The 57,671-nt window shown below is 67.0% G+C and carries 40 protein-coding genes (1 of these 40 running past the window's edge); 25 read left to right on the top strand and 15 right to left on the bottom strand.

Translation table 11 applies throughout. The annotated features are described in order from the left end of the window. A protein-coding gene (locus tag FHW84_RS18180; protein ID WP_167257402.1) for a GNAT family N-acetyltransferase crosses the window boundary here: on the bottom strand, positions 1 to 145 show its start. It extends 302 nt beyond the left edge of the window; only the first 145 of its 447 coding nucleotides appear in the window; the start codon lies at positions 143 to 145; its stop codon lies beyond the left edge, outside the window. A gap of 421 nt (positions 146 to 566) precedes the next feature. Between FHW84_RS18180 and FHW84_RS18175 the strand changes: the two genes are divergently transcribed. Both FHW84_RS18175 and FHW84_RS18170 read left to right on the top strand, forming a co-directional pair. After that, positions 567 to 3,890 carry an autotransporter outer membrane beta-barrel domain-containing protein gene (locus tag FHW84_RS18175; RefSeq protein ID WP_167257401.1) on the top strand — a complete coding sequence of 1,108 codons (3,324 nt, stop codon included), beginning with the start codon at positions 567 to 569 and terminating at the stop codon, positions 3,888 to 3,890. Between the two features lie 136 nt (positions 3,891 to 4,026). After that, positions 4,027 to 4,566: a hypothetical protein gene (locus tag FHW84_RS18170; RefSeq protein ID WP_167257400.1), complete on the top strand. Its 540-nt coding sequence runs from the start codon at positions 4,027 to 4,029 to the stop codon at positions 4,564 to 4,566. Positions 4,567 to 4,931: 365 nt separating this feature from the next. Here the strand turns inward: FHW84_RS18170 and FHW84_RS18160 are convergent, their stop codons facing one another. From FHW84_RS18160 to FHW84_RS18125, 8 genes are all read right to left on the bottom strand, one after another. Next, positions 4,932 to 5,684, bottom strand: a complete 753-nt coding sequence (locus FHW84_RS18160) for a carbonic anhydrase (protein WP_167257398.1) — start codon at positions 5,682 to 5,684, stop codon at positions 4,932 to 4,934. A gap of 210 nt (positions 5,685 to 5,894) precedes the next feature. Next, positions 5,895 to 7,157: a S8 family serine peptidase gene (locus FHW84_RS18155; RefSeq protein WP_167257485.1), complete on the bottom strand. Its 1,263-nt coding sequence runs from the start codon at positions 7,155 to 7,157 to the stop codon at positions 5,895 to 5,897. A gap of 32 nt (positions 7,158 to 7,189) precedes the next feature. Next, the gene (locus FHW84_RS18150; RefSeq protein ID WP_167257397.1) at positions 7,190 to 7,837 is read right to left on the bottom strand and encodes a zf-HC2 domain-containing protein; all 648 of its coding nucleotides are present in this window, start codon (positions 7,835 to 7,837) and stop codon (positions 7,190 to 7,192) included. Continuing rightward, on the bottom strand, positions 7,834 to 8,418 hold the full coding sequence (locus tag FHW84_RS18145; protein ID WP_167257396.1) for a sigma-70 family RNA polymerase sigma factor: 585 nt from the start codon (positions 8,416 to 8,418) through the stop codon (positions 7,834 to 7,836). Before FHW84_RS18145 ends, FHW84_RS18150 begins: the two co-directional genes overlap by 4 nt. Before the next feature lie 98 nt (positions 8,419 to 8,516). Beyond that, positions 8,517 to 9,173, bottom strand: coding sequence for a hypothetical protein (locus FHW84_RS18140; RefSeq protein ID WP_243868193.1), 657 nt, complete (start codon positions 9,171 to 9,173; stop codon positions 8,517 to 8,519). Positions 9,174 to 9,229: 56 nt separating this feature from the next. After that, complete coding sequence (locus FHW84_RS18135; protein ID WP_167257484.1) at positions 9,230 to 9,565, bottom strand: c-type cytochrome; 336 nt, start codon at positions 9,563 to 9,565, stop codon at positions 9,230 to 9,232. A gap of 79 nt (positions 9,566 to 9,644) precedes the next feature. Continuing rightward, entirely contained in the window at positions 9,645 to 10,940 is a 1,296-nt protein-coding gene (locus FHW84_RS18130) for a cytochrome C (RefSeq protein WP_243868196.1), read from the bottom strand. 102 nt (positions 10,941 to 11,042) lie between these two features. Continuing rightward, on the bottom strand, positions 11,043 to 11,654 hold the full coding sequence (locus FHW84_RS18125) for a cytochrome b/b6 domain-containing protein (protein ID WP_243868192.1): 612 nt from the start codon (positions 11,652 to 11,654) through the stop codon (positions 11,043 to 11,045). 328 nt (positions 11,655 to 11,982) lie between these two features. Between FHW84_RS18125 and FHW84_RS18120 the strand changes: the two genes are divergently transcribed. From FHW84_RS18120 to FHW84_RS18050, 15 genes are all read left to right on the top strand, one after another. Further along, positions 11,983 to 12,408 (top strand): FdtA/QdtA family cupin domain-containing protein, encoded by a 426-nt coding sequence (locus FHW84_RS18120; RefSeq protein ID WP_167257393.1) that lies wholly within the window; start codon positions 11,983 to 11,985, stop codon positions 12,406 to 12,408. Beyond that, a complete protein-coding gene (locus FHW84_RS18115) occupies positions 12,405 to 13,070 on the top strand; it encodes an acetyltransferase (protein WP_167257392.1) in 666 nt (221 codons plus the stop codon). The genes FHW84_RS18120 and FHW84_RS18115 overlap by 4 nt, the downstream gene beginning before the upstream one ends. A gap of 5 nt (positions 13,071 to 13,075) precedes the next feature. Continuing rightward, a complete protein-coding gene (locus FHW84_RS18110; protein WP_167257391.1) occupies positions 13,076 to 14,059 on the top strand; it encodes a hypothetical protein in 984 nt (327 codons plus the stop codon). Continuing rightward, complete coding sequence (locus FHW84_RS18105) at positions 14,046 to 14,981, top strand: GNAT family N-acetyltransferase (protein WP_167257390.1); 936 nt, start codon at positions 14,046 to 14,048, stop codon at positions 14,979 to 14,981. Before FHW84_RS18110 ends, FHW84_RS18105 begins: the two co-directional genes overlap by 14 nt. Next, positions 14,978 to 16,090, top strand: a complete 1,113-nt coding sequence (locus tag FHW84_RS18100; RefSeq protein WP_167257389.1) for a DegT/DnrJ/EryC1/StrS family aminotransferase — start codon at positions 14,978 to 14,980, stop codon at positions 16,088 to 16,090. Before FHW84_RS18105 ends, FHW84_RS18100 begins: the two co-directional genes overlap by 4 nt. Beyond that, the gene (locus tag FHW84_RS18095; RefSeq protein WP_167257388.1) at positions 16,087 to 17,337 is read left to right on the top strand and encodes an O-antigen translocase; all 1,251 of its coding nucleotides are present in this window, start codon (positions 16,087 to 16,089) and stop codon (positions 17,335 to 17,337) included. Before FHW84_RS18100 ends, FHW84_RS18095 begins: the two co-directional genes overlap by 4 nt. A 2-nt stretch (positions 17,338 to 17,339) precedes the next feature. Continuing rightward, complete coding sequence (locus tag FHW84_RS18090; protein ID WP_167257387.1) at positions 17,340 to 18,266, top strand: glycosyltransferase family 2 protein; 927 nt, start codon at positions 17,340 to 17,342, stop codon at positions 18,264 to 18,266. Further along, positions 18,263 to 19,417 carry a hypothetical protein gene (locus FHW84_RS18085; RefSeq protein WP_167257386.1) on the top strand — a complete coding sequence of 385 codons (1,155 nt, stop codon included), beginning with the start codon at positions 18,263 to 18,265 and terminating at the stop codon, positions 19,415 to 19,417. The genes FHW84_RS18090 and FHW84_RS18085 overlap by 4 nt, the downstream gene beginning before the upstream one ends. Further along, on the top strand, positions 19,407 to 20,240 hold the full coding sequence (locus FHW84_RS18080; protein ID WP_167257385.1) for a Wzz/FepE/Etk N-terminal domain-containing protein: 834 nt from the start codon (positions 19,407 to 19,409) through the stop codon (positions 20,238 to 20,240). The genes FHW84_RS18085 and FHW84_RS18080 overlap by 11 nt, the downstream gene beginning before the upstream one ends. A gap of 155 nt (positions 20,241 to 20,395) precedes the next feature. Continuing rightward, entirely contained in the window at positions 20,396 to 21,256 is an 861-nt protein-coding gene (locus FHW84_RS18075) for a class I SAM-dependent methyltransferase (RefSeq protein ID WP_167257384.1), read from the top strand. Between the two features lie 2 nt (positions 21,257 to 21,258). Continuing rightward, positions 21,259 to 22,455, top strand: coding sequence for an amidohydrolase family protein (locus FHW84_RS18070; protein WP_343203623.1), 1,197 nt, complete (start codon positions 21,259 to 21,261; stop codon positions 22,453 to 22,455). Next, positions 22,452 to 23,150, top strand: a complete 699-nt coding sequence (locus tag FHW84_RS18065; protein ID WP_167257383.1) for a class I SAM-dependent methyltransferase — start codon at positions 22,452 to 22,454, stop codon at positions 23,148 to 23,150. Before FHW84_RS18070 ends, FHW84_RS18065 begins: the two co-directional genes overlap by 4 nt. An 8-nt stretch (positions 23,151 to 23,158) precedes the next feature. After that, positions 23,159 to 24,658, top strand: a complete 1,500-nt coding sequence (locus tag FHW84_RS18060; protein ID WP_167257382.1) for a radical SAM protein — start codon at positions 23,159 to 23,161, stop codon at positions 24,656 to 24,658. Between the two features lie 7 nt (positions 24,659 to 24,665). Beyond that, positions 24,666 to 25,793, top strand: a complete 1,128-nt coding sequence (locus FHW84_RS18055; RefSeq protein ID WP_167257381.1) for a glycosyltransferase family 4 protein — start codon at positions 24,666 to 24,668, stop codon at positions 25,791 to 25,793. Continuing rightward, on the top strand, positions 25,790 to 26,893 hold the full coding sequence (locus FHW84_RS18050; RefSeq protein WP_167257380.1) for a glycosyltransferase family 4 protein: 1,104 nt from the start codon (positions 25,790 to 25,792) through the stop codon (positions 26,891 to 26,893). Before FHW84_RS18055 ends, FHW84_RS18050 begins: the two co-directional genes overlap by 4 nt. 207 nt (positions 26,894 to 27,100) lie before the next feature. Here FHW84_RS18050 and FHW84_RS18045 read toward each other — a convergent pair whose 3' ends face one another. Then, entirely contained in the window at positions 27,101 to 28,351 is a 1,251-nt protein-coding gene (locus FHW84_RS18045; RefSeq protein ID WP_343203622.1) for a nucleotidyltransferase family protein, read from the bottom strand. Positions 28,352 to 28,358: 7 nt separating this feature from the next. Beyond that, entirely contained in the window at positions 28,359 to 29,849 is a 1,491-nt protein-coding gene (locus FHW84_RS18040; RefSeq protein WP_167257378.1) for a radical SAM protein, read from the bottom strand. 199 nt (positions 29,850 to 30,048) lie between these two features. Between FHW84_RS18040 and FHW84_RS18035 the strand changes: the two genes are divergently transcribed. Further along, positions 30,049 to 31,080, top strand: a complete 1,032-nt coding sequence (locus tag FHW84_RS18035) for a serine kinase (protein WP_243868191.1) — start codon at positions 30,049 to 30,051, stop codon at positions 31,078 to 31,080. Then, positions 31,077 to 32,774: an ABC transporter ATP-binding protein gene (locus tag FHW84_RS18030; RefSeq protein WP_167257377.1), complete on the top strand. Its 1,698-nt coding sequence runs from the start codon at positions 31,077 to 31,079 to the stop codon at positions 32,772 to 32,774. The genes FHW84_RS18035 and FHW84_RS18030 overlap by 4 nt, the downstream gene beginning before the upstream one ends. Positions 32,775 to 32,882: 108 nt before the next feature. On the opposite strand, the gene FHW84_RS23115 is transcribed toward FHW84_RS18030, so the two are convergent. From FHW84_RS23115 to FHW84_RS18015, 3 genes are read right to left on the bottom strand one after another with little or no spacing between them, the layout of a single operon-like run. Continuing rightward, on the bottom strand, positions 32,883 to 33,851 hold the full coding sequence (locus FHW84_RS23115; RefSeq protein ID WP_208399861.1) for a BON domain-containing protein: 969 nt from the start codon (positions 33,849 to 33,851) through the stop codon (positions 32,883 to 32,885). 58 nt (positions 33,852 to 33,909) lie between these two features. Further along, entirely contained in the window at positions 33,910 to 34,527 is a 618-nt protein-coding gene (locus FHW84_RS18020) for a DUF4142 domain-containing protein (RefSeq protein WP_167257376.1), read from the bottom strand. A 52-nt stretch (positions 34,528 to 34,579) separates the two neighbouring features. Then, positions 34,580 to 34,843 carry a stress-induced protein gene (locus tag FHW84_RS18015; RefSeq protein ID WP_167257375.1) on the bottom strand — a complete coding sequence of 88 codons (264 nt, stop codon included), beginning with the start codon at positions 34,841 to 34,843 and terminating at the stop codon, positions 34,580 to 34,582. A gap of 321 nt (positions 34,844 to 35,164) precedes the next feature. Here FHW84_RS18015 and FHW84_RS18010 point away from each other — a divergent pair, with 321 nt between their 5' ends. From FHW84_RS18010 to FHW84_RS17985, 6 genes are all read left to right on the top strand, one after another. After that, positions 35,165 to 35,659, top strand: a complete 495-nt coding sequence (locus tag FHW84_RS18010; RefSeq protein ID WP_167257374.1) for a DUF6496 domain-containing protein — start codon at positions 35,165 to 35,167, stop codon at positions 35,657 to 35,659. Positions 35,660 to 35,849: 190 nt separating this feature from the next. Then, positions 35,850 to 36,407 carry a sigma-70 family RNA polymerase sigma factor gene (locus tag FHW84_RS18005; protein ID WP_167257373.1) on the top strand — a complete coding sequence of 186 codons (558 nt, stop codon included), beginning with the start codon at positions 35,850 to 35,852 and terminating at the stop codon, positions 36,405 to 36,407. Beyond that, complete coding sequence (locus FHW84_RS18000) at positions 36,404 to 37,390, top strand: FecR domain-containing protein (RefSeq protein WP_243868190.1); 987 nt, start codon at positions 36,404 to 36,406, stop codon at positions 37,388 to 37,390. The genes FHW84_RS18005 and FHW84_RS18000 overlap by 4 nt, the downstream gene beginning before the upstream one ends. A gap of 258 nt (positions 37,391 to 37,648) precedes the next feature. Then, complete coding sequence (locus FHW84_RS17995) at positions 37,649 to 40,057, top strand: TonB-dependent receptor (protein ID WP_243868189.1); 2,409 nt, start codon at positions 37,649 to 37,651, stop codon at positions 40,055 to 40,057. A gap of 215 nt (positions 40,058 to 40,272) precedes the next feature. Next, the gene (locus tag FHW84_RS17990) at positions 40,273 to 56,676 is read left to right on the top strand and encodes a ribonuclease domain-containing protein (RefSeq protein WP_167257371.1); all 16,404 of its coding nucleotides are present in this window, start codon (positions 40,273 to 40,275) and stop codon (positions 56,674 to 56,676) included. Between the two features lie 16 nt (positions 56,677 to 56,692). Next, entirely contained in the window at positions 56,693 to 57,085 is a 393-nt protein-coding gene (locus tag FHW84_RS17985) for a barstar family protein (RefSeq protein ID WP_167257370.1), read from the top strand. Between the two features lie 352 nt (positions 57,086 to 57,437). Here FHW84_RS17985 and FHW84_RS23110 read toward each other — a convergent pair. Continuing rightward, positions 57,438 to 57,671: hypothetical protein (locus FHW84_RS23110; RefSeq protein WP_208399860.1), on the bottom strand; the 234-nt coding region annotated here is incomplete at its 5' end.

The raw sequence follows: 57,671 nt of genomic DNA, 5'->3' as shown, positions 1-57,671 counted from the left end.
GCTCGCCGCGCGTCTGGCCATCGTAGTCCTCCAGCCGGAAGCTGTCGGCGGCGACCCAGGTGAAGGTGGCCCGGCGCGCCTGCAGGAACAGTTCGCGCAGGGCGGGGCGGTCGTCGTCGGTGGCGAGGCGGATGGCGATGGTCATGCCGCACAGCCTAGCGCGTGGCGTGCCTGGACCGCGCCTGGTGCGAATGGTGGATGTTTTTCGATATCCACCACCTGCTTTATGTTTTTTCGCGGTATGTGCGCCCGCTCACCGCACTGAAAAACCCCGCGTGATTGCAGTCACGCCCGCGCCAACACCGCCGGCACCTGGCGCGGCCCGTGTGTTACTAAAGCCACCGCCAAGCAAGTCGACCGCGTTCTACAGGGGACGTGCCGTTTGCCCGCAAGGGCATGCGTCGGCAGCGCGACAACGCGGTGTCCCGAAGGTGGCGCCGTCCATGATGAAGCTCCCGCGGGTTGGCCCGAAATGACCAGCCGTGGCGTGCTTTGTCCAACGTTTTATCGGCGGCCGAAACCAGACCATGGGCAAGACGCAGCATACGAAGGGGAGTGCCGGGGCCATGCTCCAGGCAAGAAGGCAAGAGCTGGCGCTGTCGATCGCGGTGGCATTGACCTGCGTGGCGGTGCCGGCCGAAGCGGCCGCCACGGTCTATACGCAACCGGTCACCGGCGTGGCCGGCAACGATGCGCCCGGCGGCAGCGGCGGCTACAACCCCGGCTACATCATCACCAGCAACAACGGCACGCCTACCTACACCCTGGCCCAGGGCGATGCCATCAACGTGGAATCGGCCAACACGCAAGTGGTGGGCGTGGGCATCACCTCGTCTTCCTCGTCCAGCGTGATCGACGCCACCGCGGGCAACGTGTCGATCACCGCCACGCGCGACGTGCCGGCCACCGGCACCACCGGCGGCAGCGCCATCGGCATCTTTGCCTCCAGCCCGCAGTCCGATCCGAAATCGGTGACCGTCAACGGGCCCATCAGCGTCACCGCCAACGACAAAAACTCCAAGGGCAACGGCAGCATCTACGGCAATGCCTACGCGCTGTGGGCGGACGATTTCGCCAGCATCACCATCAACGGCGACACCACGCTGCACGCGTCGACGCCGGGCTATGGGCGCGTCATTTATCTCACCGGCAACGGCAGCCGCATCACCATCAACGGCAACCTCACGGCCGAGTCGGACAGCAACAACACCAACTACGCGATCATGGGCGACGGGCGCAGCATCCTGCGCATCAGCGGCAACGTCGACCTCACCGCCAGCGGCATCTACCCGTCGGACAACGTCAACGGCATCTGGAACCCCAGCGTATCCACGCGCACGGAGATCGGCGGCAACCTGAAGCTGTACGCCATCGCCCGCGGCTCGACGGTGATGGGTATCCGCAACAACGGCTATATCGGCGTGGTCGGCACCACCACCATCACGGCGTTCGGCAACCGCACCGCTTTCGGCGTCAATGCCGGCCACCGCCTGTCCAAGACCGAGTTCTTCGGCGACGCCACCATCACCGTGCAGGGCGGCCCCAACCGCTTCGGCGACACCGTCGGCGCGTACAACTTCGGCGGCAATGGCGGCAACGGCTACATGCGCTTCGACGGCAACCTGACCGTCACCGCCACCAACGGCACCTTCGAGGGCGACTCGGACGTGCTGGGCATCGACAACAACGGCCGCATGACCCTGGCCACCGCGGGCAAGCTGGTGCGGCTGCTGCCGACCGGCAACCAGGGCACGCATTCGGCGTACGGCATCCGCAACGGCATGTCGTTCACGGCGGCCAGCGATGTCGATATCACGGTGTCGGAAAAGGCCGGCGCCACCTATGGTGTGGCCAACTACGGCGCGGCGGACTTCAACGGCGCGCTGTCCATCGCCAAGGCGGCGGGCTCGACGGCGGCCAATCACTACGGCGTGGTCACGCGGCCCACGGCCGGGGCGTCGGCCACCACCAACATCAACCAGGGCGGCGGCCATGCCGTCGCCATCCAGGGCGATGTGCTCACCGCTTCGAACAGCGGCGGCTTCCTCGGCACGCTGAATCTGAAGCTCGATACTTCCGGCTCCTGGCTCAACGGCCTGGTGCTGGCCGATACGGACGGCACCGTGGGCACGGCCAACCTGGTGGTGAACAACGGCGCGCGCTGGATCGCCGCCGGCAGCGGCGCCCTGGCCACCGACTTCGGCGCCGGCAGCCTCAGCGTAGGCAGCGGCAGTGCGATCGACATGGCCGCCAGCTGGGGCAGCTTTGCGCCTGGCAGCGTGCCGGCATACAGCCTGCGTACGCTGCAGATCGGCAGCAGTGCGGGTAGCGGCGCGGCGGTCAGTCTTGCCGACGGCGCTGCGTTCACCTTGCTCAGCGACGTGCGCAACGGCACGGCGGACAAGGTGGTGTTCGGCAGCGGCGTCAGCTCGTTCAGCGCGCAAGGCACGCAGAACGTGCGCCTGGCGTACGACCCGGCGCTGGACGATACGTCCTGGATCAATGCCACCAGCTTGCGCACCGGCACGTCGATCCTCGCCGCCAGTCCGATCGTGATCGTCGACGCCAGCACGGCGGCGAACGGCACGGCGAATTTCCTGGCCGCTGCCGGGTTGTCGGGTCAGTGGAGCGGCACCTATCAGAACGCGCTGGTGCGTTTCAGCTATACGCCGCGGGTGAGCCTGAGCGCGGATCATCGGCAGATCCTGCTGGCGGGTATCGATATCGCTGGCGATGGATCGAGCGCGCCGCCGAATGGCGGCGGCACCACGGGCACCGGCTCCGGCTCCGGCTCCGGCGGCGGCGGCGGCGCGACGACGGGTTCGAATACCGGCGCCGGCAGCGGCACGACGACGGGTGGGAATGCCAACACCGGCAGCGGCACCACTACAAGCGGCGGCACGCCACCCGCCACCGGCACGGCCGCTTCCGATCCGGCCGCCGGCAACGTGGCGATCGCGCCCTCCACCGGCGTACTGGTCGCCGCCGACGCCGCGCTTGCACTGACCAATCTCTGGCAACTGGACGAGCGCGCCGTCTCCCGCCGCAGCGAAGCATCGCGCCTGGACGACGCGCCGGCCGGCTCCGCCTTCTGGGCCGATACGGACGGCGGCAGCCTGAAGGGCGACAGCGCGGACGGCCGCAGCTACCGGCAGAACGCCACCAACGTCAGCGCCGGTGCGGAATGGCGCGCGGATGCCGACCAGGGCCGCGGCACTGTCGGCGTGGTGTATACGCATGCGCAATCCCGCGCCGACCTGCAGAACGGCAGCGCCGATCTGCGCGGCGATTCGGTCGGCGTCTATGGCGTGTGGAATACGGGCAACGGTTTGTTTGCCGACGCTGTGGCGCGCACCGGGCGACTGGGCGACAACTACACCTCGCGCGACGCTTTCGGCGTCACCTCCGGCCGCTACCATGCGCGCGCATCCAGCGTGTCGGTGCGCGTGGGCCGCCGTTTCCGCGGCGAACATGGCGGCTATATCGAGCCGCAGGTGCAGGCGGCCTATGGTTCGATCGGGGCGGTCGGGTACACGGCCAGCAACCGCGTGCGCTTCGATACGCAGCGCAACCACACCTTCATGTCCCGCGCCGGCATGCTGTTCGGCCAGAGCTTTTTCCTCGGCCCGACCTTGACCGGCGATGCCTACGCCCGCGTGGCGGTGGTGCATACGGTGGGCGACCGCCCCGATATCACCGCCTCGCTCGACGGTGGTTCGCTGCCGGTGATCCTGCCGGCGCGCCACGCCACCACACGCGAGGTGGCCGTGGGCGGGCGGGTGGCGTTCGGTTTGACGTGGAGTGCGTATGCGGAAGCCGGGCATGCATCGCGGACGGATGCACTGGCCGGTGGATGGCGCGCCTCGGCGGGCTTCCGTGTGAATTTCTAGCCGCGGCTTGTCGCTGCGGCGGGCTGCATGTCATGGTGCGGCCCGCCGGGCGGTCCGGCCTGCGAGGGAATGCGCGATGGGATCGGTAAGAACGCAGCGGGCCATGGTTTAGATGGCCGCTCGTCGAGTCCCCGCCATGCCGGGCACGCGCGTGCGGCTCACGCCGCGGGAGCGCGAGGCCGTCGAGGCCTACTGGTCGGCGTCGCCGCAGCGCACGGCGCGAGGCGTGCTCGCCGTTGCCTCCACTCTGATGATGGCCGTCGGCGCGTTATGCCTGCTGATCGGCCTGACCGGCGCCTTCCTCGGACATCGCCACGACAAGCACGCCTGGGTGTTCCTGATGCTGGGCGGCATGCTGCTGCCGATGGCGGGTTTCTTCCTGTGGGCGCTGCGCCGCAAGGCGAAGCGGCTGGCCGAGGATCTGAAAGTCGGTTCGAAGCTGGTCGTCGACGGCATCGTCGGCGACCGCTTCTATCTCGCCCGCAACGGCGGCACGCCCGACTGCCTGATCCGCGTGGTGGTGCCGCCGCTGAAGGAACCCGGCAACTTCGCCGTGCCCGAGCGCGTATTCAACGAGCTGCGCAAGGGCGATGCCGTGCGCTGCGCCTATCTGCCTGCCTCGAAGATCCTGCTCTCGCTGGCGTCGGACAAGGTTTTCCACGCGATCGGCGAGTGAGCCGGCTGCTCGTCTGGAGCAGGCGCCCATGCGCCCAGGCAGGTGGCCGCGCTGTGCGGCTTCTCCAACGCCGATCATCTGCGGCGTGCGTTTGTGCAGTACCTGGGAGTAACGCCAGCGGAATATCGCCGCAGGCACGGAGCCCCAACCTCCGTCATTCCGGCGCAGGCCGGAATCCAGTAGCGATGCGCTTTATGGAGCGTGCAGTCCCAGAGCGCTGCTCTTGAACGTTCTGCCGAAAACCAGGCGGCGCGGTTACTGGATGATTCGCTTCGCTCACCCCTTCGGGGCCGCCCTGCGGGCGTTCTTCGCGCTGCGCGCTCGTCCGGCCTGCGCCGGAATGACGAGCATTGCTTCGGCCAGCATCAAGCCAGCTTCGGCCACACCGTCACCGTACCCGTGGCCAGATCATGCACCGCACCCGCCACCATCAACGCCCCCGAACGCACCGCCGGCGCGATGATCGGATCCAGCCCGCGCAGCCGCTGCACGCCGTTGCTGACGTTGTTGTAGGTCACCTGCTTCTGCAGCGCCTTGCCGCTGAGCTTGTCGTCCTGCGCCACGGCCTGATCGACGGCCGGATAGATCAGTTCCAGCAGGTCGTCGATCGCGCCGGCCGGCTTGTTCTGCTCGTGGCGGAACTGGATGGCGGCCTTCATCGCGCCGCATTCGCTGTGGCCCAGCACCAGGATCAGCGACACGCCAAGCTCGGCCACCGCGTATTCGATGCTGCCCTTCATCACCGGCCCGCTGCCGGCCACCACGTTGCCGGCGGCGCGCACGGTGAAGAGCTGGCCCACGCCCTGGTCGAAGATGATTTCCGGCGCGGTGCGCGAATCGGCGCAGGCGATGATGGCGGCGAACGGCGCCTGGCCCTGCGCCACCTTGGCGAAGTCTTCCGGCGTGCGGCAGGCGGCCGAGCCCTTGCCGGCGACGAAACGCGCATTGCCTTGCAACAGCCGGTCCAGCGCCTCCTGCCCCGTGGGGCGGTGCGCCGGCAGCGGCGGGAAGCCGGGCGAGGGCAGGGCGCGGGCCTGGAGGTCGGCCCAGGGCGTTGCCGCCGAAGCCATGGCAAGGGCGGAGAGCTGCAGGAACTGGCGGCGCGAAGGGGGCGTCATGGTCTGGGTATTCGTATCGGGGAAGCGCAACGCCGGCGTTGCGGGCGAAGCTGCGCGGCATGTCGCGCCGGAGCTTCGGGAGCCGCGCAGATTTAAAGGATCGCGCAGGCGCATACGAATAAAATGACGGGCGCGGTTGCGCCATGTCATTTAAGGCCAGTGAGCTGAGCGTCGGGGTCTATGCGGCGCGCGGCCGCAAAGCAGCGGCCGTCAAGGCGACCCGGCGTGGTGCAGCGAACTCTGCAGGGCCCGCACCGCCAGTGCCGCGTTTACCTGGCTCTGGCCGTTGGCCGTCTTGCCATCCATCAGCAGCAGCTTGCGGATCGATGCGGCATCGAGATCCGGCTGGATCGACAGCAGCAGCGCGACGATGCCGGTGACGTGCGCGGCCGCCATCGAGGAACCCGAGGTGAAGTCGTAGCCGCCATGCGGCTGGGTGGTGAGGATGTCGCTGCCCGGCGCGCTTACTACGTCCGGCGGCGCCGGCGTGGCGGCGGCGGAACGCACCACGATCACACCGGGCGAGTTGTCGGGAAAACCCTTGGCGTCGCCGTCCGGCGGACGCGCCGCCACCACGATGCGCTTCTGCCGCAGCAGTTCGTCCAGCAGCTTGCCCAGCAGCGGATCGGCCGGGCCGCCCAGGCTGAGATTGACCACGCGCGCATCGGTGTCCAGCACCGCCGCCAGCGCCTTGGCCAGGGTGAACGAATTGCAGCGCGCGCCGGCGTTGCGGTCCGGATACCAGCAGGCCTTGTAGACGCTCAGCACCGCCTTGGGCGCGATGCCGACAATGCCCTGGTGGTTGTCGCCCATGGCCGCGATGATGCCGGCCACTTCGGTGCCGTGCGCATCGCGGTCGAAGGCGGCGGCGTCGCCGTCCACCGCGTTGTGGGTGTCGGCGATGCGGCCTTGCAGGTCGGGATGCGTGACGTCCGCGCCGGTATCGACGATGGCCACGTGCACGCCGCCGCCCTGGCTGGTCTCGTGCGCGGTGGCGGCGTCGGTCTCGACGAAGCCGCGCTGCAGGTCGGCGTAGGGATCGTTGTACTTGTGCGGGGCCTGCTGCTGCGTATCCGCATAGACTTCGTAGTCCTGCAGCGGCTGGGCGAGCTTCACGCGCTCGTCCTTGGCCAGGTTCTGCAGCAGGGCCTCGCGGTCGGCGCCCGCGGGCGGTTCCACCACGATGCAGAACAGGCCCAGCGCCTTGATCGGCCAGCCGACCACTTCGCGCAGGCCGTAGCGCTGCTTCAGTTCGTCCAGCTGCGAGACCGCGCGCTGGCCGGCGCCGTAATGGCCCGGCGGCGCATAGCCGAGCAGGCTGGAGCCGGCATGCGTGCCCGGCGGATCGAGAGGGTTGGCCACGGCCAGCACGATGTCGCGCTGGCTGTTCATCGACGCCGCGGCCGCAGGCGTTGCCGCCGCGTTGCCGCGCCCGGCCGGCGCCGACGCGCAGGCGCCCAGCGCAAGCGCCATGGCGAAGGCGAGGCAGGCGCGCAGCGTCGCTTTCACGGGACCGAGGCCACCGGCTCGGCCATGCGGATGCCGCGCGTGGCGCGCAGCTGGCGCACCACTTCGGCCTGGGTGGTGGCGGTGTCGGCGGCCACCACGGTGTAGGCGCCCACGGTGTTCGGGCCGCCCACCACCTGCAGGTGCAGCGCATGCACCGCGGCATTCCAGTCCACCACCTTCATGCTGGCATCCGGGATCACGCGGATCGCGCCGGCCGGCGCGGCGGCGCCGTCCTGGCTGCTGTAGGTGCGGTAGTCGGCCGCGCCCTGTTCGCGATACAGCTTCAGGCCGAGGATGCCGATGCCCAGCGCCTGCAGCAGCACCGCGGCGGCCAGGCCGCGCAGCAGCCAGCCGCTGCTGCGCGCGCGTGCCCTGGCGGGCGCGGCGGCTTCGGCGTCGTGCGCGTCCAGGCGGTCGAGCAGATGCTTCAGGCCGGCGTTGGCGTCCACCGCGACATCGGCCGGCAGCGCCAGCGCGTCGCGCAGGCGGATCTGCTGCGCGTATTCGGCGCGGCAGGCCGCGCACTGCGCGAGATGGCCGTCCAGCCATTCGGCCTGCTCCGGCGAGGCGTTGCCTTGCAGCACCCAGGGCATGGCTTCCCAGGCGCGGGCGCAATCCCGGCTGGCGTTGATCGAAAACGTCATGGCGCACCTCCAACGTGCGCTGAGGATTCGCCGGCAAGATCCGGCAACACATTGCGCAGGCGCACCCGCGCGTGAAAAAGCCGCGCCTTCACCGTGCCCACCGGGCACTGCATGATCACGGCCACGTCGTTGAGCGAATGGCCCACGCCGTAGACCAGCTCCAGCACCACGCGCTGGTCGACGGTGAGGCGCTCCAGCGCCTTGCCCAGCCAGTCGCGCAGTTCGTGGTCTTCGCTGGGGTCGTGGCTGGGGGCGCGGTCGCCGTACAGGGCGTCGTCCTCGATCGGCTCGTCGCCATGCTGGCGCAGGGCCTTCAGGCCGCAGCGGTAGGCGATGCCCATGATCCAGGTGGATACCCGCGAATCGCCCTGGAAGGTGCCGGCCTTCTGCCAGGCGATCCAGAAGCAGTCGTTGATGACTTCCTCGATCACGTCCGGCCGCCGGGTCAGGCGCGTCAGAAAGCGGGTCAGGCGGCCGTGATAGCCGCGGTACAGCGTGGCCAGGGCCACGCGGTCGCCCGCCGCCATGCGCTGCAACAGCGCGCGGTCGGTGGCATCGGCTTCGATATCGGCTTCGTTCATGATCGTCAGGTCACCGGTCTGAGGGCGGCGTGGCTGTCCCCATGAGTGCCGACCGGATAGGAAAAGGTTGCGCCGGGGTTGGGATCCGTCGCAAGCGGTCAGAACGACCAGAGCACGGTCGCCACCCAGGGCTCCGCCTCGGGCGAACGTGAACGCCAGTAGCGGGGCGTCTTCACATCCGCCGCCACCCGGTCCAGCTCCATCCGCCACGCGCCCCGGGTCCAGGCCAGGCCGGCATGGCCGTAGCGGTAATAGGGGTAGGGGTCGAAATAGGACTTGGCCACGCCGGCGCCCACCGACAGCGACAGTTCTTCGGTCAGCGGCCAGTGAAAGGTGGCATCCGCGCCCGGCCGGGTGCGCTCGTGGTCGGCGTGGGTGAAGCGGGTGGCCGACACGCCGAAGGTGAGCACGTCGCGGTACGTCCAGTGCAGTCCGCCTTCGCCGCGGTCGAAGAAGCGGCTGCGCATGGGGTATTTGTAGTAGATGGCGCTGGCCTGCATGGACCAGTCGTCCGACAGCGTCCAGTAGTGCGCGACCTGGCCCATCGCTTCCACCATGCCTCCCGGCGAGCGTGCCTGGGCGCTGGCGGAAAGCCCCAGCGCCCAGCCGTCCGGCGTGGTCCACGACAGCACGCCCTGCAGCACCGGCGTGGCCCTGGTGATGGCCTGGCCGCGGTCGACCAGCTGCGAACTCAGTGCGATGCCGCCGCCGAGCGTGCCCGCATGCAGCGGCAGCGCCATGCAGAGGGCCGCCATGCCGGGAAGCATCCGGCGTAGCGGCAAGGCAGTGCATACAGCGGCGGAACGTGTCGTCAGTGGAGCGTGCCCAGGTAGGAAATGAGATCGTCGAGCTGTTTTGCATCGTTCAGCCCATCGTATTTCATTTTCGTACCGGGATTGGCGCGCTTGGCCGGTTGAGCGAGATAACTGTGCAGTTGTTCCGGTGTCCACACCCATGACGACTGCGCACGCAGCGCATCGGAGTACTCGTAGTCCGGCACCGTCGCCGCCTTGCGGCCCAGCACGCCGAACAGGCTGGGGCCTTTCTTGTTGCGGCCCTCCTTGATGCTGTGGCACTCGGCGCATTCGCTCTTGAACACGTCGGCGCCGGCCGACGCATCGCCGGCAAAGGCCGGCGAGGCCGCCATCCAGGCGCAGGCCAGCGCGGCGAGGGCGAGGTTTCGAAGGTTTCGCTTAAGGCTTGAGGTCTTCACGCATCGGATCCGGTCAGAACGCCACGGCGGCGGTAAGGGAGAAGGCATTGAAGTCGCGTGCATTGGTGCCCGGCGCGCCGAAGATGTTGTCGCGGGCGCCATTGAAACGGGTGAAGCGGAACCAGTTGGCGGCGAGCTTGAGATTGGCCATGGACGTGTACGAGTCGTCCTTGCCGAACGGCGCCCAGTACAGGCTGACCAGGTTGGCGGTGGTATCCGGCACGCCGTAGGGGACGAAGCGCGCATCGTCGCGCGAGCCGGTGCTGACCAGGTGCGAGAACAGCAGGGTATAGCTCTGCTTGAAGGTGTAGGCCACGGTCAGGGTCTGGTCGTGCACCGTGCCGCGCGGCTTGGCCAGCAGGCCCGGCGCGATCGGGCTGGCCGGCGTGCTGCCGTATTTGCGCCGCTCCAGGATGTTCACGTAGCTCAGCTGCACGATGTGCTCGCGGTTGCCGAGGAACTGGTAGGTGAGGTCGTAGCCCAGGTCGGTGAGCCGGTCCATCGGGCCGCCGGTGCGCGGCAGCTCGCGCTTGGTGGTGAGCGCGACCACGCCCGCGGAGAAAAACTGCCGCCGCATGTCGCGCATGTAGGCGAAGCGCGCATAGCCGGTGTCGTGCAGCTTGCCCGGGTCGCCATTGGGGTTGTAGCCGAGACGGTCCTGGGTGGAGCGCTGCATCGAGTTGTAGGTGCCCAGCTCGCCGTACCAGCGCGAGTCGTACAAGCCGTACACGGTGGCGCCGAACACGCGGTTGGCCGGCGCATTCGGGCTGGACGGATTGAGCACGGTGCCGGTCACGCCCGGCGGACCCAGCGAAGACGCCGCGGGCAGGGCGGCGATCGGATCCTGGAAACCGGGATTGTTGTTGACGCTCACGCCCAGCGTGAGGTCCTTGCCGCCGAGCTTCAGCTCCTTGGCGACGAAGCGCAGGTCCACGTCGCTCAGCTTGGTGTCGAAGCGGTTGTGGCCGTCGTTGTTGCTGGTCACCTTCACATAGCCGCCGACCTGCTCGGTCAGGCGTCCGGCCAGATAGACGTCCGCTTCGGTCAGCCGGTTGGAGCTCTCGCCGCGCGCCGGCACCGAGCGCGTGCCGATCAGCTGCGCGGCCACCGGGATCTTGAAGCCCTTGCCGTCGGTGTCGGTATAGCCGTTGAGCTTGAAGCGCATGCCGTAGGGCGTGAGCGCCGGGCCATAGGAGCCGGCGTGGCAGTCGGCGCAGGCGGCGCCGGTCTGGCGGGCATAGACGGGAATGGCCTGCGCGGTGGTGCAGGCCAGCGAGAAGGCGGCGCCCACGCCGTACAGCACGGTCATGTTCCGCGTGCGGCGCGCCATCCGGCGATACGGCAGAGACAGCATGAAACCTCCTTGGTGTGTCGGGATGGGGGACTTGCGCGAGGGGTTACGGCGAAGGATTCAGCTCGAACGCCACGGCCACATCGCGCGCAGCACGTCGTCGCGCCGCACGAAGTGGTGATAGAGCGCGGCGCCGATATGCAGCAGCACCAGGGCGAGCAAGGCCCAGGCGATGTCCTGGTGCCATACGAGCAAGGCGTCGGCGAGGTCTTCGTCGTCCGCCACCAGCGCGGGCAGGGCGGCGCCGAACAGCGTCACCGGCTTGCCCTCGGCATTGCTCAGCGCCCAGCCGACCAGCGGCAGTGCGAGCAGGATCAGATACAGCGCGGCATGGGTGAGCCACGCGGCGATGCGGATGACGCGCGAATGGACGGCCTGCGGCAGGCGCCCGTGACGCAGGCGCACGCCGATGCGCAGCACCGCCAGCAGCAGCACCAGCAGGCCGGTATGGCGATGGCCTTCCAGCAGCCATTGGCGCGCGACGCGGCCGGCGACTTCGTCGCGGGTCAGCGCGAAGGCGGCGGCGGCGATCAGCAGCAGCACCGTGCTCCAGTGCAGGATCGCCATGCCGCGCGGGCGGCGCAGCGGTTCCTGCGTTTCCGTGCGGCCGCCGACGGCGGGCGTGCTGCCCGGCATCGGCATGTCGGCCTTGTCCTGGTACCTCGAACCCATCCGGCGATCCCCGCGCGTCGTGTCGAGGCGTAGGTGCTGGATCGAGCCAAAAAGGTTGCGACAACTTGCTCCCTCTCCCCTGCGGGGAGAGGGCTGGGGTGAGGGGGACGCTCTAGCCACAGTGTTTTTACGAAGCGCAGAAAAAGCTCTGGAGCTTGAGCAGACCGTTCGCTTTCCGCTCCGCCCGGCCCCTCACCCCAACCCTCTCCCCGCAGGGGAGAGGGAGCAGGTTGTCGCTGGGATGGAATGCATCGCCGCAACCTTTCCCGGCGCCACCGGCACTCAGCCTCGAACAGGTCGTTCTCACACGAGCGAAGAGCCAGCCACGATGGACATCGAACGCATCCAGTTTCAGCAGCACGGCGACCACGGCGGCATGCTCGTGGCCTTGGAACAGGAGCGCAACGTGCCGTTCGAGATCCGGCGGGTGTACTACGTGTACGCCACCGAGCCGAACGTGCACCGCGGCCGCCATGCGCACCGCCACCTCAAGCAGCTGGCGGTGGCCGTGCGCGGCTCGGTGACCATCCTGCTGGACGACGGTACCGGCCCGGTCGAGGTGGTGCTGAACGACCCGAGCCAGGGCCTGCTGCTGGGCGACATGGTGTGGCGCGAGCTGTACGGCTTCAGCGACGACTGCGTGCTGATGGTGCTGGCCGACCAGTTCTACGATCCGGCCGACTACATCACCGACTACGACGAATTCCTGCGCGAAGCCAACGGCTTCCGCCGCCTCGGGGGCGCGGTGGCATGAGCCGGCCGCTGGTGCTGATCGGCGCGGGCGAGATGGCGCGGATCGCGCTCGAATACTTCGAGCACGACAGCGACTACGACGTGGTCGCCTTCAGCGTAGAACGCGCGCACCTGAAGGACACCGAGCTGGAAGGCCGCCCGGTGCTGGCTTACGAGGAGCTTGCCTCGCGCTACGCACCCGGCGACGCCGAGTTGTTCGTGGCGATTCCCGCCACGGGCCTCAACCGCCTGCGCACGCGTTTCTATCTCGACGCCAAGGCCAGGGGCTACCGCTTCGCCAGCTACGTGAGCAGCCGCGCCTTCGTCTGGCGCAATGTGGAGATCGGCGAGAACAGCTTCATCTTCGAGCACAACGTGATCCAGCCCTTCGTCACGGTGGGCAACAACTGCATCCTGTGGAGCGGCAATCACGTCGGGCACCGCACGGTGGTGCGCGACCATGTGTTCGTCGCCTCGCACGCGGTGATCTCGGGCTTCTGCGACATCGGCGAAAGCAGCTTCGTCGGCGTCAACGCCACCTTCAACGACGGCGTGAAAGTGGCGGCCGACAATGTGATCGGCTCCGGCGCCCTGGTGGTGCGCGATACCAAACCGGGCAAGGTCTACGTCGGCTCGCCTGCGCGCGCCTTGCCGGACCGCTCCAGCCTGGATGTGAGGTTCTAGCGCGCATGCCTGCCGCCATCCCACTCGCCTGGACCAAGCGCGGACTGGTCTTTGACGTGGCGCGCCAGGGCGTCGGCGGCTGGATGCGCCATTCGGCGCTGACGCCCACGCCGTGGCGGCTCGACGAGGAGCGCATCCGCGTCTATGCGGGCTTTCGCGACGATGCCGGCGTCAGCCGGCTCGGCTATGTCGACCTGGCGGCGGCAGAGCCCACGCGCGTGCTCGGCGTCAGCGCCAGGCCGGCGCTGGATGTCGGCCGCGGCGGCTGCTTCGACGACAACGGCATGATCCTGGGCGACGTGGTGGATGCACCCGGCGGGCTGCATCTGTTCTACGTGGGCTTCCAGCAAGTGGCCAAGGCCAAGTTCCTCGCCTTCAGCGGACTGGCGCTGTCCACCGACGGCGGGCAGCGCTTCCAGCGCGTGCAGGAGACGCCGATCCTGGACCGCGCGCCGCGCCGCAGCACCATCGCCGCCATCCACAGCGCGCATTACGAGCAAGGCCTGTGGCGCCTGTGGTACGCGGTAGGCGACGACTGGGAATCGATCGGTGGCCGGCCGTTTCCGCGCTATCACATCTGCTGCACCGAGACGCGCGACCTCAGCGCCATCCCGCGCGGCGACCGCATCTGCCTGCTGCCCCGCGGCGACGAATACCGCATCGGGCGGCCGCGGGTCTACCGGCTCGGCGGCGGCTACGTCATGTACTTCACCTGGGGCGACCGCGCGGGGCGCTATCAGCCCGGCGTGGCGTTCAGCGACGACGGCGTGCATTGGGAACGTCACGACGAGGCGCTGGGCATCGCGCCGTCCCGCGACGGCTGGGATGCGCGCGCGCTGAGCTATCCGGCGCTGCTGCGCCACGGCAGCAAGCTGCTGATGTTCTACAACGGTAACGACATGGGCATGGCCGGCTTCGGCCTGGCCGAGGCTACGTTCGAAGGCAAGGCGGACCAGGCCGTCGCGGAGGGCGCGCATGCTTTCGGTTAAGCCTTACACGCCCGCCGACGCCGCGGCCTGGGATGCGCTGGTGGCGCGTTCGCGCAACGGCAACCTGCTGCACCGGCGCGGCTACATGGACTATCACGCCGATCGCTTCGCCGACGCCTCGCTGCTGATCGAGAAGGACGGCGAACCGGTCGCCGTGCTGCCGGCCAACCGCGACGGCGAGCAGGTCAGCAGCCATGGCGGGCTGACCTATGCGGGGCTGATCAGCTCGCGGGCGCTGCGTGCCGAGGCGGCGCTGGAAGCATTCGAAAAGATCGCCGGGCACTACCGCGCCCTGGGTGCGAAGCGGCTGCTCTACAAGGCCGTGCCGCATGTATTCCATGCCTATCCCGCGGAAGAAGATCTCTATGCGCTGCATCGCCTGGGCGCCCGGCTGGTGCGGCGCGACCTGTCTTCGGTAATCGCATTGCGCGAGCCGTTCGAATTCACCGACGAGCGCCGCCGTGCGGTGGCCAAGGCACGCAAGGCCGGGCTGAGTGTGCGTACCGGCGGCGATCTCGCACCCTTCCACGCGCTGCTGACGGACGTACTGGCCAGGCACGAAGCCACGCCGGTCCATTCGCTGGCCGAGCTGCGCCTGCTGCAGGGCCGTTTCCCGCAGCAGATCGTGCTGCACGAAGTGGCGGACGAACACGAAGTGCTGGCCGCCGCGCTCGTCTACGACCTCGGCCCCGCGGCGCACACCCAATACCTGGCCGCCTCCGAAGCCGGCCGCCAGCGCCATGCGCTGAGCCTGCTGCTGGCCGAACTGATCGAGCACAGCTATGCGCACAAGCGCCACTTCAGCTTCGGCATCTCCACCGAGCAGGCCGGGCGCGTGCTGAACGCCGGGCTGGTCGCGCAGAAGGAGCGCTTCGGCGCGCGCGCCGCGGTGCACGATTGCTACGAATGGGAGTTCGCATGAGCGTCCCGTTCTTCGACCTGCAGGCGGTCAACGCGCGCTACGCCGAGGCGCTGAAAGCCGCGGCCGCGCGCGTGATCGACTCGGGCTGGTACATCCTCGGCGCGGAGCTGGAAGCGTTCGAGCGCGAGTTCGCCGACTACTGCGGCGTGCGCCATGCGCTGGGCGTGGGCAACGGGCTGGATGCGCTGGCGCTGATCCTGCGTGCTTACCGCGGCCTGGGTGCGCTGCGCGAGGGCGACGAGGTGATCGTGCCCGCCAACACCTTTATCGCCACCTTCCTGGCGGTGAGCCAGAGCGGGCTGGTGCCGGTGCCGGTGGAGCCGGATCCGCTGACCTTCAATCTCGATCCGGCCCAGGTGGAGCAGGCGATCGGGCCGCGCACGCGCGCCATCATCGCGGTGCATCTGTATGGGCAGCTGGCCGAGATGCCGGCGCTGGCCGCCTTGGCGCGCCGCCGCGGACTGCTGCTGATCGAGGATGCCGCGCAGGCGCATGGCGCATCGCTCGATGGTTGCAAGGCCGGTGCCTTCGGCGATGCGGCGGCCTTCAGCTTTTTCCCGACCAAGAACCTCGGCGCGCTCGGCGACGGCGGCGCGGTCACCACCAGCGACGATGCGCTGGCGCGCCGTGTCGCGGCCTTGCGCAACTACGGCTCGGAAACCAAGTATCAGCACCAGTTCCAGGGCGTGAATTCGCGCCTGGACGAAATGCAGGCCGCGCTGCTGCGGGTGAAGCTGGCGCATCTGGACGAAGAGATCCTGCTCCGCCGCCGCATCGCGCGGCGCTATTGCGAAGGCATCGACAACCCGGCCATCGCGTTGCCCCCGGTGGCGCGCGAGGAAGGCCACGTCTGGCATCTGTTCGTGGTGCGCAGCCGGCGGCGCGATGCCTTGCAGCGCCATCTGCAGGCGCACGGCATCCACACCCAGGTGCATTACCCGGTGCCGGCGCATCGCCAGCCCGCCTATGCGCAATGGCATCGCCTGCAGCTGCCGGTGGCCGAGCGGCTGCATGCGGAAGTGCTGAGCCTGCCGCTGAATCCGGCGCTGGACGACGCGGCGGTGGAACGCGTGATCGCCGCCTGCCGCAGCTTCAAGGGCAGCGCATGAGCATCGCCCGCGCCGGCCTGTACAGCGCCATCGGCACCGCCGCGCGCCTGCTCGCGGGCCTGGTGGTGGTGAAGCTGGTGGCGTGGGCGGCCGGGCCGGACGGCGTCGGCAAGCTCGGCCAGTTCATGAGCCTGATGTCGCTGCTGGCGGTGCTGGCCGGCGGCGGGATCAGCGCGGCCATCGTCAAATACGTGGCCGAGTACCGCGACGATCCGGAACGCCTGGCGCGCCTGCTGCGCGCGGCGCTGGGCTATGCGCTGTGCGCGGCCATTCTGATGGGCCTGGCTGCCTTGCTGTTCAGCCGGCAGCTCGCGCTGTGGCTGCTGGACGATGCGCGCTACGAAGGCCTGCTGCGGGTGCTGGCATTCGCGCAGGTCGGCATTGCGGTAAGCAACTATCTGCTGGCGGTGATCAACGGCTTCATGGACGTGCGCCGGCTGGTGTTCATCCAGGTGGTGGGTTCGGCGCTGAGCATCCTGCTGGCGGCGTGGCTGTCGTGGCAGCAGGGCCTGTACGGCGCGCTGCTGGCGCTGGTGCTGGGCCAGCTGCTGTGGCTGGCGATCGGCCTGCCGGCGTGGTGGCGCAGCCCGGATTTCCGCCCCGGCATGCTGCGCGCCGGCTACGACCGCGACATGATCGTGCGGCTGGCCACGTTCTCGCTGATGACGCTCAGTTCCGCGCTGTGCGCGCCGCTGATCAATATCGCGGTGCGCGACCATCTGGCCGCGCAGTTCGGCTGGGAGCAGGTGGGCTACTGGCAGGCGGTGACGCGGGTGTCGGACGCCTACCTGCTGTTTCTCACCACCGCGATCAACGTCTATTACCTGCCCAGGCTGGCCGCGGTGCGCGAGCGCGAGGAGCTGAAGCGCGAGCTGGGCCAGGCCTGGCGCCAGCTGCTGCCGGCCGCGGCGACGCTGGCCCTGCTGGTGTACGTGGCGCGCGAATGGGTGACGCGCGCGCTGTTCACCGCCGACTTCGCCGCCGCCAATGCGCTGTACGGGCCGCAGCTGATCGGCGACGTGATCAAGATCGCCTCGTTCGTGCTGTCGTACCTGATGCTGGCCAAGGCCATGACCGGCCTGTTCGTGCTGTCGGAATTCGTCTTCGCCGCCAGCTACCTGGCCCTGGTCTTCGTATTTACCCGCTGGTATGGGCTGCCCGGCGCCGTGTACGCGTTCGCGGTGAACTACCTGTTCTATCTCGCCTTCAATCTGCTGGTGGCGCGCCGCTACCTGAGGAGCTTGTAGCCATGGGCAGCGAATGGCCGCTGGTGTCGGTGCTGATTCCCGCGCACAACCACGAGCGCTTCGTACTGCGCTGCCTGGACAGCGTGCTGGAGGATCCCTACCGGGCGAAGGAAGTGGTGATCATCGACGACGGTTCGATCGACGGCACGCCGGGCAAGATCGCGCAGTGGATCGCGCGGCACGAAAGCACGCTGCCGATCGTCTACCGGCGCCGCGAAAACCGCGGCGTGGCGGCCACGCTCAACGAGCTGGCTTCGCTGGCGCGCGGCGACTTCCTCAAGCTCGGCGCCAGCGATGATTTCCTGTTGCCCGGCGGCCTGGAGGCGCAGGTGCGCTATCTGCAGGCGCATCCGCGCAAATGGGCGGTGGTGGGCGATTCGGTGGTGGTCGACTGCTATGGCAACCGCGTGCACGAAAGCGGCATGCGCAGCCTGCACCATGCCGACAAGCGCCAGTACGCCACCGACGACGGCATCCGCCGCGCGGTGATCCGCCACTGGGCGATCGGCGGCCCGGTGGCGCTGCTGCGGCGTAGCGTGCCTGGCGCGATCTCGGGCTGGACGGAAGAACTGCGCATCGACGATTGGGATTTCTTCCTGCGCCTGGTCGCGCGCGATGCGCTGGGCTTTATCGACCGGCCGGTCTGCGCCTATCGCCTGCACGATGCCAACCTGAGCAAGACCCGCCACGTCGCCACGCGCGTGGCCAACCTGGCCGAGTCGCGGCGGGTGGCGCTGCGCCGTGTGGAACTGTTCGACGGGCCGGACCGCCAGCTGCTGAAGGCGCAGGCGCATTTCATCGGCGCCAAGATCGCCTTCCTGCAGCGCCGCCCGCTGCGGCTGGCCTGGCGCATGGCCGCCTGCCTGGCCCTGCGCGGCCTGGCGAAGCTGCGCTTGCCGTCGGCGCATCCGCAGGCGGAACGGGCATGAAAGCCCTGTTGCGCCGTCCCTCCACGTATCTGGGCCTGCCGATGCTGCTGGCCTGCGGGGCGACGCTGCTCACGTACGACCTGCCGGAAGGCTATCTCGACGGCGTGCTGCTGCTGATCGCCGGCGCGGTGGCGATGCTGGCGCTGGATGCCCTGAGCGGCGTGCGCCTGCCGCCGTTCGAGCGCTTCGCGCTGCGCGAGTACGCGGGCACGCGCGAGGCCATGGTCGCCTTCGCGTTCTGCGCGCTGGTGGCGGTGTTCTGCCTGCTGGACCTGGCGCTGTTTCCGATTCCGCTGCTGGATAAACCTTCCGCCTATGCACAGATGGAAGGCGGCCGCGAACATATCCGGCATCTTTCCGCGTGGTGCTGGGTGCTGCCGCCGGTGGGGCTGCTGTGCGTGCGCCATCGCGGCCTGCGCTATGCGATGGTGCTGGCGGGCATCGTGTTTCCGATCCTGGTGATCGACCGCAACCGCATCTTCGCCAGCCTGTTCTCGGTGGCCCTGGTGCTGGTGCTGCGGCGCAAGGGCGGGCTGCGCCTGCCGTGGCCGGCGGTGCTGTTGCTGGGCCTGGTGGGCGCGGTGCTGTTCGCGGTGCTGGGCATCCTGCGTTCGGGGCCGCTGGAGGGCGTGACCCTGCCGTTCGGCGCGCTGTACCGCGAAGCGCCGCCTGGCGTGAAATGGCTGCTGCTGTATCTCACCGCGGGGCCGTACAACTTCGCCTCGATGCTGGCCAAGCAGTATCACAACGCGGATTTCCTGCTGAACCAGGTGGTGCCGCTGCGCGGTTCCATCGTCACCGCCGGCACCGGCATTCCGCTGGATTCGCCGACGATCAATGTCGGCACCGAGTATTTCCCGTTCCTGCTCGCGCTGGGTCCCGCCGGGGCAGTGGCGGCGATGCTGGGGCTGTACGCGATGCTGGTGTGGAGCGCGCGGCGGCTGTGCGCGTCCACCTCGCTGTTCTCGCTGCTGATCTTCCTGCGCATGGCCTATGTCGCCGCGATGGCGCCGTTCGCGCCGCAGGCCTACACCTTCATGAGCGCGGGTTTCATCGCGCTGTGCCTGCTGATGCAGCTGTTCGCCGCCTGGCTGCCGCGCCGGCCGCCGTCTTCCTTCTCCTTGTCCCGAGTCGACCACCATGCACCATGACGAAATCTACCTGATCGATCTGTGGCGCCTGCTCACCCGCCAGTGGCGCGGTTTCGCCGTGGCGCTGCTGGCCGTGGTGGCGCTGGCCGTCGCCTACGCGTTCCTGGCCAAGCCGCGCTACGAAGCCACCGCCTGGGTGCAGGTGGGCCAGGTCGGCACCGCGCCGGCGGGGCAGGATCCGCGGCCGGAACCGTTCCAGCGCGTGCTCGATCGCCTGCAGACGCGCTCGTTCCAGGACGAGGTGACACAGAGCGCGGGGCTGGCGGCGAATTCGCCCGAAGCCCGCGGATATCGCGCGAGCCTGAAGGCCGAGCCGTCGTTCTATGCCGGCCTGATCAAGCTCAGCGTGCGCGCGGCTTCCCCGGAACAGGCCAGGCGCCTGGTGCTGGCGACGGTCGAGCGCCTGCAGGCCATCCACGGCCAGCTGCTGGCCGAGCCCCTGGCGCAGGCGCGGGCGCGCCTGGACGAAGTGCAGGCCGACCTGCGCACGGCGACCGCCGAACGCGATGGCCTGCAGCAGGCAGCCGGCAAGGATGGCGTGGCCGGGCAGGGCAATGCCGTGGCCGCCGGCCTGCTGCTGGCGAACAAGGACACCGAGGTGCGCGAGCTGCGCAACGCGCGCAGCGACCTGGCCGCGCGGATGAGCGCCAACTACACCTTCGCCACTTCGATGCCGTGGCCGATCTACCAGCCGGACCACCCGGTGGCGCCGAACCGCGTGCTGATCCTGGGCGTGGGCCTGCTCGGCGGCCTGGGCCTGGGCCTGTTCGTGGCGGTGGCGCTGGATGCGCGGCGGCGCGTGGCGCAACCGATGCGCGGCTGAAGAGCACTTACGAAGAAGACGCAGGTTGGGGTGAGCTAAAGGCGAACCCCAACGTGGCGAAGCGTACGAAGGCACCGATGTTAGGGTTCGCCTTCGGCTCACCCCAACCTACGCCGGACTCTGGCCAGGATCGAAGTGGAGAACCAACGTTGGAAATGAGCAGTCCGCACGAACTGGAACCGGCCGCCCTCGACCACGCGCGCCTGCTCGACACCCAGCGCGCGTTCGACAGCGTGGCCGCCGACTACGACGGCCCGCGCGGCAACAACGAATTGATCCAGCGCATGCGGCTGACCCTGTGGGACACCGTGCAGCGCTTGTTCGCGCCGGGCTCGCGGCTGGTGGACCTGGGCTGCGGCACCGGCATCGATGCGGTGGAATTCGGCCAGCGCGGTTTCCGCGTGCTGGCCACCGACTGGTCGCCGCGCATGGTCGAGCGCACGCGCGACCGCGCCGCTGCCGCGGGCATGGAAGGCGACGTGCGCGCCGCGCATATCGGGGTGCAGGAGCTGGCGCGCATCGGCAGCGGTACCGGCGATCTGTTCGAAGGCCCCTTCGACGGGATGTATTCCAACTTCGGCCCGCTCAATTGCGCGCTGGACCTGCCCGCGGTCGCCGCCGAATGCGCGCGCCTGGTGCGCCCCGGCGGTTATCTGGTGTTCTCGGTGATCGGCCGGATCTGCCCGTGGGAGATCGCGCACTACGTGCGGCGCGGCCGCTTCCGCCGCGCGGCCGTGCGCGCCGCGCGCGGCGCCACCGCGGTGGGCATGAACTACCACACCATCTGGACCCGCTATTACCTGCCGCGCGAGTTCTACCGCAGCTTTGCCGAAGGCTTCGCGCTGGAGGGCTATCGCGCGCTGAGCCTGTTCATGCCGCCACCGTACCTGGTGGACCGCTACCGGCGCCACCCGGCGCGCTACGAGCGGCTGGGCCTGCTCGACGATCGCTGGGGCGCGGCGCCGCTGCTGCGCGACATGGGCGATCACTTCCTGATCGTGATGCGCCGGCGCTGAGCGTGGACGCGATCCTGCACGGCGGGACGGTGGTGAGCGAGGACGGCACCTCGCGCCTGCCGCTGGCGATCCGCGACGGGCGCGTGGCCGAAGCGCAACCAGTGCGCGGTTTTTCGCTCGATCTGCGCGGACACATGGTGTTCCCGGGGCTGGTCAACGCGCACGAGCATCTGCACGTCAATGCCGTGCCGCCGTTGCCGCGGCGACAGCCGTTTCCCAACAGCTACGCCTGGATCGAAGCGTTCCAGGCGCATTTCCGCGCGCCGGAAGTGGCGGCCGCGCTGCAGTTGCCGAAGGACCTGCGCCTGCGCCACGGCGCACTGAAGAACCTGCTGGCCGGCGTGACCTGCGTGGCGCACCACGATCCCTGGCACGAAGCACTGGATGCGCCAGATTTCCCGGTGGCGCTGTTGCGCGGCCATGGCTGGGCCTATGCGCTGGGCTGGGCTTACGGCCCGCCGGTGCGCGAGAGCTTCGATGCCACGCCGGCCGGTTCGCCGTGGCTGATCCATCTGGCCGAAGGCACGGACGATGTAGCGCGAGCCGAGCTCGCACAACTCGAGCAACTGGGTTGCCTCGATGCACGCACCGTGCTGGCGCACGGCGTCGGCCTCGGCGAGCAGGACATCGCCAAGGTGATCGCCAGCGGCGCCGCGGTGGTGTGGTGTCCGGCCAGCAATCTCACCTTGCTCGGCCGCACGCTCGATCCGCGCAAGCTGCAGGCGGCCGGCCGCCTCGCGCTGGGCAGCGATTCGCGCCTGAGCGGCGCGCGCGACCTGCTCGAAGAACTCTGCGTGGCCGCGGTGGTGGGCGGCCTGCACAGCAACGCACTGCTGGCGATGGCCACGCATCAGGGCGCCGATGTGCTGCGCATGCCCGAACATGGGCGCCTCGTTCCCGGTGCGCCCGCCGACATGGTGATCGTGGCCGATGCCGGCGGCGCGATGGCCGACAGCCTGGTCGGCCTCAGCCGCGCCGACTTGCGCGCGGTGGTGCGCGGCGGCGTGCCGCGCATCGCCGATCCGGATTTCGCCGGCTGGTTCGACGCAGCGGGCGTGGAGGCGGTGCCGGTGATGCTCGATGGCCGGCCCAAGCTGCTGGCGAAGGAACTGGCGGATCCGGCGCTGCTGGCACTGGAGCCAGGACTGGCGTTCGCCGCAGCCGGCGCGGCTTCGTTGCTGGCGGGAGCGCAGGCATGACCCGCCCCGTCATCCTCGAACCCGAAGCCGCGTACGCGCTGTGGGCCGCCAGCTACCCGGCCTTTGCGCACAACCCGGTGATGCAGGCCGAGGAGCGAGCCATGCTCGCGCTGCTGCCCACCGACCTGCGCGAGCAGGCGGTGCTCGATGCCGGCTGCGGCAGCGGCCGCTATCTGCGCCATGCCGCGCGCCGCGGCGCCACGCGCCTGACTGGCGTGGATCTCTCCTTGCCGATGCTCGAACGCGCCTGCGGCGAGCTGGCCGATCTGCGTCCGGATACCGAACTGACCCTGCTGCGCGGCAGCGTGGTGGAGCTGCCGGTGGAGGATGCCCGCGCCGACCTCACCATCAGCGGCCTGGTGCTCGGCCATATCGACGACCTGCCGCGCGCGCTGGCCGAACTGCGCCGCGCGACGAAACCCGGCGGCAGCCTGCTGTGCAGCGATTTCCATCCCACCGGCCATGCGCTGGGCTGGCTGCGCGATTTCAAGGCCGGCGGCGAACGCTACGCCGTACGGCACACGCCGCATCTGTACAGCCACTGGCACCGCGCCTGCGCGGCGCTGGACCTGGCGATCGAGGAGGTGCGCGAACCCATGCTCGATCCCGCCGATATTCCCGCCAACGCGCGTTTCGATCCCATCGCCCTGGACGTGCCGGTGGCGCTGGTGTTCCGCCTGCGCCGGCACGGGTGACGACTGCCATGCCCCATACCCTGCTGATCAACCCGACCATTACCGCGCGCTCCAGCGCACGCTTTCCGCTGGCCCTGCTGAACCTGGCCGCCGCGCTGGACCGGCGCGGCAGCAGCCGCATCGTCGACGGCAATGTCGACCGCGATTTCATCCGCACCACCTTGCAGGCGCTGGACCGGGGCGGCGTGGACGCGGTGGGCCTGAGCGTGATGGGCGGGCCGCAGCTGGCACCGTCGATCGAGCTTTCCAAGGCGATCCGCGAGCGCCACCCGCAGGTGCCGATCGTATGGGGCGGCTATTTCCCCACGCTGTACACCGATACCGCGCTGGCCGCGCCTTACGTGGATTACGCGATCCGCGCGCAGGGCGAGCAGACCATGGCCGAGCTGGTCGCGGCGCTGGGCGGGCAGGGCGAGATGGCCAAGGTGGCCGGCTTGTCGTGGAAGCGCGGCGACGAGCACGTGCACAACCCGAACCGCCACTTCGTGCCCGGCGATCCCTCGGTGCAGTTGCCGTACGACAAGCTCGGCGATCCGCGGCAGTACCTGGCCCGCACCTTCCTCGGCCGCCGCACCGCCGGCCACCAGGCCGCGCTGGGCTGCCGCTTCCGCTGCACCTTCTGCGGCGTCAACGCCATGTTCGGCGGCGCCACCGCGCTGCCGGCGGTGCAGCGGCTGGAGCGGGACCTGAAGTATCTGAAGTACGAGCTTGGCGCCGATTCCGTGCAGTTCTTCGACCACAACTTCTTCGACCGCGAAGTGGAGATGATCCCGCTGCTGGAAGTGATGGCGAAGCTGGAAATGCCGTGGTGGTGCTATGCGCGCGCCGATGCGCTGCTGAATCTTTCCGAGAGCACCTGGAAGCTGGTGCGCAAGAGCCGCCTGAAGATGGCCTATATCGGCGCCGAATCGCCCAGCGGCAAGATGCTCAAGGAAATCCGCAAGGGCACGCGGCCGGACCAGACGCTGGAAGTGGCCGAGCTGTGCCGGCGCAACGGGGTGATTCCGGAGCTCTCCTTCATGGTGGCGCCGCCGGTGGATACCGAAGAAGAAACCGAGCACACCTTCGAGTTCATCCGCGAGCTGAAGCGGATCAACCCCGCTTCGGAAATCATCGTCTACGTCTATACGCCGCTGCCGGAAAGCGCCAAGCACGAGAGCGACCGCGGCAAGCGCGCCTCGATGCCGCTGCTGGATCTCAACGGCGAGCCGGTGGTGTTCCCCTCGACGCCGGAAGAATGGGCGCAGCCGCAGTGGGTGGACTATGCCTGCCACGCCGATGCGCCCTGGCTGACCGACAAGATGCGCAAGCGCATCCACGATTTCGTTACCGTGCTGCGCTGCCGCTATCCCACCGTGCAGGACATGCGCACGCCGCGCTGGGCGAAACACGGCTTGCGCACCATGGCCTCGTGGCGCTACCGCTATCGCCGCTACGACCAGCCGTGGGAACTGAACCTGGCCAACCGCTGGGTCAAGCTGCGCCTGCCGCAGGTGTCGAGCCTGTAGGCCCCGCGTGCATATCGCCCAGCTCAACCTGGTGCCGGCGCCGCCGCAGATCGAACCCGGCGACCTGCCGGTGCATTGGCACACGCTGGCGGATGTCGCCGATGCGGTGGCTTTGGCGGGCGTGCGCGTGTCGGTGATCCAGAATGCGGCACGCGAGGCGGCATTCGTGCGCGCAGGCGTCGAGTACCGCTTTCTGCCGCTGGACGGCAAGGACGGTCCGCGGCGTCTTGCCGCTGCGCTGGTGGGTGCCGGCGCCGGACTGGCGCACGTGCACGGCCTGGATTTCGCGCCGCAGGCGCATGCCTTGTCGAAGCGCCTGCCGTGGCTGCCGATCCTGCTGCAGGACCATGCCAACCGTCCGCCCGGCTGGTGGCGGCGCGCGCCGTGGCGGCGCTGGTACGCGGCGGCCGCCGGCGTGGCGTTTACCGCGCCGGCGCTGGCGGCGCCGTTCGTCGAGGCAAAGCTTTTCCGGCCCGGAACACGGGTGTTCGCGATCCCCGAATCCAGTTGCCGCTTTACGCCGGGCGACCGCGCCCAGGCGCGCTACGCCACGGGCCTGCATGGCTATCCCTGCGTGCTGTGGGTGGGGCATCTGGCGGCGGGCAAGGATCCCCTGGCGGTACTCGACGGCGTGGCGCTGGCCGCGCGGCGCCTGCCGGATCTGCAACTGTGGTGCGCCTACGGCAACGCGCCGATGCTGGAGGCCGTGCAGGCGCGCATCGCGCGCGATCCCTGGCTGGCCGGGCGCGTGCATCTGCTGGGGCGGGTGCCGCACGAGAAGGTCGAGCTGCTGCAGCGCGCGGCGGATATCTTCGTCGCCGGCTCGCGCGCGGAAAGCTGCGGCTACGCGGCGCTGGAGGCGATGGCCTGCGGCGCGGTGCCGGTGCTGACCGATATTCCCTCGTTCCGCGCCTTGAGCGGCGATGGCCGCCTCGGCCGCCTGTGGCCTTGCGGCGATACCGGACGCCTGGCGGATGCGCTGGTGGCGATGGCTACGGCCGGCCCCACGCGCGCCGAGGTGCGCGCGCATTTCGACGCCGAGCTGTCGTTCGCGGCGGTGGGGCGGCGCTGGGCCGAGGCTTATGCCGCCTTGCTGGCCGGACGCCCCCGCGCGGCGGCGTGGGAGGCGGCATGAAGCTCGCGCTGGTCTTGCCGGGCGGCGTGGACCGCGGCGGCGAGGAGCGGGTGATTCCGGCGTTTCTGGCCTTGATCGGGCAGCTGGCGCGGCGGCATGAGGTGCATGTGTTCGTGCTGCGGCAGGAGCCGGAGCCTGCGACATGGATGCTGCGTGGTGCGACGGTCCACAACATCGGCGATGGCAGGCAGCGTTCGCGGGCGATCGCGGCGATCCTGGCCGAGCACCGGCGCGGGGCCTTCGATGCGGTGCAGGCGATTTTCTCCGGCACCTGCAGCCTGGTGGCGATCGCGGCGGCGAAGCTGATGCGCCGCCCTGGCCTGGTGCATATCGCCGGTGGCGAATTGATCGCCTTGCCCGCGATCCGGTATGGCGGGCGGCAGCGATGGGTGAGCCGCGCGCGCGAGGCGGTGACCTTGCGCGCCGCGGCGGCGGTGACGGCGGCGAGTGCGCCGGTCCTGGCATCGCTGCAGGCTTTGGGTATCGAGGCGCAGCGTTTGCCGCTGGGCGTGGATCTGGCGGCGTGGCCGCCGTTGCCGCCGCGGCGGCGAGCCTCGGGGCCGGCGCGGCTGCTGCATGTGGCGAGCCTCAACCGGGTGAAGGATCAGCCGACCTTGCTGCGTGCCTTGGCCGCGCTCGCCGCGCAAGGCGTGGCATTCCAGATGGACATCGTCGGCGTCGACACGCTCGATGGCGAGATGCAGCGGCTCCGGCACGCGCTCGATCTGGACGCGCAGGTGCGCTTTCTCGGCTTCAAGACGCAGCGCGAACTGCGGCCGTTGATGGAAGCGGCCGACCTGCTGGTGATGTCGTCGCTGCACGAGGCCGGGCCGCTGGTGTTGCTGGAGGCGGCGGTGGCCGGCGTGCCGACGGTCGGGACGGCAGTGGGCCACCTGGCCGAGTGGTCTCCGGCGGCGGCGCTGGCGGTGCCGGTGGGGGATCATGCGGCGCTGGCCGGCGCGGTGCGGCAGGTGCTGGAGGATGAGGAACTGCGCCTGCGGCTGGCGCACGAGGCACAGCGGCGGGCGATGGATGAGGATGCGGTTTATACGGCGGAGCGGTTCGAGGCTTTGTATCAAAGCTTGTTGAAGCCCACCTAATCGAACTCTTCGCCCCTCCGGGGAGAAGATGCCGGCAGGCAGATGAGGGGCGGGTGCTCGCGGCAGCGCTTCTACGGAGCGAGGAAAAGCTCTCGAGCTCGAGATGACCGTCAGCTCATCGCTCCGCCCGGCCCCTCACCCCGACCCTCTCCCCGGAGGGGAGAGGGGGCAGATAGGTGGGGCGAGTTTCATCTTGCGCTTTGCGTTTCACTCCTGCGCCTCAAGCGCGGCGCGCACCACATACAACGTATCCATCCGCGGCACCGACCCCGCCAGCCGCCGCAGCAAGCGCCGCGCCTGCGAGCGCGTCGCCCACGCCTGTCCCTGCAGCCACAACTGCGTCCGCGCCATATCCTGCCGCTCCTGCCGGCTCTCCTCGTCCGGCACGAAGCGATGCCGCAGATAGCGCAGCGCTTCGCCCGGCGTGCGCGACCACTCGATCCCGGGCAAGGCCTGCAGCCACAGGTCCGAACATGACACCCGCGTCAGCGTCTGCCGCTTCGCCGCGGCGCGCAGCCATGGCGGACAGCCGCGCCGCAGGCGCGCCAGCACCGCCGCCGGCACCGCATTGCGGTAATAGCGCGCCACCAGCCGCAGCGGCGGCAAGGCCCACCAAGGGTTGCCGGCGGACCACAGCACTTCCCAGTCCGCCAGCGTCATCCGCGTGGCCAGCAGCGAGATGTCGTTGAGGTGCAGCAGGCGCAAGGTGCGGCTGCAGATATTGCCGGCCGCATGCAGCAGCAGATGCGCCATCAGCGCGCCGTTCGATGGATAAGGATTCAGTCCCGGCCGCGGACCCGGCGGAAACACCATCGGCGTGATGTCCACGATCGAGGCCGGCAGCCGCTCGTGGATACGTGTATGCAGCTCGATATTCACCGCGGTGTCGCGATGCTCGCCCAGTCCCGCCACCGCGCCGCCCGCGGCGGGCTTGAACGCGCGGTGCTTCCACTGCGCGAAGGCTTCCGTGTAGCCCAGCCCGCACAGCAGTGCCGCCGCCCGGTCCGCGTCGCCGGCGCGCACCAGCAGGTCGATGTCGGCCATCGGGCGGTCACCCGGCGCATACAGCCCGAGACCGTGCAGGGCCGCCCCCTTGAGAGCGAGGACAGGCAGGCCGGCGGCGCGGAAAGAAGCATCGATGCGCCGCAGCAGCGCTTCGATGCGTACATGGCGCTGCGCCACGTGCTGGCGCTGGCGGTCCAGGAAACGGCGCCACTCCACCCGCTGCCAGGTCGAGAAGCGATGCAGCAGCGGCGCCACGCCGTGCGCGACGGCAGCTGCGGTGGCGAGCCGCCATTCCAGTTCGCTCCACGCCGGCAGCACGCCGCCGGGGCGCACCAGGGCCAGTTCCTCGGCCAAGGCCTCGGTGGCGCGGCGCAGGCCGGCGCGCACCTGCTTCAGCGGAGGCAGCGGTGCGGGCGTGGGCGTGCGGAAGCGTCCGGTGGGGAAGGCGAGCACGGGCATTTCAGGCGCTGGCCGTGCGGCCGGCGGGCAGGGCCAGGTCGTGCGCGGGCGTGGCGTCGGCGCGGCGGTACTGGCGTTCCTCGGCCATCAGCGCGTCCCAGCGTGCGTCGAGTCCGGCCAGCGCCCGCGCGTCCTGCGAGGGATGGTTGCGCGGCTGCGCTTTCTGCAGCACCACCTGTTCGTGCAGCAGGTCGCGCACGCGCCGATAGAACTCCGAGTCGTAGGCGCCGCGGAACATCATCGCCAGGTCGCCGCTGTCCTGCCAATGCGTCTTGCGCCCGAGCTGGGCCTTCACCTGCTCGTAGAACTTGGTGCCGGGCAGCGGGTAGGACACGCTCACGCCGATATCGTCCGGCGCGGCGCGTTCGATCAGCGCGCGCGTCGCCTTCAAGTCTTCCAATTGCTCGCCCAGATAACCCAGCTGCACGAAGAAGCCCACGCGGATGCCGTACTGGCGGAAGCGGTCGCGCGCGCTGTGCAGCTCGGCGATCGTGGTGCCCTTGTTCATGCGGTCGAGCACTGCCTGGCTGCCGCTTTCGGCGCCGATCCACGCCTCGGCGCAGCCGGCCTGCGCCAGCGCCGCGACCATGCGGTCGCTGGACAGGTCCGCGCGGGTCTGGATGGTGAACGGCACCGAGCCGTCCGCGTCCCGCAGATGCTCGGCGAACTGGGTGACCCAGTCGACGTGGAAGCCGAAGATGTCGTCCGCCATCCAGATATGGTCCGGCGCGTAGGCGCGCTTGAGGTAGATCATTTCCTCGGCGACGTCGCGCGGGCCGCGCTGCTTGTAGTGGTTGCCCCAGATCGGCTTGGCGCACCAGTGGCAGCGGAACGGGCAGCCGCGCGAAGCGGCCATGTTCAGGCTGAAATAGCCGTGCCGCTCCTGCCACAGCGCGCGATAGCGCTCGATGTCCACCAGGTCCCAGGCCGGATGCCCGCCCAGGCGCGGATCCGGCGGCTGCGCGCCGATGCGGGTCAGGCGCTGCTGGCCCTGCGACAGCGTGGCCACGCCGGCGAGGTCCGCGGTCCACGGCGCGATATCCATCCGCAGGTCGTCGTTGAGCCGGCCGATCAGGTCGAGCAGCGCGGCGATGCCTTCGCCCACCAGCACCGCCTCGGCGCCGGCGGCGAGAAACGCTTCCGGGTGGTCCGAAGCATCGGAGCCGGCGACGATCACGCGCGCACCGTGCGCGCGCGCCTCGCCGATCATCTGGCAGGCTGCTTCGCGCATCCGGTTCAGGCACATCTTGGTGAGGTAATTGAAGTTGTCCTCGTAGATGACCACCACGTCCGGCGCCGCGGCGGCGAGCGAGCCGGCGTAGTCCTCCACGCCTTCGGCCAGCATGGCGTCGAACAGGCTCACCTCGTGGCCCAGGTCCCACAGCAGGGAAGCCACCTGCAGGGTGGCCAGGGGCGGGTAGGGCTTGCCGCGTTCCCACTGCTTGCGGTCGTAGCGCAGGAAGTAGGAGTGGCTGACCTGGATTCTGAGCATGGAGTGGGGCCTTGTGATCGCCGGGAGCGTGCCGCGCGGGCGCGGTGTTCCGTTGTCGCTGGGCGTGAGTGCCGCGCCGCGCGGGTTCGGTTGCGAGCGGCGCCCGCAGCCGGGCGTGGCGCGCGACAAGGCAACTTTCCGGCGCCGCGGCGGCACTCACGCCAGACGCGGACCACAGCCCGCCGACGGAGTCCTTCGCTTGACCAACCTGGGCCTTGCCGCGCGCCCCGCGCCGGTCGACGACGCCGCGATCGATCCGTTCGGCGAACGGACGGCGCGGCGTTTTGCCGTGAATGCCTGCGTGCTCGGCGCGGACGTGCGGTTCGAGGCCGACGACGAGGCCTGGCTGGAGGTGATCGAGGCGGCGTATGGCGGCTTGCCGGCGCATCGCTTTCCGGCGGCAGCGCCTGCGCTGCATATCGAGCTGCGGCTGGCCGAGCCGGCCGATGCCGCCAGCCTGGACGCGCCGCCGCCGGTGCATATGCGCTCCGGTGCGGGGCTGCTGTGCGGCGTTATGGATGCGGCGCATTACGCCGCGATCGCGCCGGCGCGGCGGCAGGCGCTGGTGGTGGCTTCGCCGGCGATGCTGGCGCGGCATCCGTACCACGTGCGCTACGAGCTGCTGGAATTCGCCGTGTTCGTGCTGGCGCAGCGCGCACAGGGGCTGGTGCCGCTGCATGGCGCCTGCGTCGGGCGCGGTGGGCAGGGCGTGCTGCTGCTGGGCGAGAGCGGGGCGGGCAAGTCGACGCTGGCCTTGCACAGCCTGCTGGGTGGCCTGGATTTCCTCGCCGAGGATGCGGTGTTCGTGCATCCGGACTATCTGCGGGCGACGGGCGTGGCCAATTATCTGCATGTGACGGACGATGCGTTTCGCTTCGTCGACGACGCGGGCGTGCGCGACTGGATTCGCCGTTCGCCGACGATCCGCCGCCGCAGCGGCGTGGAGAAATATGAAGTCGATCTGCGCGGCGGCCATGGGCGGTTGGCGCCGGAGCCATTGCAACTCAAAGGCGTGGTGCTGGTGTCGGCGCGGCCGGCCGAACGCTTGTTGACGCCGCTGCCGCCCAACGAGGCGATCGCGCGGCTGGCCGCGGATCAGCCCTATGCGGCAGGCCTGCCCGGCTGGGACGAGTTCTGCCGCCGCTGCGTGCGGCTGGGCGTGTATCGCCTGGCGCGCGCGCGGCATCCCGGGGAAGCGGTGGCCGCCCTATCGGCGTGGCTGGAACGATGAGCGCGCGCAATTTCACCGACCGGCTGCTGCCCGCGGCATTCGCCGACACGCTGGAACGCCGGCACGCGTGGCAGATGGCGTTCTACGTGGTGCTGTCGGTGGCGTCCGCACTTGCCGGCAGTCTTGCCGCGGTGCTGCTGGTGCCGCTGGTCAGCCTCGGTGCGCCGGGGGCTGAAAGCGGCTTCTATCTGCATCGCGGCGTGGATGTGCAGGCGGGGGCTTTCGTTGCCGCGGCGTTTGCGCTGGCGGCGTTGCGCTGGGGGTCGTCCCTGCTGGCCGCGCGCCTGACCGGCGACTACGGCGCGGATCTGCGCCGCCGCGTGCATGGCCATCTGATCCACGCGCCGCTGGCTGCGCTGGCCGATGCGACCTCGGCCGAGATCGCCAACGTGCTCACCTACAACATCGAGATCATGATGCAGGGCTTCAGCGGCCTGCTGCAGCTGTGGGTGGCCGGCCTGACCTGCGCGATCAGCCTGGCGTTCGCGTTCTGGATCTCGCCGATGCTGATGCTGGCCGTGCCGCTGCTGGCCTTGCTGGGCGTGCTGGTGTCGCGTTCGCGCGGGCAGGAGCAGGCGCGGGTCAGCCGCAAGTACGTGGCGGACCTGACCCGGCTGTTCTGGCTGAGCGAGGATTTTCCGCGGCGCCTGCGCCATATCCGTTCGTTCGGCCGCGAGGGCGTGGAGCAGGTGGCGTATGGCGATGTCTCGCGCGAACTGGCGCGTGGCTACGAGCATCAGCAGGACATGCTGGCCTCCGGCAGGCTATGGCTGGAACTGCTCGCTGCCGCCGGCATCGCCGCGATGTTCATGCTGGCGCACCGGCTGCAGGGCGATGCGCGCGCCTCGCTGATCGCGGTAAGCCTGCTGCTGGGGCGGTTGCTGCCGTATCTGGTGTCGACGCGGCAGAGTTTCCGCCAGCTGCGCTCGGCGGTGCCGGCGTTCGAGCTGTGGCGGCGCTACGCGGGGCTGGCCGGCGATGCGGTGGCCGTGGGTGCGCCTGGGGCGTTTCCGGAAGGGGCCGTCTTGCGCATCGAGCGCGTGCGCTCGGCGGTGGCGCTGCATGGCGCGGAAGTGCGCGACATCGTGCTGGCGCCGGGCGAGCTGACCTTGATCGCCGGCGATTCGGGCGCAGGCAAGAGCAGCCTCGCCGACGTGCTGGCCGGCTTGATCGAGCCAGCCGATTTCGCCGCGAAGATCGGCGGCCGCACGCTCGATTTCGATGCCTACCGGCGCCATGCGCGGCACGCGGCCTTCGTCAGCCAGCACGTGCGGCCGTGGCAGGCAACGGTGCGCGAATGCCTGCGCTGGGCCGATCCGCAAGCCGGCGAGCAGCGCATGCACGAGGTGCTGGCGGACGTCGGGCTGGACCGGCGCCTGCGCGCGAGCGAGCAGGGCCTGGATCTCGCACTGCGTGATCGTTCCAGCCAGCTGTCGGGCGGCGAGCTGCAGCGCCTGCTGCTGGCGCAGCTGCTGCTGCGCAGGCCGTTCCTGGCGATTCTGGACGAGTCGACCGGGGCCCTGGATGCGGCGGCGGAGATCGACGTGCTGGCGATGCTGAAGCGGCGGTTGCCGCAGACAATGCTGCTGGTGATTTCGCACCGTGCCAGCGTGCGGGCTTTGGCGGACCGGTGCGTGGTGCTGGGCGGCTCGATGCCTTCGACCGTCATTCCGGCGCAGGCCGGAATCCAGTAGCGGCAACGTACGATTTTCGTACGGACGTCCAAAAGCCGCATCGTGGATGCACAAGCTCCATGAGAGGCTCTCGCTACTGGATTCCGGCCTGCGCCGGAATGACGGGCTTCAGTGTTTCTGCGCCGCCCCTGTATACGTCCCGGCGCCGGCGGTCGAACTGCGCAGATCCTCATCCCGATGATCCCGCTGCTCCACCCGCACCCGGTTCTCCACGTCCTTCACTCCGAAGCTGCGGTCCGCGCAGTCCTCGGCCAGGTGCTTCATCTGGCGCGAAGGCACCGTGCCCTCGAGCGTGACCACGCCGCCTTGCACGCTCACCTCGAGCTCGCGCGCATCGATCCGCGGGTCTTCCGACAACCGTTCGCAGACGTCTTCCCGGATGCGCTCGTCCGAGCGCTGATAGCCCTTCGGTGCCTGGCGATAGTGGCTGGGGCCGGCGCCGTAGTCGTGGCCGAACGGGTAGCGCTCGTCCATGAAGTCGGTGGGGCTGCGCGCGTACTGGCGGCGGCCGTAGTCGGCCTGGTAGTCGCGGTATTGCGGATTGTCCCAGTGCGGGCCGCCCCACGAGGCGCCTCCGGAGGGTGAACCGTAGCCCTGGCCGAAGCGTTGCCGTCCGCCTTCGTCGCCATAGTCGCGGCGCACGCCGTGCGGTCCCTGCAGGCGGCCTGCGTGGTCGGTGCCATAGCCGGCGAAACCGCGCGGATATTCGTCTTGCCAACGTTCGCGCCAGTCGGCGGGGCGGTCGCTGCCGTAGCCGCCGGTGTCGCTGGCGAAGGTGTTGCGGTAGCCGCCGTGCTGCGGGCCGGCCTCGTCCCAGGCGGGCGGCAGATAGCCTTCGTCGATGTCGCCATAGCCTTCGGCGGTGGCGGAGAGGTAGTCGCTGTGGGGGCCGTAGCGGTCGTGGTCGCGATAGCCGGGGCCGGCGCGGCGCCCTTGCGGGTTGCGGGGATCGCCGCGGCCTTCGGCGCGCCCGCCGGCTTCCCGCCACGGACCGCTGCCGGGCCCGCGCCATGTTTCGTCATACGCGCCGTAGCCGCCGCGTTGCGGCCCGGAAGGATAGGGGTGGCGATGCTTCATGACATTCTCCAGGACCGGCGCAGGCGCCGGTCGGATGGATGGCTAAAAGAGGGATGGATCAGTGCCCATTGCTGGGCGGTCCGCTACTCGGCGGCGGTTGCGTCGAGGAAGGCATTTCCTGCATCGGCGAACGCGGGGTGGCCGGACCCTGCATTTCGTCGCGGCCGGCCTTGCGCAGCTGCTGCGCCATCTGCAGATGGTCTTTCAGCACCGGCAGGGTCTGCGCGGCGAATTGCTTGACGTCGTTGTCGGTGGCGCCGGTCGAGGCCTTGGTGAACAGGGCGATGGCCTGCTGGTGGTCCTTGACCATGTCCTGCGCGTAGGTGCGGTCGAAGGCGTCGCCGTCGAGTTTCTGCAGCTTGTCCAGCTTCTGCTTGGCGGCTGCGTCCGGTTCGGGCGCGACGGTGATCTGCTTCTGGCGCGCGAGCGCGACCAGCTGTTCATTGGCCTTGGTGTGGTCGGACACGATGTGCTGGGCCAGCTGCCTGGTCTGCGGCGAGCTGGTTTTCTGCAGGGCCAGCTGCCCCAGGGCGACTTCGGCGCTGCCGGCTGCGGCGGCGCGGGTGAGAAAGGCCTGGTCGGCGGGCGAGCCTTCGCTCGCGCTGGCCGCCGGAAGGCAGGCCAGCGCGAGGAGGCTCGACGCCAGGGCCGTGAGGAACAGGCTGCGTTTAGGCATGACGCTCTCCGATCCTTCTGGGGTGGGGATGGCCGGGGCGTGCGATGGACGCTCAGGAGGGCTGGGATTCCCGCTGCGCGCGCAGGCGGCGGCCGCCGATGCGGCCGATGGCCGCCATGTGTTCGCGGTTCTCGCTGACCGCCTTGCCCCCTTTGTGGCCGGCGAGGCGTGCTTCCTCGCTGGTGAATTCGTGGGCACTGCCGCGGGCATGCGCGGTGCGTCCGCCCAGCGATGACACCTGGCGCTGACGCTGGGGGTCCATCCGCGCAAAACCGCGAAGAGGCGCTGCTTGTCCTGTCGTCTCTTTGGAAGTCATGGGCTTCTCTCTGTGTGTGGCCGAAGGGGGATCGCGCAGGCCTGCAGGCCTCGCGCGCTTTCGTCGCCGCAACATCCGTGCCATGTGCGCAATCGGCGTCGTGGCGTGCTTAGCCTGCAACGCTTGATGTTTTCGTCGCGCAAATTTTTCGCGAGCATGAAAGAAGTACACGCACGGCGCATGCGCTGTTCATGCGTGCGCGCGTGCCGCGCGGCTGAACGAGCGTGAGATGCAGGCATCCGCTTGACGTGCTGTCGACTCGATATCGACGGCGCCTGGCCTACACCCGTCGATACCCGAGCCATCGCGGAGTATCACGACATGCCCGAAGCAAAGACCCGCAAAGCCGCGGCACGCGACAAGCGCCAAGGCAAGGCGCCGAGCACGCAGGCCGGCGAGTACGTGCACGAGGAGATCGAACATGTGCGCGAGGGCAAGCACGGTGCCCGCTCGGCCAAGCAGGCGATCGCCATCGGCCTGTCGAAAGCGCGCCGGGCCGGCGTGAAGGTGCCGGCGAAAAAATCGGCGAGCAAGGCCACGCGCAAGAAGGCCGCGCAGGACGAGCGTGCGGCGAAGCATCCGCACAAGACCTCGGCGAAGCGTTCGCGCGCCACCAAGACGGCGCTGAAGCGCGAAGGCCACTCGGCCGCGTCGCACGAGTCGCTGGCGAAGCAGGGCAAGCGGGCGGCGGCGAAGCGGTCGTCGTCGTCGCGTTCTGCCGCGGCGAAGAAGGGCGCGCGGACCAAGAGTGCGGCGCAGCGCTCGGCTGCGGCGAAGAAGGCGGCGAAGACGCGGGCGGCGCGGCGTCGGGCCTAGGGCGCGGTTCGGGACCTGCCGGGTTTGTTGGGGTTCGCTGCGCTCACCCCAACCTGCGTCGTGCGCGGGTGCGCCTGAGGGCCCGGATTTCAAAAATCTCCGGGCCGAACGTCTAGGCTGTTCTCCACCGCCATACCTACGTTCCGCGCCTTGATGAATGCCAGACCCACTCAGCACGGCCGCGCCCGGCATGGATAGCCCGGGCCCGCACGCCGCCCCGCCGGAGGTGTCCGCCGGCACGGAGAACCGTGCCGCGCAGATCGCCGCGCTGTTCCGCGAGCACAACCGCACCCTGGTCGCCTTCCTGGCCGCCCGCCTCAATTCGCGCTCGGATGCGCAGGAGGTGGCCCAGGAGGTGTACGTGCGCATGCTGGCGATGAAGGACGCCGAACCCATCGCCGCGCCGCGCGCCCTGCTGTTCCGCATCGCCGCCAACCTGGCGGTGGACCGGCTGCGCATGCGCGCCGTGCGCGCCAACGCCCCGGCCGACGCGCCGGACGACGACTGGTTCGCCCAGCCCATCCCCGAACAGCATGCCTCGGCGCTGCAGCAGTGGCGCGAAGTGCGCGCCGCGCTGCGCGAGCTGCCGGCCAAGACCAGCAAGGCTTTTGTGATGCACGTGATCGAGGGGCGCGACTTCGGCGCCATCGCCCAGACCATGAAACTCAGCGAGCGCATGGTGCGCTACCACGTCAGCAACGCGCTGGCCCATTGCCGCGCGCGCATCCAACCCTCGGAGACGCCATGATGGCCATGACTTTTGCCGGCGCGGGCGATCGCGTGACGCAGGCGGCCGCGCAATGGTGGACGCGCCTGCGTGCCGAGGACCCCTCCGACGCCACCATCGAGCAATGGCTGGCCTGGATGGAAGAGGACGACACCCATGCCCGCGCCTTCGAGGAAGTCAGCCGCCTGAGCCAGCGCCTGGGCCAGGCCGACAGCCATGCGCGCGAGGCCTTCGTGGCCGAATTCGCCGGCGCCGCCGAGCGCCGCGTGCGCTGGCCGCTGTGGATCGGCGCGGTGGCGGCCTCGCTGCTGCTGGCGGTGCTCGGCGGGCGCATGCTCGACCGCATCTACCGCCCGCAGGCGCAGCCCTACGCCAGCGCGGTGGGACAGAACCGCGACCTGGCCCTGCCGGACGGCACGCGCGTGGCCCTGGGCGGCGCTTCCACCATCACCGCGCGCTATGCCGACGACCTGCGCAAGATCGAGCTGCGCGAGGGCGAGGCCTTCTTCAGCGTGGTGCACGAGCAGCGGCCGTTCGAGGTGGTGGCGGGTCCGCTGTTGATCCGCGACCTGGGCACCGCGTTCAACGTGCGCCGCACCGGCGACCGCGTCGCGGTGGCGGTGACCGAGGGCCGCGTGCGCGTGAGCGTGCCCGGCGGCAAGGACGCGCTCGAAGCCGGGGCCGGCCAGCAGGTGCTGTACGACCCCCAGGCCGGTAACGGCGGCATCTCCATCGGCCCGATCGCGGTGGACGACGCCACCGCGTGGCGCGGCCGCCGCCTGGAATTCGTCAACGAGCCGCTGTTCGTGGTGGTGGCCAGCATCAACCGCTACAGCCGCCGGCCGGTGCAGATCGCCGATCCGCGCGTGGGCGCGCTGACCTTCACCGGCACCGTGCGGGTGGATGCGATCGACCGCTGGGTGGAGGCCTTGCCGCGGGTCTTCCCGGTGCAGGTGAGCGCGTTCGGCGACCACGTGGTGCTGTCGAGCGCGGAGCGGCATTGAACGCAGCACCCTTCCACGGGGGCTGCGGGCGGGTAGTGGCGGCGCCAGTCCGCCTCGTGCCTTTGGTCTGGATGGAACGCGAGCGCGCCTTTGCCAACTCCCCGCCGGCGAAGGGTTGCGACGATGCGCCTCCGCTACCCGCCCGCAGCCCCTGTGCAAGGCAGGGCCGCTCTTCACAATCGCGGCCTTGGTGTATGTGGCGTCCCATGCCAGACTTCGGCCTTTAGGACATCGCAGTCCGGGGGGATTGAACACCGCATGGTTCGGCGCGCGCTTTCATGGTTCGGCGGCAGCTTCGCGCTGTCGCTCGCCATCGCCGCCGCCTGGGCGGAGCCCGCGCCGCCGCGCGTCACGGTGGACTTCGCGATTCCCGCCCAGCCGCTGTCCAGTGCGCTGATCGCCTTCGGCAAGCAGGCCAATGTGCAGGTGCTGACCGCGGGCCAGGCGATCATGGACCTGCGCAGCGAAGGCGCCGCCGGCGCGCTCACGCTGGAACAGGGGATGGCCGAACTGCTGCGCGGCACCGGCCTGGAATACGAGGCGGTGGACGCCGGCACCGTGGTGGTCAAGCGCCGCCCCATGCCGGTGGCGGCCAGCTATTACCGCAGCAGCCTGCTGGAGGCCAAGCCCAGCGTGCCGATCGTCGCCTCGCTGGCGGCGATCCAGGTGCAGGGCACCCTGATCGGCGACGTGGGCTACCGCGCCGGCTCCACCAGCGCGGCCACGCGCACCGATACGCCGCTGGCCAAGGTGCCGCAGTCGGTGAGCGTGGTCACCCGCGACCTGATGGACACGCAGCAGGCGGTGACCGTGGCCGACGCCGTGCGCAACGTGGCCGGCGTGCAGTACATGGACGGCTTCGACGGCCCCGCGCTGTTCCGCATCCGCGGCTTCAACGCCGGCAACGGCATGACCGACGGCATGCCCAACGGCGTCGCGCGCACCGAAGACCTGCCGCCGCTGATCGGCATCGAGCGCATCGAAGTGCTTAAAGGGCCGGAGGCGATCCTCGGCGACGCCTCGGTCAACAACAATTTCGGCGGCCTGGTGAACGTGGTGATGAAGCGGCCGCAGAGCGACCCGGTGCGCCAGCTCAGCTGGTCGCTGGGGCGTTACGACGGCGCGCGCCTGGGCGTGGATCTGGCTGGCGCGCTCGGCAACGGTGGCGGCTGGACCTACCGCCTGGTCGCCGCCGGCAACCACGCCGACCGCAGCGCGCAGGGCTATCGCGGCCAGCGCAGCGCGTACTTCGCGCCATCGCTGGGCTGGGAGCGAGATGCCACGCGCTTCACCCTGGGCTACGAGCTGGTCACCAACCGCGTGCCGGGGCCGGACCACACGGTGCTGCTCGGCGATACGCTGGCCGCGATGTCGCCGTACGGCATCCTGACCGGCAACCCGGGCGACCATTCGACTTATCGCACCAACCGCGCCGTGTTCACGCTGGAACAGGGCCTGGACAGCCACTGGACCTTCCGCAGCCGCGGCCAGTACGTGAAGCAGCGCACCAGCGGGCAGGGCTGGTCCTTGACGGACGGCTATCTGACCGGCGACGTCGACGCCACCGCGCGCACGTTCCGCTACTCGGATGCGTTCTACACCTTGCAGAACGACCTCACCGGCGTGTTCGAGCAGGGCGACATCACCCACACCGTGGTGCTGGGCGTCGACTACGCGCGCACCAAGGCCGGCCGCGACCGCCAGCGCGACACGCTGAAGGTGGGCCCTTCGCAGTCCTACAACCTGTTCACCAATGCGGCGCTGCCGAGCGCGCGCGTGAGCACCGACGACGCGGCCTTCGTGCAGGCCCTGGGCGGCGGCGACTGGACCACCGAGACCGGCCTGTTCCTGCAGGACCAGATCGCGCTGGGCGAACGCTGGGACGTGCTGCTGGCGCTGCGGCGCACTTCGTACGAGCTGTCCACGTCCTGGGCCGACGGCAGCCCGCGCCGCCTGCGCAAGAACCAGTGGGTGCCGAAGGCGGGCGTGCTGTTCAAAGCGACGCCGGAAGTGGCGCTGTACGTCAACCACACCTCCGGCTTCCAGGCCAATTCGCTGCTGGGCGAGGACGGCCAGCCGCTGCCGCCGGCGAAATCGCGCCAATGGGAAGCGGGCACGCGCATCGACCTGTTCCAGCAGCGCGCGCGGCTCAACGTGGCCTGGTATCGCATCACGCTGGACCACAGCGTGGATTACATCGCGCCGGAGCCGCCGTACTTCGCCACGCCTGGACCCGGTCAGACCAACCACGGCGTGGAAGTGGAGTTCACCGGCCAGATCACGCGCGGACTGGAAGGCGTGCTCAATTACACCCATGCGCACATCCGCAACGACGATGGCACGCAACCGGTGGCGGCGCCGCGGCAATTGCTCAGCGCCTGGGCCAACTACCGCTTCCAGCGCGAATCGCTGCGTCCCTGGGGCGTGGCGGCGGGTGTTTCCGCGCGCAGCCGCAGCGTGGGGCGCCTGCAGGGTGGCGGCTATTTCGATCTGCCGGGGCAGGCGAGCGTGGATGCCAATGTCACCTACTACGGTGGGGATTGGCGCTTGACGCTGGGCTTGCGCAATCTGTTCGACCGCACCTTGTATGCGGTCAATGCCGACCAGAGCTTCGTGCCGGTGCGGCAGGGGCGGATGGCGATGGTGACGGGGGTTTACGACTTCTGAGTTCGGTCGCGGCCAGTGATTTATTTTAAATCAGTGGCTTGCGTGGCTATTCCGATGTAATTTCTTACCTCCAAGCTCCGTCCGACAAAATCGGCTTCGCTGTTTTGCGAAGCTAATTCGCATCCAGCCCTAAACTTTTTCCCCAACTCCTGGATTGACCTTGTAGTGGACGCAAGAAATCGCGTCCTCCTCAATGTTTTATCCGGGAGATACGCATGGTCGCTGTCATCGCAGGGAATGGGCTGGGCCTCACCAACACGTCGCTGAGCCAACTGGGCCAGACGCAAGGCGGAGCCGCTTCGCTGGGGCAGGCCCATGGCATGCAGTACGCGAATATCGCGTCCGGCAACCTGGTATTGCAGGGACAGGACGAATCGCTGCTGTTCGACGGCACGCCGCCGAACTTCCTGCGGACATACAACAGCCAGCAGGCGAGCAACCACGGCTGGCTGCTCGGCTTCACGCGCCATGTCGGCGGATTGAGCGGCACGCTCAATGCGGCCGGCAGCACGGCGACACGCACGGACGACGACGGCTCCGCCGTCGCCTACGCCTACGACGCTACGCTTGGCGCCTATGTCAGCACCGGACAGAGCGGCTCCGAAGACCGCCTGGCCTGGGACGCCGGCACGTCCACCTGGACCTGGACCGACAGCGCGCACAGCCTGCAGGAAACCTACGACAGCAATGGCCAACTGCAGAAACTGACCAATACGCAGACTGGCGCGAGCTACAGCTTCAGCTATACCGGCGGCCGCTTGTCGCAGATCGCCGCCGGCGATGGCGACACCCTCACGCTTTCCTACAACGACGCCGGCCAGCTCACCGGCCTTTCCATCACCGAGATCCCGCCGGGCCAGACGACGGCGGTGACGCGGCAGCAGGTGACTTACGCGTACGACACGCAGGGACGCCTGAGCACCGTCACCACCACGCTGGCATCGGATACCAACAGCGCCGGCACCGGCAGCTACACCACCACCTATACGTACGACGGCAGCAGCGATCGCATCGCCTCCGTCACGCAGAGCGATGGCACGGTGGCGAGCTACACCTATGTGCAGGATGCGAACGGCGTCTATCGCCTTGCCAGCGCCACCACGGGCACCGGCGCCGCGGCGCAGACGGTGAATATCGGCTACGACCTGGGCGGCGACGTCACCACGGTGACGAATGGGCTGGGGCAGGTGTGGAGCTACGGCTACGACGCCTCGGGCCGCCTCGTGCAGGTGAAGGAGCCGGCGGTCAACGGCGCGAATCCGACGACGCAGTACAGCTACGACGCCAACGGCAATCTGCTGCAGTCGATCGATGCCAACGGGGCGTCGACGCGGTACAGCTATGACGCGGATGGGAATCTGCTGAGCGTGGTGGATGCGACGGGGCATACCGTCGGCTACACCTATAACGCGGATGGGAAGGTGCTTACCAAGACCACGTATGCGGTGGCGGCGCAGGGAACGGTGGGGCAGCCGGGGTATGTGGCGGCGAGCGGGGCGCAGACGACGTATTACGTTTACGACGCCAGTGATCGGCTGTGTTTTGTGGTCGATCCGGTAGGGGCGGTGACGGAGCAGGATTATTCGACGATTGCGTCGGGCGTAAGTGTGGTCAGTACTGTGCGTACTTATCTGGGTGCGCAATATGACGTGGCCTCTCTTGCGGCGGGCACACCGCCGGTTCTGGGCGACTTGCAGGCTTGGGTCGCCAGCAGCGCGGTGCAGACCACGCTCGCCAAAACCACGCTTGTTGAATATGGCTATGACGCTCGGGGTTTGCTTGCTTCCAGTATCGCCTGGGGCACCGTCAAGAGTGATGGCACCGGGCTGCGGAACTCAAGCGGCCAGCCCAGCATCGACTCGACACTTTTCAATTACGTGTACGATGCGAATGGCCGCTTGTTGCAGGCCATCAGAAGAACGGAGCCCGCCCGCGACAGATTGACCATCACAAGCTATGTATACGATGGGCTCGGGCGCTTGATCGGTACCACCGATCCGGTGGGTACAACCAGCTATGTCTATACCGATAGCCAGAACAGCCTGGTGATTACGCAGGCCAACGGCCTGGCTGCCACCGAACTGCGGAACAGCGCCGGACAGCTGATCAGCCGGACCCAGGCTGCGTCTGGAAGCGCCACCCGCATGACCTCGTATCTCTACGACGCGGCTGGACAACCAGTGGCTGCCATCGATCCTGTGGGCAGGATCAGCTTCACGTTCTACGACGCAGACGGGCGGGCGAGCGGCGTGGTCGACGCGGCTGGCGCGGTGACGCAATACATTCGCGACAAGGATGGTCAGATTGTTCGCGCGGTTGCTTATGCGACCACGGTCAGCACCAGCGGATGGGTCAGCTCCGGAAGCTTGACTGCTGCGATGCCGGGCACGTTGCCGCTGCCGGCCGCAAGCGCGGAAGATCGCGTCAGCGACTCGATTTATGACGAAGCTGGTCGACTTGTAGCTGCCATCGACGCCATGGGCGGTGTGGTGACCCATGCCTACGATGGCGCTGGCAACGTGCTGGCGACGAAGACTTATGCGACGTCCTTGACCGCCGGACAGCGGAGTGGATTTGCAACGCCGGTAACCTGGGCGGTCTTGCAGGGGGCGCTGACTGACAGCGATGCCGATCGCTTCACGCAGACGATCTACGATGCCGACAATCGCGCCGTGGCGACGATTGACGCATCGGGCGGTGTGATTACCACAGCCTACGACAATGCCGGCAATGCCACCCTCATTACGGCCTACGCGACTCCGCTTACGGTGGGCCAGCGTGCAACGCTCGGCACAGCACCGAAGTTGACGGACCTTCAGAACGACCTGGTTGCGGGCTCTTCTGATCAGGTAACCCGGAATTACTATGACCGGCAGAACCGCCTCGGTGCCGTGATCGATGCTGGCGGCTATCTCACCTATTACGGTACGTCCGAAATAACCTGGACGCCAGGTGTCGTAACTTATGTCGGCGTGGCGAAATATTCAACGCCTTTGACCGCCAGCCAGATCGACAGCATTTCCAGCTATGCGAATGCTGGTGATGTCGTCAGCTACGCCAGTGGCGAGGCCAAGGTCGTGGTGAGCTATCGCGATTCGCATAATCGCGCTGTATTGACCAACTTCAACTATCACCCGGCGTCTACGCAGGTCAGCTACACCTATGACGCCGCTGGAAATGTGCTCAGCACCCAGTCGAAGTCTTCGATCTTCCAGAACTTCACGACGATCGTGACGGACACTCGATCCACGAGTGCAACTTATGATGCATATGGCGACGTCCTGACTGCGACGGATGGCACCGGTGGCGTCACGACCAATGTCTACAACTTGGCGGGTCAACCGACCCAGGTTACGGACGCAGCAGGCAATAGCATCTGGTACTACTACGATGATGCTGGACGGCTGGCTTACCGCGTACAAGGCCAGCCTGACGGAGGCGTTCCGAATGCGCTGGGTAGCGTAACGGCATACAGCTACAACGCCTTCGGCGAAGTAACCTCGACTACAACCTATGCCAATCAACTGAGCTTGGTTGCCAGCGGCTCGGGCAGCGGAACCCAGCTCAACGCAGGCACCGCGACTCTTTCGGAGGTGGCGGCTGCAGCCGCGACTTTGCCCAGCGCTTCGGGCGATGCGAATAACCATATCTCCATGGTCTATACCGCCAATGGGCAAGTAGCGTCCGTCACCGACGGTGATGGCTATGTCGTGGCCAATCAGTACGATGCGTTCGGTGATTTGATAAAGGTCACCAGTCAACTTAGTGATCCGGGTAGCGCCCCAGGCTCGACCAACAGCTCGATCGTTCAATATGGCTACGATCAGCGTGGACAGCGCATCAGCGAAACGGACGGAGTGGGGAGCAGTGCATCCCAAACCTCCCAGGTGGCCTACGACGCATTCGGTCGCGTTGCCAGTCGTACCGATGCTCGGGGTCAGACGGTCAGCTATAGCTACGACACCTCTTCTCGCCAGGTGATTACGAGCCAGATCGTAGGTCGCCAGATCCGTACGACCCAGGCGAACTATGACTACTACGGTCGCGTCGTAAAGCAGGTCGACGCCTCCGGTGGCATTACCACTTATCAGTACGACGAATCCGGCCTGGTGACTACGGTAACGACGCCAGCCGGCGTTGTAACGAAGATCACCAAAGATCCCTACGGCAACACGCTGAGCACGACGGATAGCGCCGGTAATGCCACAACCTACACCTACGACGACGAAAACCGCCTGCTGACCACTAAGGATGCTGCAGGCAACATCACCACCAATACATACGACGCCAAGGGCAACCTGAGCCAGGTCGTCGACGCCACTGGCCACAAGAGCACCTACACACGCGATGCGGACGGACGCGTACTCACCGAAACCGTCGATCCGAATGGCCTTGCGTTGACCACGTCCTACAGCTACGACGGTGAAGGTCGGCTGCTAAGCAAGACCGACTCGGAGGGAACGGTCACCAGCTATACTTACGACGCGGACGGCAATGTTCTGAGCAAGACCGAAGGCGCTCAGGCCGGCGGTTCCGGGCTCGTCACCGCTTATACGTATGACGGCGCCGGCCACGTCCTGACCACCACGGTGGCTGGCGGCACCGATGCAGCCAGCACAACCAAGTACGTCTACGACAACCTTGGCCGGTTGACCCGGAAGATCGTGGATCCGACAGGACTCCAGATCACCACTACGTACGCTTACGACGCCAACGACAACCTCGTCGCATCGACCGACGGCAACGGCGCCACGACGTACACGATCTACAACGAAGCCAACGAAGCCGTCTTCACCATCACCCCGGCAGGCCAGCCGGGTTCGGCCATGGGTGCGGTAACCCAGCAGTCGTATGACGCCAACGGCCGCGTAGTAGCCACGCACGCCTATGGCGCCTTGGTGAGCACCGCGGCTCTCGCGGCACTGGCTGCCGGAACGACCGCTTCCAATATGGCGCTCGGCGCCACACTGGCTGCCGCCGCGGCGACCGGCGCAGACCATGTCTCCTATGTGGTCTATGACGCGGACGGCCGCGTGCGCTTCGCCATCGATCCGCTGGGAAATGTGGCCGAGACGCGCTACAACACGCTTGGCCAGGTCAGCGCGAAGCTGGCGTACGCAACTCCGATAGCACCAAGTGCAGCCTTGAAGCTCGCCCTGAGCGAAGGAACGGCCCAGATCGCCGATATGCAGGCCGCGCTGACGGCAGCGGGCGACGCCGATGCCAACGCACACGCCACCTATACGTACTACGACGCGAACGGCCGTGTGGTCTATTCCATCACCGTAGCGGAAGGCTACGGCGTGACGGGCGGGCATATCACTCAGTTCGCTTACGACGCGGCGGGACGCGTCGTAAAGCAAACATCGTACGGTACGCTGCTTGAAACCCAGTACTTCGGAGGCACGGCGACTACTTCGTCGCTCGACTTCATCGTTCCACGCACGCAGACGCCCCTTTCCACCAGTACCACGCAGTATGTCTACGACCAGGCGGGCCGCCAAGTCGCCGTGGTGGATCCACTCGGCAATGCGTCTTACACGTTCTATGACGCGGCCGGAAATGTAGAAGCGACGGTGGATGCGGCAGGTGCCATCATCGCCTATGCGCGGGACGACCTTGGCCGCGCTATCAATCAGACCGGTTACGCCACGACGATCAGTACCAGCGGCTGGCTGGCTAATGGTGTCGTCAGCGTCAACCTCCAGTCGGTGCTGCCGACGGCAAAGCCTCTGCTTGATCGCGTGGTGGCCACCACCTACGACGCGGCGGGCCGTGTCCAGACGGTCACTGATGGATATTCCGTGGGAAGCGGCACCTGGCAATACGACGAAAATAATGACCCTTCTACCCAGTCCAGCGGCTACACCAATGGCTCGGTTACTTCGTACTACTACGATGCGGCCGGCCGCCTGGTTCAACAGATGGCGGTCGATCGCGGCGGCAACGCGAATCCGAGAGTTAACCGCTACTACTATGACGCCAATGGTCGCTTGACCGGGGCGCTGGATGCCGATTGGTACCTGACCACCAATGAGTACGATGCGGCAGGCCATCTCGTCGGTACACATGCGTACGCATTGCAGGCGGATACTGAAACGAATGCCGACGTACTGCAGAACCTGATCATCCAGCCCAGCGACGACGACCGCTCCACCAAGAGGTACTTCGATGCCTTCGGCCAGGTGGTTGGTGAGTTCGACGGCGAGTATTTCACGCAGTACACCTATGACCTCGATGGTCAGCAGCTGACGCAACAGCGCTATAACCGCTCCGTGCGTGGACTTGCCGACGACAGCCTGGCCGGTGTGATGGCAGCTCTGGTCGGCGCCTCATCCCGCTCCAGTAGCCGCACTTATGATGCGTACGGCCAATTGGCTACCGAGCAGAACGAAGAGGGCACCGTCACCCGCTACAGCTACGATCTGGCCGGGCGGCTGAAGTCGACGACCGTGGCCGACGGTACGGCCGACGCCCGAACGGTCACGCTGGTCCGTTGGGGTTCAGGCAATATTCTGTCGCAGACCGATGGAGCCGGCATCGAGACGCGCTATGAGTACGATCTGGCGGGTCACCAGACCTTGGCTACCGACGCGCTTGGCAATCGCACATGGTACGTCTATGACGCAGCAGGTCGACGCAATTACACGGTCCATAGTATGGAAAGTGACGTCGACGGCTTGATGGGTGAGGTCGTCGAAACGGACTACAACGCTTTCGGCGAGATTTCTGCGTCGATTGTATATTCGTCTCGCTTTTCAATGGCGGACGGGTATCCTCCGACGATCGCGAAACTGCAGGCATTCAAGTCCGCCGAGCTGGCTGGCGACAATCCCGACCAGATCACCCTGTATGTCCGCGACGGGCTGGGCAACCTGGTCGAAGTCATCTCGGGCGATCAATATTCCGTCACTTACTCCTATAACGGCGTCGGTGACAGCCATACGGCCACTGTCGCCTATGACGGCAATGGCGACGAGCACGTCTACCTCTACCAATACAACGGCTTCGGCGAGCGCATCTGGGCCAGCGACCAGTTCGACTCCCGGATTTCCCATTACGAATACAACGCAAGAGGGCTGCTGATCAGCCGGTCCGATGGCGTCGAAGGCAATGGCTGGAGCGTTTCAGATCGCTACAGCTCCGATCCTGGCCTGAGCAATGTGGCATTCGACTATGACGCGTTTGGTGAACTCATCTCCGCCACGGATGGCAACGAAGTCACTACCACCTACACCTACGATCATCTCGGCCACCGCATAAGCCAGGCCCAAAGCGTGGATGGTCTCCAGCGCGAGACGCATACGGACTACGACGCCTACGACCGCGTCATCGCCGAAACGAGCGCCATGGGCCGGGTGACCACCTATACCTACGACGATGCCCTGCGCAGCGTCGTGGTCACGGCACCTGGCAATATCGTCACCAGCACGACCCGCAATCGTGAAGGGCAGGTTGTGGCTTCCACCGGCGCGGCCGGCTACACCACGACGTATCGATACGACGGTGCCGGACGGCTGCTGGAGACGGACAACCCCGACGGCAGCGTGGCGACCAACAGCTACGACGGCGATGGCCGCCTGGTGCGCACCGTCGATGCGGCTGGCCACGTCACCGCGTATACCTACGACGACGCCGGACGCGTGGTGGTGAAGACTGTCGATCCCGATGGCTTGAACCTGCGCGTCGTCAGCACCTATGACGGCGCCGGCTTGAAGATTGCCGAAACGGATGCCAGCGGTGTTCTCACCACCTACGCCTACGATGGCAACGGCAAGCTGGCGGTGATGATCCAGGACCCGGGCACGGGTACCGATCATCTGAATCTGCGCACGGAGTATTACTACGACGCGGCCAATGACATCACTACGGTATGGCGCGGGGGATCGCAGGTTCTGTCGGGGCAGGGCAGCACTCAGTACAACTACGATGCGCTGGGGCGCGCGACTGACACCTATCCCGATACCGGCGGCAGGAACGACGTATCCACCACGTACGACGCCAATGGGAATGTCACTTCCCAGGGCACTTCTTTCGATGGCTACAACCCTTACTTCTTCTACAACGAAGCCAATCAGCTCATCTATCAGGTCAACCCCGTGGGAGACAAAACCTACGGTGGCGAAGGAACCCAGCCCCCATACGGCCTGGTGACCCAGAGAAGCTACAACGCCGATGGCCAGCTTGTGTCCATCCGGCGCTACAAGAATCTCCTTCCTTCTTATCAATACGATTCGACCACGCCTCGCCAGCCACAGCTGGCGACGAGCGATGACGATTCCGTTTCCTACCTGGTCTATAACACCGCCGGCCAACTGCAGTTCACCATCGACCCGAGCGGCATGGTGACGGAGCTCCGCTACAACGCCGCCGGGCAGGTGACGGAAACGATCGTCTACGGCACGGCCCTGCACCCGGCAGGTGCTCTTGCCAGTGCACTGGCCGCTGGAACGGCTACGTCCGCGGATGTCGCGACAGCCCTCCAGTCCGCGGGGGCAAGCGAGTCCACCGCCCAGGTGACGTACACCTACTACGACGCGATGGGTCGGGTGCGCTTCTCCGCACGGGCGGTTTCCAGCAGTGAGGCCTCCGTCATCGAGCATCGATACGATGGCGATGGCAACGCTATCGAAGATATCGCCTACGGAGCCTTGCTGCCGCTCTCGGCGTTCAACGCCGGCACCAGTGCAGACGCTGTGGCACAGCTCGTGGCGACGAGCGGCGCGCATATCACCCGCCATGTTTTCGATGGCGCCGGACGGGAGGCCTATGGCATCGATGCCAATGGCTACGTCACCGAAAAGCGCTACGACGGCGATGGGCGGCTGGCCTGGACGCTGACCTACGCCAACGCCATCGCGCCCTCCACATGGGATGCGAGCGGAGTGAGTGCGGCTGTCGCGCAGGCCAACCCGGGTGCATCGGATGTCCGGGCCAGCGGCCTGGTCTACGACGCAGCCGGCAACGTAAGCAAGACGCTGGATTCACTGTCCGGCTCGGTAAGCGGCACCTATACCTATGACGCACGGGGCCTCAAGACCTCCTTTACCAATAAGGACGGCCAGACCTGGCTCTATCAATACGACAGCAGCGGAAACCTCATTCAGCAGACGAGTCCATCCGTCGTGGTCGGGCGTATCGTCGATGGCCAATACGCCATGGACTGGCGCCCCATCGTCACCACGTACGAGTACGACGCAGATGGCTTTCTCACACGGTCCACGGTGGATGACGGCCAGTATGCGGCGCGTTACCTCCAGTACAACAACGACTATCAAGGCCATAGCGTACTGACCGTCGACCAGTCCCCTGCGAATATCTACAACCCAACCACTCACGCCGTAGACGAAACGTCCACCAGTCAGTGGACCTACGCCACCTACGACGACAACAGCCATCTGCTGGTCACCAAGGACGCCGCGGGCCGCCACACCTATGCGATCTACACGGCCGACGACCGCCTGGCCTACACCGTCGACGCGGGCGGCTATGTCACTGGCTACCAGTACGACGTCCATGGCAACCAGACTGTCGTAACGCGCTACGCCAATGCGCTCGATCTTCAGGCAATGTCGGAGGGCGCCTGGTCCGCCGACAATCCGCTCACCCTCTCTCAGCTGCAGTCCGAGCTCACCACGTCTTCGGACGACCGCTCCATCGTCACCACCTACGACCGCCTCGGTCGCAAGGTTGCCGTCACCCAGCCCGCGGTGACGTACACCAAGAGTGACGGCAGCACAGCAACCGGCTCGCCGGTCACCACGTACACCTACGATACCTACGGCAATCTCTCGAGCCAGTCGACCCTGGTGGAAGGCGACCCCGCTTCCGCCAACGCCGTTTGGGCCACCACCTTCAACTATTACGACGCCCTCGGCCACAAGACCGTTTCGGTCGACCCCCAGGGCTATGTCACCAGCTGGACCTATGACGCCTACGGCAATGCCGTGTCGACCACCGAATGGGCCACGCCCATCGCAACGGCAGGTTTGGTGGCCGGTGCTACGCCGCCGGCCTTGCCGGCGGCTTCCGGCGCGGATCGCACCAGCACCTGCACTTACAACAGTCTGGGCCAGAAGAGCAGCGAATCGGTCCTACGCACTTACATCGATGCCAGCGGCGCCACGGTCCATGGCTTCGTGACCACCAGCTACGTCTACGATGGCGAAGGCCGGGTCATGATGACCATGCAGGGGGACCGCACGATCACCACGCAGTACGACGCGCTCGGCCGCCTGATGATGGTAATGAGCCCGCAGGAGAAGGTGCTGGTGGCGAACTGGCAGGCCTTGCTGGCTGCGAATCCGGCGCTGGACCTGACCAGCGATTCGCTTTACACCACCACCTCGCAATGGGTGAGCTACAACTACGACGCTTTCGGCAATCGCCTGGTGGCGCTGCAGGCTTCCATGAGCGGAAGCCAGACCCTGATGACATATTCCCGCTATGACGGGCAGGGGCATGCCACGGCCAACTTGACCGTGGGCACCGGCGAGCTGGTCGACTGGACGTCCAGCCAGGCTAGATACATGACGTACGACGATGCCGGCCGCCTGCTACAGACCTTCTGGACCCAGGATGGCAACGACGGCAGCACGACGCGTGTCGTATCTACCAATACGTATGACCAGGACGATCATCTGCTGTCGACCACGGTGTCGCGCACCGGTGTGCTTACGCCGGACCTGGCCACTTCCACCGCCTACGACGCGTTCGGCGAGGTGGTTGGCACAGGCGATGGCGTCACCCTGGCAAGCACCACGGTCTATGATGCCGCCGGCCGCGCGGTCACGGTGACCGACCCGAAGACGGGCGTAGTGCATACTTACGGCTACAATCTCGCCGGCCAGCTCATCACCGACAGCGTGCCGCTCACCGGCGGCACGGGCACGGCCACCACGTTCTACACGCGCGACCTGGATGGCTGCGCCACTGCCGTGCAAGGCCCAAGCAGCAGTGCTGCCAGCGGCAACAACGCCGCGCTGGCCGCCAGCTACGACCGCTGGGGCAATGTCGTCAGCTCCACCGATGCAGCGGGCCAGACCACGACCTACACTTACAACGAGCGCAATCAGGTCCTGACTCAGAGCGGTCCGGCGGTGGCGGTGGTGGACGCTCATGGCAACAGCAGCACCGTCGCCACTGTCAAGAGTTCAGGCTACGACGTGGATGGCAACCTCACGTTGTCGATCGACGAGAACGGCAACGTCTCGCGCACCATCTACGACACGATCGGGCAGGTGGTGAAGACGGTCGACGGCACCGGCGCGGCGACTTACACGGCATATGACTTGTATGGCCGCGAGGTGGCTGAACAGAGCGGCATCGGCCACGTTACCTTCAAGAACCTCGATAACCTGGGCCGCACCGTGCAGCAGGGCGACTTCGCGCTGTCGGCCGACGGCACCGCGCGCAGCGCCGTGTGGCAGCAGGCTTATGTGCTCGACCAGGCCGGCAATCGCCTGATTGCATACGACGGCTTGGGTGCTGTCTATCTGCAGGCGGGCGATGCCACCAGTGCGGCACGGCATGCCAACTACTACGGCTACGACAGCCAGGGCCGCGTGATCTGGAGCCAGGATGCGGCGCAGCGCGCAGCCAGCCAGGCCAATGCGCACGGAACCGTCGGCACGCCCTGGACGCAGCAGCCGACCAATCCGAACTTCTTCGGCAATATCTCCGGTTGGCAGGCGGATCCAGGCTGGACGTCGTCCCGTCTCGGCAATACATGGACGGCCTGCTTCTCGGGCACGAGCAGCGCCACCGGCAGCGGCTTCATGGCCAACCTCGACCGTGTGCCGGTCGTGCCCGGGCAGACCATCACCGCTCATGGCCAGTTCGAGGTCATCGGCGAGCATGGCGGTGGCGCAATCCAGATCTTCTGGTACGACGCCAACGGCAATGTCATTCCCACGGCACCGAACGACGATATCGTCTCCGCGGGCGATGGCCTGGGCTATTCCAATCTCACCTCGATCGCACCTGCGGGGGCGGCATGGGCCGCCATCGGCATCGCCGCCACCAATTACAACGGCGCGACCAATAGCGTTTTCTGCCTGGGCGTATCGTGGGATTACGTCCCGCCGGCGGGTGCCATTCTGCTGACGCCCGATGGGCACCTAGTGGTGAGCCTGCCCAACGGCACGTTTACCATGCAGCCGACCAATCCGGACTTTGAGAATGGAGACAGCGGCTGGGACAAGGGTAGCGGCTGGTCCATTCACCAGCAGAGCAATACCAGCAACGGCACCATGGTCGGCAATTACACCGGCAACGGCAACGGCTACATGGTCAACCGCGATCGCGTGCCGGTCACCGAAGGGCAGACCATCACGGCCTCCACGCAGGTGTCGCTCTATCTGTCGCCACTCGGCGCCACGGCTGCCGGCGCCGTCGCCATCCAGTGGTTCGATGCCTCGGGCAATCTGATCAGCACCAGCCTGGGCAACGTGGTGAGCCAGGATCGTTTTGGCCAATGGCGTAGTTCCACCGTAACGGCCGCGGCGCCGGCGGGGGCGGCTTATGCGGCTGTGGCGGTCTGGGGGGCGGCCAACGGCATCGGTGCGGCGGCGTTCGATGCGGTGGTATGGAATTACCAGTACATCCCGAGAGTACCCGCGGGCGTTATCCAGAACAGCTTTGTCTACGACCGCAGCGGCAACCTGGTCAGCCAGGTCAATGCCAACGGCGACAGCGAGGTGTGGAATCGCGATGCCTACGGCCGCGTGGTCCGCCACGTGGACATGAGTGGGGCTGTCTACAATTACAGCTACGATCAGGCCAGTGGCGTGCTGCTGGGCGAGAACGACAATTGGACACCGAGCTCCCAGAGCACCTCGGTACCGCCTTACGTCACCGCCGCCACCTCACCCAACAGCTCCACCAACACCTACTACGCCAACGGCCAGCTCGCCACCCAGACCTTCGCCGACGGCTCGGTCTACAGCTACAGCTACGACGCCAACGGCAACCAGACGCGGCAGGAGGTCGTCACCAAGGACGGCAACGGCAAGTCAATCCACACGGTGACGCAGACCACCTACGACAGCCACAACCGCATCAGCCACGTGGTAGTGACGGACGTGCTCACCAGCACCACCACGCTGGACGAGACCTACCGCTACGACGCAGCGGGCAACCGCCGCGAGGTGACGGCTACCAGCGGCAGCACCACGGTCGATGCCTGGTACACCTACGATGGCGTCAACCGCGTGCAGGTATCGGCGGGCGCGCTGCAGAACGGCAATATCGTCGTCACTGCATCTTCGTCTTCTTATGCGCTTGGCTATGACGCGGTGGGCAATGTGGTCACGCGTACCACGGTGAACGCGGCTGGCCACACGCTGGTGCAGAGCTCGCACTACGACGACCGCAACGAAATGGTGCGCGCGGACTATGCGGTGGACATCACCGCCGGCGGCAGCTTCAACGGCATCGCGGAGACGCGCAGCTACGACGCGGCCGGGCACGTGCTGGTGATCAACCAGTTCTATGCGCTGGGCACCACGCTGGATCAGCGCCCGAACACCAAGGGCGATCCGGATGACATCGACGGTAACACCGGCACTGGTGCGGATGTGGGCGGCAGGCTTTCCGGCGCTACGGTCAGCCGGTACGACTCCGTCGGCCGCCTGGCCGAGCAGCAGAACTTTACGCGCCTCAGCGGCTGGGACGGCTCGGGCACGGACAACCTGCCCACCACCTTGCCGGGCCCGGACGACACCACGTATGGCGGCCTGACGCTCGACAACGCGGTGGTCTATGCCGGCGCCAATGCCTCGGCCGGTTACGACGCGATGGGCAATGTCGTGTCGTACCAGTACCGCGATGCGGGCGGACGCGTCGACCAGTACACCATCACCTATCTGCGCAAGGACAGCTACCTGGAGGCCGCCACCACCGGCCAGAACATCTCCAATACGCCCAATGTGCGTCCGACCACGGACGAGAGCTACTACGACAGCCGCGGCAACCGCGTGGCCATCGCGCAGCACACGCAGTACGCCGGCGGCACGGTGCGGGATACGGTGCGGGTGTTCGGGTATGACGGGAATGGGCAAATCGTCAGCCGCCGGGATGGCACGGCTAATGGTTCAACCATTGATCAAGGGGCGAATCCGGGGCATCAGAACCAGCACTTCGTGTATGTGATGGGCGAGCAGGTGGCCCAGTACGACGAAGGCGGCACCTTGAATGTGCTGGATCGGGTTACTGCGTTCAGTAGTAGCGAGGGTGGCCCGGGCGGGTATGTGGTGCAGGCGGGGGATACGTTTAAGAGCATTGCGCAGGCGGCTTACGGTAACGCCAGCTTGTGGTATGTCATTGCGCAGGCTAACGCGCTGAGCAGCGACAGCGATCTGAGCATCGGGCAGGACCTGACCATTCCGGTGGTGAGCACGAACGTCAATGATGCAACGACGTTCAAGCCGTATAACCCGAGTGATATCACGGGCAGCACCACACCGAGTCTGCCGACGATCGCACCGCCGCCGCCGCCGAGTCAGCATCATTGCAATACTTTGGCGATGATCGTGGTGATTGCGGTGACCGTGGTAGTTACGTACTACACGGCTGGCGCAACCAGTGATCTTCTGTATGCGGAGCTCGCCGCAACCCAAGCCACAGCAACTGCAGCAGAGGTCGCAGCGGTTGCCGTAGTTTCGTCGGCGGCGGCTGCCGCGGCCGGGAATGCAGCAGGGCAGATTGCGGGCAATATCACCGGTGTGCATCACGGCTTCGACTGGGGTGAGGTCGGTCAGAGTGCACTTAGCGCGGCGATTACAGCTGGGGTGACGTCAGGATTGCAGGGGAGCTCAGCACTTACGTCCGGCGTGGATAGCATGGGACGGCCCATATTGAACGGCTGGGGGCAGGCGCTCCAAGGTGCGGGGAATTACGTCGGAGATGTCGCCGCAGCAAAAATCACCGGCCAGTCAACGCACTTCAGTTGGGCAGGTTTGGTGTCATCTAGTCTCGCGAATCGAGCAAGTGGCGCGTTTGGACCTACCGACGCCAGCATGGGTATCGGCCAATACGGCGATAGCGCTTATCTCAATAAACTCGAATCGCGAGCGGCCGGCGATATCGCCCGAAAGGTGGCCGGATCAGCGCTTGGCGACAGGCACCTACAGAGTTGGCAGCAGATTGGTGAGGACATCGCCGGCAACGCACTGGCGTTTGGGGTGATGTCTCAGTTCCAGGCACGCGACTTCGGCGACGGAGAGGATGAGAGTCAAGACTCATCCCATCAGCAACCGTCTGCTGGCACCTCTTATGATCCGATGAACCCTTTGTCTCTCTGGAATGGTCAAGGGGGCCAAAACGGCCTCGGCTATGGGCTGCCGACGGATGGCGCGCTTTATGACTCCATGAACCCGCTCTCTCAATGGAATGCTCAGGGCGGGCGGGACGAACTTGCGTTTGAGGTGCAGGCACAGGGGGCGCTGGACGATGCTCCTGAGGTCGCAGCCTTGAATGACTACGATGTCTACGCAGCTACCAAGGGACTGCCATCCTTGAGCGATGACAATGGAGAAGTCACCGCAGTGCACCAGGGTGACAAGTTGCGCATCGAGCGAAATCCGGATGGTTCGTATAGGACATGGACCGATCATCAGATCGACGGCCTGGATGCCAGTATGTTCGGAGATACCGGGCGCTCGAGGTGGCAGCCTACGGTGACCAATCTCGATGCTGTCTCAGTCAGTGCTGGTGTCTTCGATGCACCGGAGCTGACGGCTCCGCCGTTGATTGTGTCGGATCTTGTACCGAGCCAGAGCCTGGCTCTCACAGATATTGACCAGCTGGCGGTCCCCGATAGTGGGATAGGGGCCGTTGCATACTCGTCACCGATACCGGGCTACTCGTTGGCGACGGGGGGCAAGGGTGTAGGTCCTGTCGATTGGCAGGGGCAGCCGCTTCAGGGAGAATCGAATTTCTCGCTGGGGAATGCGTATGGCAATGTTTGGAGGTCCGACGACTCGGTGGGTCGCAAAGTCATTAACTCCTTCCGTCTTCTAGCCTATACGGTGCCTGATGCCGACTCCCGCTGGGAAGCTCGCCAGGAGGCTGAGCGCGCAGAGGCCGCGCGGTTTGAGAAGCTCGACTGGGCAGCTAACGATAGCTTTGGGCCGTTGGCATTTGGTATTGCGAAGCTGTTGGGGCGGGATGACGATACGGCCTACAAGATTGGAGGGACTGTTACTGTTGCAAGTCCTGTCGTTGCAGCTATGGCCGGTCCATTTGCGATTCGTGGTGGGCTTGCTCCCCGGGTTCCAGGCACGACACTATCTACTCGTTTTGTAGATGGTGCAGTCGTTATCGATAAAAGGACTGGCCGAATTTACACTGGCACCGTTGACCTGCAGCCCACATTGGATCGGATCCAGAATGGCATTGGCTACCCACACCGTAACGATGGCTCAATATTCCAGAATCGTCCTCCAATGGTGGGTAATGGTAAGCCAGCATTGCCAGTGCAGCCGCTCGGCTACTACAGGGAGTATGTGGTGCCGACTCCGGGCGTAAATGGGCCGGGCCCCCAGAGAATTGTTATTGGTCAGGGCGGAGAGATGTATTACACGCCGGACCACTACGATACATTTACACCTATTAGATAAAAAAGAGGGGAGACTCATGAGCGAGCCAAAGAGCTTTAACTTCAGTGATGTGGCAAATTTGCCAAATTTTGAGGACGCCCTAGTAGGCTTTGTGCCTAAAAATCTATCCAGTGCGGATGACCTTCTGCAGGGTGTTGCGGATGTTCTCTCATTTCCAGCTTATTTTGGTCGAAATTGGAACGCTCTTTATGATTGCCTTCGTGATTTTCACTGGACCGAAAAGAGAAATGTGTTCTTGGTCCATAGTGACTTACCGCAGTTGGATAAGGATGATCTTAAGGCTTATTTGGAGGTACTGAGGGATGCGGTGGCTGACTGGCAGCCGGGTGAATCACATGCATTTATCGTCATATTTGATCGATCTATTGAGGTCGCGGTTATGAATGCATTGAATATGGGGCGCGATTGAGTTTTCAGGCCAGAGAATAACGGCCGGAGGTAGTTGAATGCAGTGGCCAGAATCTCAACTTCGGTTGCCTTTTGAGGCTGATGGGCGGCCTTGTACAGATGCTGACTGCCCAAGCGCTTTCTTCGACCATGGCTTGGAATCGTTGATCACCCAGCGCACGCCCCTGCTTTAGGTGCAATCGAATCGCTTCGATTTCATCGACACTTACTCCGGCACGCAACCACTCTAGGTAGGCCAGATAGCGTTCTCGCGAATCATGGGCTATCGCTAGGAATGTTTCGTGGCAGGCTATCTCTAGCAAGACCAGAACGCCCGCCTTGTGCGGGCGTTTCTCTTTATGATGGTGTCGGATTTATCGATGGAGAAGCAGTGTGTCGATCACTGCGGAAGGCAGGGATGGTTGATCGGCGTGGAAATATCTTGGGAAGTGAGTGATGAATAAGTTTTCAGAGGTTCCTGAGATATAACCAATAAGCCAATAAGGGGCCGGAGGCTGAGGTATCCCCACGTTTCCACCAGCCAGATCAGTAAGTTGGCGCGACAGATATAGATCGAAGTGCGCGCATGGCGCAGTCTTCAAGGCGAC

It is taken from the genome of Dyella sp. SG562, from assembly GCF_011759495.1.
Taxonomy (GTDB): Bacteria; Pseudomonadota; Gammaproteobacteria; order Xanthomonadales; family Rhodanobacteraceae; genus Dyella_D; species Dyella_D marensis.
The sequence above is the reverse complement of the archived record's forward strand: the minus strand, read 5'-3'. Positions and strand labels throughout refer to the sequence as shown.

Bases quoted from the DNA above. Each gene is read 5' to 3' on its own strand.
- FHW84_RS18175 (WP_167257401.1), top strand. From the start codon at position 567: ATGCTCCAGGCAAGAAGGCAAGAGCTGGCGCTGTCGATCGCGGTGGCA.
- FHW84_RS18170 (WP_167257400.1), top strand. From the start codon at position 4,027: ATGCCGGGCACGCGCGTGCGGCTCACGCCGCGGGAGCGCGAGGCCGTC.
- FHW84_RS18160 (WP_167257398.1), bottom strand. From the start codon at position 5,684: ATGACGCCCCCTTCGCGCCGCCAGTTCCTGCAGCTCTCCGCCCTTGCC.
- FHW84_RS18155 (WP_167257485.1), bottom strand. From the start codon at position 7,157: ATGGCGCTTGCGCTGGGCGCCTGCGCGTCGGCGCCGGCCGGGCGCGGC.
- FHW84_RS18150 (WP_167257397.1), bottom strand. From the start codon at position 7,837: ATGACGTTTTCGATCAACGCCAGCCGGGATTGCGCCCGCGCCTGGGAA.
- FHW84_RS18145 (WP_167257396.1), bottom strand. From the start codon at position 8,418: ATGAACGAAGCCGATATCGAAGCCGATGCCACCGACCGCGCGCTGTTG.
- FHW84_RS18140 (WP_243868193.1), bottom strand. From the start codon at position 9,173: ATGGCGGCCCTCTGCATGGCGCTGCCGCTGCATGCGGGCACGCTCGGC.
- FHW84_RS18135 (WP_167257484.1), bottom strand. From the start codon at position 9,565: ATGGCGGCCTCGCCGGCCTTTGCCGGCGATGCGTCGGCCGGCGCCGAC.
- FHW84_RS18130 (WP_243868196.1), bottom strand. From the start codon at position 10,940: ATGACCGTGCTGTACGGCGTGGGCGCCGCCTTCTCGCTGGCCTGCACC.
- FHW84_RS18125 (WP_243868192.1), bottom strand. From the start codon at position 11,654: ATGGGTTCGAGGTACCAGGACAAGGCCGACATGCCGATGCCGGGCAGC.
- FHW84_RS18120 (WP_167257393.1), top strand. From the start codon at position 11,983: ATGGACATCGAACGCATCCAGTTTCAGCAGCACGGCGACCACGGCGGC.
- FHW84_RS18115 (WP_167257392.1), top strand. From the start codon at position 12,405: ATGAGCCGGCCGCTGGTGCTGATCGGCGCGGGCGAGATGGCGCGGATC.
- FHW84_RS18110 (WP_167257391.1), top strand. From the start codon at position 13,076: ATGCCTGCCGCCATCCCACTCGCCTGGACCAAGCGCGGACTGGTCTTT.
- FHW84_RS18105 (WP_167257390.1), top strand. From the start codon at position 14,046: ATGCTTTCGGTTAAGCCTTACACGCCCGCCGACGCCGCGGCCTGGGAT.
- FHW84_RS18100 (WP_167257389.1), top strand. From the start codon at position 14,978: ATGAGCGTCCCGTTCTTCGACCTGCAGGCGGTCAACGCGCGCTACGCC.
- FHW84_RS18095 (WP_167257388.1), top strand. From the start codon at position 16,087: ATGAGCATCGCCCGCGCCGGCCTGTACAGCGCCATCGGCACCGCCGCG.
- FHW84_RS18090 (WP_167257387.1), top strand. From the start codon at position 17,340: ATGGGCAGCGAATGGCCGCTGGTGTCGGTGCTGATTCCCGCGCACAAC.
- FHW84_RS18085 (WP_167257386.1), top strand. From the start codon at position 18,263: ATGAAAGCCCTGTTGCGCCGTCCCTCCACGTATCTGGGCCTGCCGATG.
- FHW84_RS18080 (WP_167257385.1), top strand. From the start codon at position 19,407: ATGCACCATGACGAAATCTACCTGATCGATCTGTGGCGCCTGCTCACC.
- FHW84_RS18075 (WP_167257384.1), top strand. From the start codon at position 20,396: ATGAGCAGTCCGCACGAACTGGAACCGGCCGCCCTCGACCACGCGCGC.
- FHW84_RS18065 (WP_167257383.1), top strand. From the start codon at position 22,452: ATGACCCGCCCCGTCATCCTCGAACCCGAAGCCGCGTACGCGCTGTGG.
- FHW84_RS18060 (WP_167257382.1), top strand. From the start codon at position 23,159: ATGCCCCATACCCTGCTGATCAACCCGACCATTACCGCGCGCTCCAGC.
- FHW84_RS18050 (WP_167257380.1), top strand. From the start codon at position 25,790: ATGAAGCTCGCGCTGGTCTTGCCGGGCGGCGTGGACCGCGGCGGCGAG.
- FHW84_RS18040 (WP_167257378.1), bottom strand. From the start codon at position 29,849: ATGCTCAGAATCCAGGTCAGCCACTCCTACTTCCTGCGCTACGACCGC.
- FHW84_RS18030 (WP_167257377.1), top strand. From the start codon at position 31,077: ATGAGCGCGCGCAATTTCACCGACCGGCTGCTGCCCGCGGCATTCGCC.
- FHW84_RS23115 (WP_208399861.1), bottom strand. From the start codon at position 33,851: ATGAAGCATCGCCACCCCTATCCTTCCGGGCCGCAACGCGGCGGCTAC.
- FHW84_RS18020 (WP_167257376.1), bottom strand. From the start codon at position 34,527: ATGCCTAAACGCAGCCTGTTCCTCACGGCCCTGGCGTCGAGCCTCCTC.
- FHW84_RS18015 (WP_167257375.1), bottom strand. From the start codon at position 34,843: ATGACTTCCAAAGAGACGACAGGACAAGCAGCGCCTCTTCGCGGTTTT.
- FHW84_RS18010 (WP_167257374.1), top strand. From the start codon at position 35,165: ATGCCCGAAGCAAAGACCCGCAAAGCCGCGGCACGCGACAAGCGCCAA.
- FHW84_RS18005 (WP_167257373.1), top strand. From the start codon at position 35,850: ATGGATAGCCCGGGCCCGCACGCCGCCCCGCCGGAGGTGTCCGCCGGC.
- FHW84_RS18000 (WP_243868190.1), top strand. From the start codon at position 36,404: ATGATGGCCATGACTTTTGCCGGCGCGGGCGATCGCGTGACGCAGGCG.
- FHW84_RS17995 (WP_243868189.1), top strand. From the start codon at position 37,649: ATGGTTCGGCGCGCGCTTTCATGGTTCGGCGGCAGCTTCGCGCTGTCG.
- FHW84_RS17990 (WP_167257371.1), top strand. From the start codon at position 40,273: ATGGTCGCTGTCATCGCAGGGAATGGGCTGGGCCTCACCAACACGTCG.
- FHW84_RS17985 (WP_167257370.1), top strand. From the start codon at position 56,693: ATGAGCGAGCCAAAGAGCTTTAACTTCAGTGATGTGGCAAATTTGCCA.